A 57,671-nucleotide genomic window follows, 5' to 3' on the forward strand; every position below is an offset into this window, starting at 1 on the left:
TCGTTGCGATCTACGTCCGTACACATTGTTAATTCAGATTCGTCTTTGCGAGAGTTAAGCAGCTTTTGAATTTGAGCGGCATCATCAATAGCATCTTTTCCGCGCTTGATTGTACCACTGATCGGGCAAGTTTCAACACGTCTGCCTTCTACTCTTACAAACATTTCCGGCGATGCACCAATCAAATACTCTCCACCAAGATTGAAAATGAATCCGTAAGGGCTGGGATTAATTTGCTGCAATGTTCGGAATAGCTGGGTGGGAGGCTCTTCGCAAGCTTGAAAGAAGCTTTGGCTGGGTACAACTTCAAATAAATCGCCACGGCGGAAGTAATCAAGGGCTGTTTCTACTTGATTTTCATACTCACCTTTTTCATGGTCAGAAGTTTTATCCGGCGTCAGGCGTTTCCCTCGATAATCAATGACTTCACCTGTACGAGGTAAACCGCGAGTGCTACCATACTGAGTCACAAATTCGTACTGCAAACGGAATGCGCTTTGTAAATAGTGGTCAACAATAACTATTTCATCAGGTAAATACAGTAATAAATCTCGTTGGTCATCAGCACGTTCTATGCGCTTGGGCATTTGTTCAAATTGAAAAACCAAATCATAGCCAAAAGCACCGTAAAGTCCCAAGTGCTCGTCTTCAGGGCTTTGGAATGTATGTAATAATTCTCGCACAATACTGAAGACGGACGGTTGTTTACTTCTTTCTTCCTCTGCAAAAAACTGTTGTGTTGGTCGAACAGAGCCAGTTACATGATTGTGTTCTCTGTGAACTTTTTGCAAGTATGGGTTTTTACCAAGGAGTTCTCCTAGATAAGGCAGCAAAACCATACCCCGCTCGTTATGTGCTGTAATTGTAAAGGAGTTATCCCGAGTCGCCAGTTCTAGCGGTGGATTGACAAAACCAATTTCCCATCTTTTGTAACGTCCGGGATACTCGTAGCTACTCTTTAGCACACCTCCGCGTTGGGAGTCAAGACGTAGTAAAACTTCTTCAATACCAGTTTCAATGGAAGTCTTAGTTACAGAGCGAGACACAAAAATTCCGCCGTTGGTTGTGTAGCAATGAATATCTAGATACACCGATTTTACCTCTTAACGATTTTGGATGCGTGGATTTTGGATTTTGGATTAATGGATTTTGGATTTTGGATTTGGGATTTTGGATTAACGGATTTGGGATTTGGGATTTGGGATTTTAGATGCGTGGATTTTGGATTAACGGATTTGGGATTTGGGATTTTAGATTGGGGATTGGATTGGTGATTAAGGATTTGTCATTTGGATTGATAATTAATCATTAATCTTCAATCCAAAATCCACGCATCTAAAATCCAAAATTAGAAATATGGGGTTGAAAAACTTCTGGAAAGGTTTGCTGGTGTTGCTACTGCAAAAGGTAATCTGTTCCAACGACCATAGAATTGAGCTAGAGGAGTTATCTCTTGCATGAGTTTCTCAAATCCTTCAAATGTTAAAGACTGAGGACCATCTGATAAAGCTTTTGCTGGATTGGGGTGAACTTCTATCATTAAGGAATCTGTTCCAGCCGCGATCGCAGCTTTTGCCATTGAGGGTACAAATTCTGATTTACCTGTAGCATGGCTGGGGTCAATCATGATAGGCAAATGAGTTAATGTACGCAACACGGGAAGTACAGAGAGATCGAGAACGTTGCGAGTATATTTTTGGTCAAAGGTACGAATACCTCGTTCGCACAGAATAACATTTGGGTTACCAGAAGCTAAAATATACTCAGCCGCCATCAGCCATTCTTCAATAGTGGCTGATAATCCTCGCTTTAAGAGAACGGGTTTACCAATAGGTCCCACTTTTCTTAGCAGTGGGAAATTCTGCATATTGCGAGCACCAATTTGGATGACATCTGCCACTTCAGCAACCTTTTCTAGATCGGCGGTATCCATCACTTCTGTGATAATCCCCAGTCCAGTGGCTTCTCTTGCTTTAGCCAACAAACCTAGAGCACTCTCTCCATGTCCTTGGAAAGCATAGGGTGAAGTACGGGGTTTGTACGCTCCTCCACGTAGAAACTGAGCACCTGCTGCTTTGACAACTAACGCTGTGTCTACGATCATTTCTTCATTTTCAACGGAACAAGGTCCAGCTACGATAACAAGAGGATGGTCTTGACCGAATGCCACAGGTCCTCTGGGAGTTGGTACAATAACCTCGCTGGGTTTTCCATGACGGAATTCTAAAGAAGCGCGTTTAAAGGGTTTATTGATCCGTAAGACTTGCTCGATAAAAGGACTGAGTTGTTGGACTTGCTCAACATTTAAGCTAGATGTATCACCGACTAAACCAATAACGACTTTGTTGTTACTCTCGATTGTTTCTGGTTTTATGTTCCACTGGCTGACATCTTGAATGATTTGCTCAATCTCTTGTGTAGCTGTACCTGTTTTCATCACTATAATCATGACTCGCTCTCCTGAAATTTTTAGTTTACTTAGTTAGGTAACTTGTACATCGTGACAAGTTTTAGGCTTTGAACTACGAATTTGCTTTGTTGAACAGTACTACAGTCTTGTTTTCCAGTTTTCCAAATTTCCCCGGAAGAAAATTGTCATAATAAGTCAGCTATTAAAGTCTGAAAAAGTCATAATAAGTCATATATGAAAGTCCGAAAAATTCATTTACATGAACTTTTTCCTTTGTTGGCAATGATTTCGGCGATTCTGGAAATTTTTTAAGTCAATATTTTATAGAGCTAATTTTTTTATTGAAGTCCGGCGATCGCTCTACGTTATCTATCTAGATGACTGCTTTCTATCTTCAAGTGTTTCTATAAATAAGTAGCGAGGTGGAAATAAACCGAACTACATTAAAAAATGTAAATCTACCGAAAATTCTTACCAATGACCGATGACTAATGACCAATGTAAAAAATGTTATGAAACCTTTTGTATAAGCAAACCTTATCTGCGTTCATCCGCGTGCGTCTGCGGTTTATCATTCATTTTGTTGAACTTTAGCAACAAGTAAACATTAAGACACCTACACATGACCTCTGAATATTTTGTAGTCTAAACTACTTTGTTTTAATTAGCAGATAGCTTCATTTGACGGTATACTGTCATCCACTAAGTAGGTTGGCGCAAATACACTTTGCGCGGTCATCAGATGAGTGTTCAAATAAACAACACCCTTTGTAAGAGCGCAAGCAAGATCGCCGCGCCCCTACGCTCAGTTTCAAAAGCGCAATCTATATCAGTGGGAAATCTAATGATTACTATTTTGGAGTTGCCCTTTAGCCCGAAAGTGCAACCAAGAACACAATTAGTGAAATTTTACATTTTGTTATATAGTTATGTTTTTTCTTGCCAACCTACTGACTCCACCCTTTGAATACGAATAAATGTGGGTACAAGTGCTTAAGTTGGGGGGAGACGGGGGGAGCTACAACGTGTAAAATCCTCAAAATACCATTGAAATTGTGTAAGCCCTAATTTATTAAAAATTTTTTCCAAAAAGTTTACTCATCCACATTAATTATTTATAATGAGAGAAAATTTAGTAATTTACCATTAAATGGAGTACATCCGTAGGTGCGCTATCGCTTTGCGCTTCTACAAATCCGTGTGTTTCATCTAAACACGAACTACTAGAGTTCAGCTTTTGAAAACATAAATGAAAAACTTGAATTTTGTATTATTTAAATCAAAGATTTTGGAGAGAACTGTGCTATAAGTGACAGACAAGGATTATTTGATGGTCTTAATCATCTTATGAGTACTTAAGTCACGCATTAGAGATAAGAATTTACACCTGTTTTATAATGCGATCGCTACACACTTCTCATTTACAATTTAGATGCATCATATAAGCTAAAAGTTTTTAACAATCTTTTCTGATAAAATCTCAGAACAATCAATACCTTCGCCATTTTTGAAGGGTAAAGTGGTGGTGCTTTAACCATGAAAGCCCGTTCTTCTGTCCCAAGGCAAAAATCATTAGCCTTTAAAAATAGCCTGAGGTTTTTCCGGAAGGAATTTTGATTCAATAGCCTGCACAGCAAGACATTGAGATTCTGGCATTTGAGGGCAAGAACACACATGGATAAGAAATTTTCGTTGAAATTGGCAAAAGTTTGTGTACTAGGCAAAAATGGCAAAATTTGTCTAGGCTTCTATTTTGGCGAAGGTATTGAACAATGCATCACAATTCCTAATTCCCCCTGCCTTAACCGTTGCCAATTTATTCTCACTAAAGACATCTTGAAATTCAGTAAAGGAGAGCTAAAGATGGTTCTTTCTTTAACCAAGCCAAGTCAGCGTACATTAGCCTTAAAGCTACGAGATATGGTGTTGGCTTTACTGCAAGAAATGGTAGATGACTATGACGAAAAGTGGGGCAGAGGGAAAATTTCTGCTGGTGCTTACGATACTGCTTGGGTAGCTATGGTAAGAGAGCCACATAAGCCCAAACAGCTAGCCTTTCCAAACTTTTTCTACTAGCTTCTTAGGCATCAATTAAGAGATGACAAAACAGGAATAAAAACAGTATCAGTAGATTGTTTGCAGCGCTTTAATCGCAACACTCACTTTGCTTTTTAAAGATAAGCGAGTTGTTTTTAAACAGGTTAAAGCAACAAAAACAGGGAGAGTAGGTAAGAACATGGAAATCAAAAAAGGTTATTTTGAACAACAGCAAGCTTTAAGAAATGCGGATATAGCACGGGAGCATGAAATCAATCAACAATCGCCATTTCATTATTCCCCCACATCAAAAACTTGCCCTGTTATACATGGATATCCTTTCGTTGGTGTCTTACCCCAGTTACTATTTAATCCTTTGCGGTTGTTTCAACGAGCCGTCAAGGAGCACCTAGGCGAGATAGTCGCACTAAAATTAGGTTCCATTCAGGCTCATTTAGTCACTTACCCTGACCATGTTCAGTACATATTAAACGATAATTGGCAGAATTTCGGCAAGGGTGAGGCTATGTGGAAGCCAGTACGGCAAGTGGCAGGTAATAATTTGCTCACGAGTCAGGGCGAAAGCTGGATTCGCAGTCGGCGTTTAATGCAGCCAATGTTTACAGCTAACCAAGCCAATGCTTTGACGGAACTTTTAGTCAAGATCATTGCTTCAGAGCTTGCAAATTTTGAAAAAACAGCAGATGGTGGAGCCATCGACATGGAAAATGAAATGGCGCGGCTCACGCAAAGGGTAATTCTAAGACTCTTATTTAGTTCGAGTATCGACGGCTCTAAAGTTGAAACTTTGGGCGAGGCGCTAAAGGTTATCTTGCGAGAAATCAGCCGTCGTGCGTTCCTTTCTTTCCTCCCCAAGCAGTTTCCCGTACCAGGGGAGAGAACTTTTCGCAACGCTATCCAAACCACCAACGATATAATCTTCACTATCATTCGCGCTAGACGCCAGAGTGATCTTAATCATGGCGACCTGCTTGAGCGGTTGCTGCAAGCCCGTGATGAAGAAAGCAAGATCGGAATGAACGATCAACAATTGCTTAACGAGAGCATCACGCTTTTCATTGCTGGCTACGAAACCACGTCTACTACACTAACATGGATCTGGTATCTGCTTGACAAATACCCGGAAGTGGAGCACAAACTTCGGGCAGAGATTGACGGTGTCATTGGCAAACGCCATCCCGCCTCTGCTGACGTCGCTAAACTACAGTACACTAAAATGGTCATTCAAGAAGCTATGCGGTTTTATCCGCCTGGCTGGTTCTTTTCGCGAGTTGTCCAAACGGATGATATTATCGATGGTTATGCGCTCAAAGCCGGGACTACAGTTGTGCTGTGCCCATATTTAACCCATCATTTGCCTAAGTTCTGGAACCAACCGGAAGTTTTTGACCCAGAACGATTCGCCCCAGAATACTCTGGGCAACGACATTCTTACAGTTACTTCCCATTTGGTGGTGGACCGCGCTATTGTATCGGCAAACACCTCGCTCTTTTAGAAATGCAATTGATTATCGCCATGATGTTACAGAAATACCGACTACGGTGCGTCCCTGGACATCCTGTCGAGTCTTTGGCTAGAATCACTCTCCGCCCGCGCTATGGTTTGCGAATGATTGTAGAACCAATTTGATGTAAGTTGCAAGAAGATGACGATAAAAAAAAGTGATTTTGAACAACAAACTTTAAAAATTGCAGCTGAAGTGAGTGAACTTGCTGGTATTTCAGTAGTAGACCGCGCCCATGTGCTACAAACTGCGCTATCTATTTATCCAGCAGTGGAAAACTGGGCAGCACAGTTTCCAGTGATTTTACCGCAACGGATAGCAGGAATGTGTTTGGCACTAGCTGCAACAGCTCCCTACGCACAACCATCTGTCATTGTTCAAGGGTCTGTCCTACCGTTAATCGTATTTGCTGTCGATGACATGACCGAAGGTGTTTTGAGCATGACACTGACAGTTGAGCAAATTGAAGCAATGTTAACGTTATGTGTGAAGATCGTCCAATCAGGTGGCAACTCAATTTATCGTGATTATCCAGATTTAATTAAGGTATTTCCAATAATCAATGAGTCGCAGCCTTGGGTGCAGTTAGCCAATGCTTTGACAAAATTTTGCCAGGAATTGCAACAATTTCCAAATGCAACAATTTATTACCATATATTTGCGAAACATTTTGAGTTAACTCTAGAAGCTCAACGTACAGAATTACACTGGAGCCAAGCTTTTAAAGAAACGGGAACTTACCCAACTTATGAACAATATCTTTTAAATGGTAGAAAATCCATAGCAGCATCGATTATACTGAGTGCCTTGCTAGCAATGGTGAGTGAACCCGTCGATTCAGAATTTAGTCTAAAGTCTCATGCCAGTCTGGAGACACTCATAGATGAAGTAATGTTAACCTGTAGCAGTAGCATTCGACTAGCTAATGATATAGCTGGTTTCGAGCGCGAGCGCCAAACTCAAAAGCCAAATAGTCTCTTAATCTTAATGTTGACTCAGGGTTTTAACCAGAAGGAGGCTGAAGCCATCGTTATCAAAGAAATAAATACATACCTGCAAAAAATGGAGGAGCCGATTTCTTTGCTGCCGGTGAGTTTGAGTGCTTGGGGAGATTGCGCGAGAAGAGTGTGCTGGTTTTCGTGTGCTTGGTATCAAACGAGAGACTTTCACGATTTAACTAAACAGATGCTGGTGGCTTTGCAATAGCACTCGATGCATGGATGTTTGTTTGTTTTCATTCATACATCCGTGTTCCAAAACCACAATTTCAAGAAATCCCTAGAAAATTAAACAAAGGAAAACGAAGGATGGTCAGTTCATTAATAATTAAGCCAAATCGGCGCACAGCAGCCTTAAAGCCACAAGACATGGCGTTGACTTTGCTCGAAGAGATTGTAAATGACATGGACGACAACTGGGGTAGCGGGTTAATAACTGCTTCTCCTTACGATACTGCTTGGGTTGCAATGGTACGTGACCCACATAATCCGAAACAATTAGCCTTTCCAGACTCTTTCAACTGGCTTCTTAAACACCAAGCACAAGATGGTAGTTGGAGCGGTCCGTTTCCTTTCACGTTGATAGGTACTCTAGCTGCCCTTGTGGCATTACTTAAGTCTCCAGAAACTACTGAACAGTCTTCTTACGCTGCCGTGCGAGCTGAGGCTTACTTGCGGACAGTTTTAAGGCAGTGGTCGGTAAAAAACTACGAAACTGCTTGCTTTGAAGTGCTAGCTCCTTGCCTTTTAGAAGAACTGGAAAAGCTAGGAGTAGTGTTTGAGTTTCCAGACAAAGCCGAACTTTTGAAAGTGTATGCGGAAAAGCTGCGTGTTGACAGTCTAGAACGAATTTATACTGGTCAATCTACCCTGATTCATTGCTTAGAAGCTTTTGGTCCGTCTTTAGATTTCGCTCGCCTGAAGCAGCAACAGACTGCTAACGGCAATTATGGCAATTCACCTGCCGCCACTGCCGCAGTGTTAATTTATAGTCCAGAGTGGAATGATGCTGCTGCTCGGTGGTTAACCCATTTAACCAACCGCACTTTTGAGGGAGAAAGAGGTGCCATGCCTACTTTTTACTCTCTTGAAGGATTTGAGGCTTCTTGGTCTTTATACTATTTTGCCCATGCTGGCTTTAACCTCAAGCGTGATTTCCCTAAGCAACTGATACAAAAATTAGTCAGTTGTTTGCAACAGAACCTGGGTCGAAAAGGTGCTTGCACTATGCACAGTCACACTAGAGGAGCACCTACCGATTCAGACAGTACCGCGATGGCGCTGTTGATTCTCAACAAGGCAGGGGTAAATACTTCGACTGATTGCTTGCGGTGTTTTGAGCGCTCCAACTATTTTGCTTGCTATGAAACAGAGCGGACAACATCGATCAGTGCTAACGCTCATGTACTAGCTGCATTACTGAACCTTCCTAAAGTTGCTCAGAGTCAGTGGACTACCAATATTGCAAAAGTAGTTGATTTCTTATACGACCATAGAGATAGCAATGGTTACTGGGAAGATAAATGGCATATCAGCCCTTACTATGCCACATCCTGCGCTGTTATGGCTTTAGCAGAGCACAAAGAGTCTTCAGTACGAAATAATTTACAACAATCTATTAATTGGGTTTTGCAAACTCAATCCAGCGTAGATGGCGGTTGGGGTTATAGTTATTGTTCAACCTTGGAAGAAACTGCTTATGCTCTCCTGACTTTACAAGCTGTCCCCGATCTAGGACAACAGTTAGACTATCACGCGTACACAAAGGCGATTCATAGAGGTGTAAACTACTTGTGGCAGCATCTCAACGACTATCAACCAAACTATGGTCTTGAAGGACCGAAGTTATGGCGAACTAAAGAGCCATACACAGTATCGCGGGTAGTCTTTTCAGCAGTATTAGCGGTGATATCGCACACCTGTTTGAGCTTTGGAACTTAGAAGGTTGTGACAAAAAAGGAGAATAGATCCTACATTCCGCTTAGAGTTTCACTTGCAGAATGTAGGTTAAATGCACTACGGTGATTCAAGTCTTGACTCTTAACGCATCCGCCGCCCTGTCACAACCATCTTGACTCCATTGGCAGGGACAAGGGTAAGACCTCGAGACCGAGCTTGTTCTGGTTGAGCATCGACTAGTGCCAGTTGATAACGTGACAAGATCGTGGCTAAAACAAGTTTCATTTCCAACCAAGCCAAAGCTTCGCCAATACATCGACGAACACCACCACCAAATGGCAGAAATTCATAAGTAGAGTATTGACGATCCAAAAAGCGCTCTGGTTGAAACCGCTTGGGATTTTCGTATAAATCATCACGGTGATGAGTCAGATAGATACAGGGAGTTACTGTCGTACCAGGCTCTAACTGATGTCCAGCGAGGTTAGCAGGTTCTTTTACCATCCTAGGACCTGCAAATAACGCAGGAGGATAAATCCGCAAAGTTTCTTTACAGACTGCAGTGAGATACGGCAGCTGGGAAATGCTTATCGGTTGGGGATCGTCACCCAAGCTATTGATTTCTTGACACAGTTTTTCACCAACTTCTGGCACACGGTGAGTCCAATACAATCCCCAAGCTATTGCCGTTGCTGTAGTTTCATGTCCGGCAAACAACAGAGTCATTAATTCATCGCGCAACTCAATATCGCTCATAAGTTTGCCTGATTCGTCTTTTGCCTCCATTAATAACGAGAGGACATCCATGCGTTCTGGATTAGGTTGGGCGCGACGTTCAGCGATTTCAGTGTAGATCAATTCATCAACTTGCTTCCTAAGGCGGACAAACCTTCCCCAAGGACTCCACGCTCCTAAATCTTTTTGCAGAAAAGGGATAAACAGAAAGCTAGAATACACTAGTGACCCCAAAGGTTCAAACATCAACACTAGTGCGTGCTTCAATTTTTGGTATCGTTCTTCTCCCTCATACAAACCAAACACTGCCTGTAAGATGACTTGTAGGGTAATATCTTGGGTGATAACACGAGCACGAAAGGGCTGAAGTCGTGGTAACTGAGTGAAGATTTTTTCGGTCAGATTCAAGATCGGTTGAGCGTAAGAGCATATTTTATCTCCATGAAAGGGGGGCATAAGGAGTTGTCGCTGCCGTTTGTGCTGTTCTCCCACGAGCGTAGCGATTGAATATTCCCCTAATACGGGTTCTAGAAATTTGTTCTGTCGAAGGACAAACTTTTTTCTATCGTTGGTGAAAATTTCTTGAATTGCGTGGGGATGCTGTACGTATACAGAGGGATACCCAGTTAAGTGACTAGAGAAAATGTCAGGATATACAAGAGCCACTTTTTCCAGAAATCCTGTAGGCTCATTAAGCCACTGGAACGTTTGGACAAAAGAAGGAGTCTTCAGCAAATTAGGTAGTTGCATTTGATTTTTCTTCTTAAAAAATTTATTTCACCTAACGCTAAGAATACCTTCATCTGTTGGTCATTAGTATAGCGTAAGAAGATACGTGAAACTAATTACGCGAGAGTTCCTAGAAAAGTTGCGCTCGTTAGCCTAGATAACTAGCAATTTGGGTTAGTACCGACTTACTGCCAATTTCCCACCAAAACGTAAGATGCCCAGTAATAGGGATGAGGAGGCAAAGTTTTAATTTCTTCAAATGGTGGCTTTGCCTTCAGCGCCTCTATCAAAGACAATTGAGCCATCCTAAGGGCATCGGATTTTTTCTCTCCTGGTTTTTTTAAGTCTTGATAGAATTTACTCATGACTTCAGCCGTGGAAGCATCTCCCACAGGCCAGAGAGTCGCGATCGTACTGCGTGCGCCAGAACGCACAGCGGTTCCAGCCAAACCTAAGACAGCACGTTCATCACCAGTAGCAGTTTCACAAGCACTCAGCACGAGTAGCTCCAAATTTTCTTCTGCTTCGCTTAATAAAGCACTCAACTCATTAATACTGATACTTTTTCCATCTCCTGTAATAATAAAGTTCTTTTCCGGATTGGAACTGAATAACCCATGAGTTGCTAAGTGGACGACAGGAAAATTCGATTTCAGCTGGTTTTGGATAGTTTTTGCGGTAAACTCTTGATTTAGGAGCTTTAAAGAAGAAGGAAAAGCTTCTTTGATTTCATTTAATTCTTTAGGCACGTTAGTGAGTGCAGGAAAAACCTCTTCTTCTACCTTAATTTGCTCGCTGACTCCAGCTGCTAGAACCTTAAGCTGTTTCTGTTTTAATATTTTAGAATCTATAAGTTGCAAGCTTGGAACCAGCGCAACACTATATTTCTCAATCAGATATTTTTGACCATCATAGAGTGCAGCCATTGGCACTTTCTGCAATCGACCGTTAAGCACAAAGACTAAAGTTTTGATTTTGTCGGCATTTAACTCTGTTTCAAAAGGTTGAATTAACCAGTTATAAAGCTGTTCAAAAATCGGTAAAACCCTCTGAGTATTTTCTTTTAGCTCCTGTGGATCTGGGTTAGAAGTGGACAGGATATTGCGAGCAGAAGTATTCACAGTGACGTTGTCTAAATTATCATAAAGCCGATCTAGGACATCATTCACTTGCTCCTCATTAACGGGAATTGCTACTTTCTGCAAGCGTTTTTCTGGTAAAGATAAGATAACTTCTAAGCGGTTTTTGAAAACAATCGGATAAATCACAGCTGCTTGGGGATCGAGATCGTCAATCTGCACCGCAACATTCGTTTCTTCAGAACAGGGATCTTGAAAAAAGTTATCTAATTCTGCTAATTGTAGAGACTCTATGACCCTTCGGGCAAGCTCTAGGCGATTTTGAGGCTTGTTTGCGTCAACTTTATCTTGTGTCACCTTAGGATTCGACACGACTAAAGTACTTAACTCGCTTGGACTAAGTTCTGACTTCAAAAGCAAATCCGCTAGTTCTAAATAAACAGGTTTGACTTCTTGAAGAAAGTCAAACTGGATATCGCGATTGTTTGCGTTTAAATCGTTGCGGAGAGATTGAAGAGTGTTGAAGGCAGCTGTGTAAGCAGCAATTGCTCCTTTTGTATCTCCCTGTTCTCTCAATAAATTTCCTAATTGCGCTTGCCAAACATAAGTAATTTCTCGTGTATCTCCTGTAATATTTTGTCCGGGCACCAAAATAAGAGCTTGCCGAGTCATTTCAACTGCCCGATTTAATCGTCCCTGTTGCTGGTATAGTTTGCCAAGATAACCCAGAGCATAAGTTTCCGATCGCTTGTCTTGTAAGCTAAGAGCCTTCTGCAACGCCGAGTTCAGAATAGGTTCTGCTTTGTCTATCTGTTTGCTTTGCATTAAACCTTGAGCAAAGTTTATCTGAGCGTAAATTGCTGTACGATTTAGAGGAAGAGTGGCAAGAGTGGATTCAATCTGACTTTGCAAAACTTGTGCATCTTGACTCAACTTTACCTTTAACTGAGATAAAAAATCCTTTGCCCGTTCGACCAACTTAGATTCATCAAACTTAGACCAAGAAGCGATGCGCCGATTCGTTTGCGCCTCCCACCATTTTCCGATTTCCAGTAATAGATTCAAGTGATTGAGTTGTGCTTGAATTTTAGAAATTGGTGATGCTGATGTCACCGTTGCTGCTTGAACATAGTTATTAAAAGCTTGTTGGTAAGGCGCTAAAGCAGATTCTTGAGATTTGCGGTCTATAATTTCACTGACCACTTCATAATCCCAACGATCTCGTATTTGCTTTCCTATAGCGCGTTCGGTATTACCTAAACTTAACAAAACAGCACTAAACTCAGGTGATTCCTTCAGGACGGACAAACTCAACTGCAAAACTTTTTTGGACTGCTTTAACAATCCCTGTCTTCGCAGAACCTCACCAAGGCTACGCAAGCCAACAGCTTGGGTTTGGGAAATAGAATTTTTTTGTTGAGAAAGATTTGTAAGAAAATTCTCTATTTGTTCTTGGTTGCAACTAGGGTTTTTAACGGCAAAAGCTTCGAGTAAAGTCTTGCAAGCTTTGGGATATAACCCTAAATCTTGAAGAGCTTGAGATCGGTTAATTAAGCTCTTACTTATCCCCTCGCGATCGCCCATTTGCTTATAAGCCTTAGCTGCTTCTTCCCACAACTGAGCAGCTTCATCAAATCTTCCGACATTATAACGTTGTTGACCTTCCCGTGCCAGTTGTAGGGCACGATTAGAAGAATTCTCAATTGTGAATTCTGGAATATCACTCTTAGCTTTTGCACGACTGATATTCATCCAAGCGGAAATACTAAAAGTCAGCACCAGTCCAAACAAAACTAAAAGGATGAAAACAACTAGACGACGGTATTTTTTAATAATCATAATTATATGAAATCCAGTTAAACGCTTACTTTAGACAAACCCCACTGTCATCCTCCAATCCCCAATCCCCAATTCCCAATCCAAAATCCACAATCCACAATCCAAAATCAAAACGGTCTGTACTCCAGTCGAAAATACACGCCATTTTCTTGCAAAGTCCTATCTCCTGAATTAACATCTATTAAAGGAATACCCCAATCCAAGCGAGCGGCGAAATTGTCCCCCATCTCCCAGAGTAAGCCAAATCCTACACCCAGAAGGGTATTGGGATCTGGGGTTCCCCCATTTGTGTTCCAGCCAGTGCCAAAATCAATGAATGGCGTAACCTGTAATGTCCCTTCCACCTCCGGTACTCGTAAAATGGGCAATCGTGCCTCCACAGAACCAAAAATACCATTATCAGTTAGCAGAGCATCCTGACGGTAACCTCTCACAGTTGCTTGTCCCCCCAAACTAAATTGCTGTCGGGAAAGTAGAGAATCGCTTGCTAGTTGGACGTTGAAACGGACTAACAAATTAGAACTTACAGCAGGCTGACCGTTTGCCTTTCCTAGACGTCGCAAATACAGCATTTGCCCCCGCCAAAGGAAAAATTGGCTGTCTGGTTCGTTGCTGTTAACAGTAGCATCAAAGGCACCGATACCAACACTAAATTCAGAACGAGCAGCCAAAACATCTTGACGGCTCCGTTGGAGCCATTCTTGAGCAAAGTTCAGCTCTGAAATACGGGTTTTTCCTTTTTCATCTGCTCCTGGGAATAGAGGAATGTCAACTCCTTGAATAGAGGAATTGCTGACTCGCCTAGCTGCTGTAAAACTGAGGGCAAATTCTTGGCTGCGTTGTGGAGTGGCTGTTTGAATAATTGGTTGGCGAAAGGTCAGTTCAAACTCGCGAGAGTCTACCTCAATGTCTGCATCCTCGAAAGGAGGTTCAATGATGTTGTTGTCACTCGTCCGGTAATCAAAACGCAAGGTGCCATTACGGGGATTGATTGGCAGAGTGTAACTACCTTCAAACCTGTTACTGCCATCGGTATTGCTGTAGGCAAAACTTAACCTATCTCCCAACCCCAAGAGATTAGCTTCCGCTATCTCGATACCGCGTTCAAGACTTCCGACAGCAGGGTTGCGGTTATTATCAATCCTGAATTCAGTACTGAAAGTTTTTGCTCCCCTAACCGTCACCTCTAAGGAATTCGTACCAGGTTTAGTGCCAGCAGTCAGTTCGGCATCTAAACTTTCTATTAATGGATTCAGTTGCAGCAATTGCAGTGCTTCTTGCAGGCGGTTAACGTTGAGGGGTTTTGAAGTCGCTATAGCAATCCGACTGCGGACATAGTTTGGGTTTAGCCGCCCTTTAGCGATATTAACTTTAATCTCTTCCAGACTACCTTCAAGTATCTGAATTTTGACGGTACCCGATTGGATTTCCTGACTGGGTATGTAAGCACCAGAAGTGATGTAGCCCTTTTTGATGTAAAGCTCACTGACTTTATTAGCAGCTTGCAAGAGTTGGTCAAAAGTGATGGCTTCCCCAATGAAGTCACCCGTCACCTGGTTTAACTCCTCTTGGTTAAATACAGTACTACCAACAAATTCAAACCTCTCAACAGTAATCATCCTAGGTACATTCTGAATTTCTTCAGGAAATGGAGGCGCGATCGGAGGAAGTTGGAGTGGTTCTTCTTGTGGGGGAAGTAGATTTGGCTCTTGTTGTTCTGGAGGCAGTGGGGTAACGGGATTTATAGGCTGGATTTGTTCTGAGGGAATTGGAAGATTGGGGTTAATAGACTGCGCCCAAGCAGAAGATGTGTTATTGAGTATGAGAACTAGAGGAAGTAGGGGCAGAAAGAGGAGGGCGATATGCACTTTATTGACCATGGCACGACGATGCGATCGCTCCTGCAGTGTAAGGGGTAACTCTGGGGGCATTAGCAGTGAGAACAATAGTACCTTTTGTGTTAACGTACCAGCCTCGGGCTGGAGGCGGTAGCTGTGCTGTATTTGTTTGCTTAATAGCCATCGTTGAAGGAGAGAGATTTTCTGCTTGGGAAGGCTCAAAACTTACCAAAGCTGTACTGCTAAGTAGCTCACTAGGTTGAGGTGGTAATCCTCCTCGCCCGGTAATAGTAAACTCACTCCTATTCTGTTCTTTCTTTGCTGTACACGCCTGCACTACGACTTCTTCAGGTTGAACTATCTCTTGTGGCACATCGATCGCTTCCTGATTTGCTCCAACATCCGGTGTGATAAATTGTACTACGCCATTGATTCCTCGTTGGGAACTGGCAGTAATCTGACATTCTGGGCAAGTAAATAATCCTTGAGTGTTGATTTGAATGTTTCCTCCTCTCCCCTCGAAAGCATTGGCGGTAATTCCACTATTTTCCAGCAATACAACAAAATCAGTGGGGTTAGAGCCAGTAATAGTGATGTTGCCACCGTTACCAGTCCCACCAGCTTCTGCCGATATCTGACTACCGTGGCGCATTTGTAAGGTATCTGTTTTAAGGATGATGTTACCACCTTCGCCGGATTGGGTGGCTGCTGTGATGTTACCTCCGTTGTCTACTAAAATAGAGCGAGCGTTTACACTAGTGTTTCCTGCATTGCCTGACCCCTGATTCCTCACGGTCACTTGACCACCATCCGTAACTCTCAAATTATTTGTATTAATTGTTACGTCTTGCGATGCTCCACTTGGCACTGCTGGCAAGCGAAAAATCTGTTGTAAACTCTGGTCTAATACATTAGCAGAGGAGCCAATCAAACTTGAGTTTACAGATCCTGGCACTGTCCCTTTTACTTCTACGAATTCAGGGGCCTTGATAGTAACACTGCCAGCTGAACCACTTGCAAAAGTAGAAGCATCGACCCTTCCCCCATCCCGAACTGTCAATCTTGGTGTACTGACTGTTAGGTCACCGGCATCTCCGGCATTTATTGTGGTAGCAAACAAACCGCTTGGTATAAACAATGTAGGTTCGACGCCGATAATTTCTATAGAATCAGTAGCATTTACGTTTAAATTTCCGCCTTTACCTGTTCCATAAGTTGTAGATACAATGTTTCCTCCGAATGCTGTAGTCAAACGCCCAGTTGACACTGTATTGTCGCCTGAATCTCCAGAACCATAAGTGGCAGTTATAATAAAACTGGAAACGCTAGGATCGATGGCACTGACTCCATTGACTTCTAAGGACTCAGAGGCATTGACATTGACATTACCTCCTATTCCCGAACTAAAGGTTCTCACAAAGACGGTTGCTCCTCCCTCCACAATTAAGCGCTTTGTTGAAATATCAATGTCTCCTCCTCTACCCGATCCCACTGTTTCATTTGTTAAGCTGCTGCGAATTTTTCCATCTGCATTGGTTCCGCTTAGTTTTACAGACTCTCTGGCGTTGACTTGAATTGCTTTCGCGGGTTGGAGTCCTTGATTTTGAATTAAAACGAGCGAGCCATCACTTACTGAAAAGTTTTGCCCCTGCACCTGAATTGAGCCGCCACTACCGCTAGCATCTGCTAAAGCCAGCGATCGCATCTCAATATCCTTGAAACCAATAGTGCCTTCATAGCCCAAAGTCCATCCACCTGCATTGGGATTGAGACTCACCCGACCTTCTGCCACGCTGCCTAACTCTACTCGTCCTTCCTCTGCTGTCAGAAGACCTCCGTCTATGCTGATATCGCCTCCAACTAAAGCTAAAGTTTGATTGGGCTGTACCCGCAGACCTGTTGAGGTATTTCTCATCACAGGCGAGAAGAGCGGATCGGCAACAGTGAATGTGTGCCCTGTACCTTGTACGCGAATTGTTCCCGGATTCTGCCCAAATTGCAACCCAACTGGAACACTGACAGTCAGCAAAGGGGAAGCTTGAGGATTTGTGGCGCTAAATTGTACACCATCAGCAAACTTAATGCTACTCGCCGTACTACCTAAGAAAGAACCGCCAATATTCAGTTGGGCATTGGGACCAAAAATAATGCCACTTGGATTAATAAAGATGAGATTGGCACCGTAATTTTCTCTGATTAATCCATTAATGTTGGAAATTGAGCCGCCTGTTACCCGAGTAATAATGTTGTCAATATTACTGATATTTGTCGTGTTTTTAAAAAAAGCTTCACTTCCAGTTGGAACAGAAAATTCCTTAAAGCTGTGAAAGAGATTGCTACCTGCTTGTGCTCCTCCGGTAATTTCAAAGACGTTACCGGACTGACCGACATTGGTGGGAACAGTTCCATCTGAAGAGATTTGCGCTTGAGAAGGGCTACTGATCGCTAGACAGTAGAGGAGGTAAACACTGGCGGCGCTTAAAGTTTGAAAAATAAGAATTTTCATTGAAAACAGGGGCTAGGGGTTAGGGATTAGGGGTTAGGGAAGGGTGATTTTCATCCTTGGTCGTAAGTACGCGCTTGGCGAACACTCATGCATGGATCTTTTGAATATGCAGCATTTACAACAAGTGCATTTCAAAATTATCCATTCTGAAAAGATAAATAAAATATCTTTAATGACTCAGTAAGTTTAAATATGCCAGTCAACTATTACGTTGAAAACTGATTTTTGGCAGCACCACTTAGTCCAGGTCAGAACTGGAATAGCTGACATTGAATTATGATAGCTCTTACTCAACCTAATTTTGCTAGCACCCTGTTTGAGTTAAAAGAATGGTAAATTTTGTCACCTAGTTTTGCCTTTAAGCATGGTAAACTTTACTTAAATCTAATTAAGTTCTATTTTTAGATTAAATCTAAGTAAATTCAACACCATCATAGAGTTTACATTCAAGCGTCAATTTAGGTCAAGACAGGAAGTCAATTATGAACAAACGTCAATTTTGGACAACAGCTATGTGGACAGCTCCGATCTTCACGTTGGGTTTTGTCGCATCACTCGCTCAACCCAGTACAGCCACTACTGTAAACGTTGTCTGCAAAACCAGCGCCACTGTACCAACAGTGATTGCTACCTTTGCTGAGCAAGGAGCAGAGAAAGATGTTACAGTCTTAAACTTTCTCCCTGAATATTTCTCACCCAAAGATGCTTTGCTGAATTGCCAGAACGCGGCTAAAACTTTGCAGAATCTTTACAACACAGAGAGTGCGAACTACTTGACAAATGACAAAGTTAATTCAAAGTCTGTCATCTGTGTTGTAGAACGCAGAGGGCTTGGTTGCGATCGCGATGGTGCTCGGGTTTTATTTTCCCTCAATTCAACAGTCAACTCTTCTCAGGCTTTGTACGATATGTTGGGTAGTGATTTTAAACAAGCACAACCCCCTGACGCTAGAACTGTGAGTAAAATTTACTCCGATCTCAAACCCAAATATCGCAATCGTCGCTGGATGTTCTTCTAATGAGGTTATGGACGGCAATTCATTTTTGCTTTCTTAACTACCTCATAATCTGATTTAAGTTTGAGGGCTTCTTCAAAGGCTTGAAGCCCTTTACTGACTTCAGACGAGCGACAGAATGTTAATCCCAAATAATACCAAGTTTCAGCTTTTTGAACTTGTGTCAGCTTAGATGCAGTCAGCATCTGGTTAAATTGAGCAATTGCTTCATCGTATCGTCCCAACCCTTGAAGCACTATACCTCGACCCCGTTGAGCAACAAAATAGTTTGGATTGTATGCTAACGCTTGGTTATAGGCTTTGAGGGCTTCTCCATATTCTTGCTTTTGCGATAACACCTTCCCTTTATGGCTAAAAGCAACCGATAAATCTCTCTGACTGGTGTCTTTTTCTTGAATTTGGTTAAAAAGTTGAATTGCTTCTTCAATGGCTGCTAGTGCTTTATCCGTTTCCCTAAGTGCTAGCAGTGATTCAGTTTTGTTAATCCAGAAAATAGGATCTTTTGAGTCGAGCTCGATGGCTTGATCAAAAGCAGCGATCGCCCGCTCGTGTTGCTTGAGGTTATGTAATGCTTCTCCTTTACAATTCCAACCATACACTGCCTTTGGCTCAATGATAGTTGCGGCAGAGCAGGATTCGAGCATCTTGTTGTATTCCTGTAAGCTACCAAATGCATAGCCTCGGTTAGTCCAAGCTTGGTAGTAATTACTATCAATACTCAAAATATTGTTGTATTTTGCGATCGCCTCTTCAGATTTGCCTTGGTGGTACAATTCATTGGCTTCTTTAAAAAGAATTTCCACCTCTGGTTTTTTCAAGAAATTAAAGTAAATGATATTAACGCCAAAGACGAGCAAGCCGACGATTCCCAATAAAATCCAAATCCCTTTGGAAGTTTTATTTTCAGGATTGGAAGTCGTTTTTTTTCCTTCAATGAGAGCACTTTCTGGAACTGCTTTGCTCTGAGTACTTTTGGTTGTTTCTAAAGGTGAGGGAGGGAGGCTTGTCTCTAATTGTTGAGTCACCCAATTCAAATCAAAAACAGATTGGTAAATACGATTAGCGGCTTTTAACTTATCTTCCTGTTGCACGGCTAATCCCAAATTGACTAGCTCTGCTTGTACGGGATTGTCATCAACCGGAACTTCTCCCAAATACAAGATTTGTTGGTAAAGCCGCAGCAGGGATAAGGAATCGCACCGCTTATTGTTGACAAGCCCTTCCTGAATTGACTTCAAATGCTCGGATGCTGCTTGAGTTTCCCAATGATGAATTAAGCAACTTTGCACTAGCTCCCGTACTCTTGCTGCTTCATCACCTGTAGGAATCACAGTTTCAAACTCTGCTAACAGTTGACAAAGCTTTTGGGTGAGAAACGGTTGAACACCTGTCCATGACAGAATCTCTTCTAGCACAATTTCTGGGCGACTAGCCTTTTTATCTAATTTGAATAATTTAATTGTGTTGTGACTAAAAGGACGTAAACGTGCTAGCTCTCTATCGATCCAACTCTGATTAAAAACAGATTGATAAATACGATTAGAAACTTTTAACTTATCTTCCTGTTGCACAACTAATCCCAAATTTAGCAGTTCTGCTTGTGCGGGACTACCATCAATTAGAACTTCTGTTTGATGCAAAACTTTTTGGTAAAGCCGCAGCAGCAATAACGGATCGCACTGCTTATTTCTAACAAGCCCTTCTTCTACCGCCTTCAAATGCGTAGACGCTGCTTGAGTTTCCCAATGATTAATTAAGCAACTTTGCACCAGTTGCTGGACTCTTGCTGCTTCCTCGCCTCTAGGAATTAAAGTTTCTAACTCACTTAGCAATTGACAAAGCTTTTGGGTGAGAAACGGCTGAGCACCTGTCCATGATAGAACCTCTTCTAACAAAATGTCTGGGCGATCGGTTGTTTCTCCTAATTTAAATAAAGGCTGTAAACATGCTAACTCTTTATCAATCCAACTCTGATTAAAAACAAATTGGTAAATACGATTGGAAACTGTTAGCTTATCCTCCTGTTGTACGACTAATCCCAAATTTAGCAGTTCTGCTTGTACGGAACTGCCATCCATTAGAACTTCTCCCTGAAGCAAAATTTTCTGGTAAAGCCGCAGTAGCAATAAGGGATCGCACTGCTTATTTCTCATAAGCTCTTCCTGAATTGCCTTGAAGTGCTCGGATGCTGCTTGAGTTTCCCAATGATTAATTATCCGATTTTGTACTAACTGTTGTACCCTTGCTGCTTCCTCACCTGCAGGAATCAAAGCTTCAGACTCTGCTAGCAATTGACAAAGCTTTTGAGTGAGAAACGGCTGAGCACCTGTCCATGACAAAATCTCTTTTAGTAAAATGTCAGGGCGACTGGCTTTTTCTCCTAATTTAAATAATTTAATTGTGCTACGTTTAAAAGGTCTTAAGTTTGTTGATTCTGGAGTCACTCCATTTTGATTGGAAGCTGATTGATAAAAGTGATTAGAGGTTTCTGGCTTATCTTCTTGTTGCACGGCCAATTCCAAATTCAGCAGTTTTGTTTATCTTGGATTATGAAGGTGTTTAATCTTTAGTCGCAGGATTTGCGACTTGATAGCAGAATATGACCCTGTATTATTCCTATGTAATAAACTATCCTTATATAAGGATCGCTAAGGCTGATAATGGAGTTAGAATCTCACACTTTATACCTAAAGGGCATCAGTGTGTAAAACTGGTATGTGTAGTTTATTACTTGTATATTGACATACTACCACAGGTTATGTTTGGTAAAGTGTATTTCTCGTCCCCAGGCGGAGCCTGGGAACGAGGTAAGGGGTGGGAACGAGGTAAGGGGGTGGGAATGAGGTAAGGGGGTGGGAACGAGGTAAGGGGGTGAGGTTCCGCATGAGTTGTTGGGGATCTTGCAACTGAACGCAGATATTAATGTTTCTAGAGAATATTTGATAATGAGAATAAAATAACGAAGATGGTGAAACGAGTGTTTCTGGTTTCACCATCTTCGATTGTAGGGCATAGTTTGCAGAGTGACACGGGAGGCGGAGCCTCTCTTCAGGCATTCCCAGGCGGAGCCTGGGAACGATTGTGGCTATGGGGTGTAGTTTCCTTGTTGCTGCAGCCAAACCTGAAAAAAGGGTTCTATAACTTGCTCTTTGACTGATTCATTCAGTTGCACGGGAAACCATTTTTCAACTCGAACAATATGATAGCCAAGCTTTGTTTGAATGGGGCCAACCACTTCGCCTTCCTTGGCGTTGGCGATCGCATCTGCAAGCTCTTTCATCAGTTCTGCTACAAACTGAATACCAACATAACCCCCATTTTCTTGGGACTTTTTACCCTTGGAGTGTGCTACTGCTAAAGCACAGAAGGATGCATTTTCCTCTCGGAGTGCTTTGGCTATTTTTGTAGCCTCTATCTCATCTAGTACTATAATCTGAGAAAGTGCAACTCGTTTAAACTGCTCGCGGTTAGTAACATACTGACCATCAACTGCTGCACCAAACAGAGACTCTTTTAACTTTTTCGTGAGCAGTGCGACTCGAATCCCTTGAGACCAATCCTCTACTGTAATTTGCTGTGCTTCAAGCCAAGCGAGGGTTTCAGACGCGCCTAACAACTTGTGCTCCAATCGAAAGCCATTTCCAGCTTCTTGCAACTCTTCATCAGAAACAGTAATATTGAATTGCTCGCAAGTGCGTAAAATCAGTGCATCTCGTTCAACTAAAGCGGTAATTTCAGCAATTTTACAAGAACGCTTCAGGTAAGCAATGATATCAGCATGGGTTGCTGAAGATGTTTCTTGCGGTGTCACTTTTTCCAATGTTTCTTTCATTACTTATATATAGATGATGAATTTTATGACGCAGGAATTGCTATTTCAGGATGATACAACAAGCGTTCACGCGGAACATTCTGGATGCTCAACCGATTGCGATGTAAGTCCCCATACAGATTAAGGTAGTCTATTTCTTCAGGAGTCAGCTTACCCTTACGAATACCGTCGATCGCAAGGTCAACCTCCTGACGGTTTCGCCAACCTGCCAAAGCAATATCTACACAGTTCTGTGATAGAGAGTAGCGATAGAGATCCGGAACAGTAGGCTGCCAGCAATTTGCTGGTAAATTTTTAGGAGGAATCCAAAGAGGACCTTGCATACCAGCAGACTTAAATGTGACAATCCCCGGTCGCTGCGAGTTGTTAGGATCTAAATTGGCAAAGACTTTTTGCTGGGCAGTCCGGTGAGCTATATTGTGCCTGACCATAACCACGTCTAAAAGAGGGCTATCGAGCCACTGTGCAGCTATATCGAGATCGTGGAACGAAGCCCCCACGTAACGTACAATTCCCATTTTTTTAAGGCGCTCTGAAGTACCAAACATACGTTCTACAGCTCGCTGATAAACCGTATTCGGACCTCGGAGATCGTCAGAGACGCTCAAACAATCCTGAATTGTGGTGGCATCTTTACTACCAACCCAACCCCAAAAAAAGATGTCAACATAGTCTATCCTTAAGTCAGCCAGTTGATCGACGAGTGCTGACATGATAGATTCTGGACTCTTGAGAACATAACTCACTGTTGCCAGAACCACCTTCTCCCGCACTGAAGAACCACGTCCACATAACTTGCGAAGCGCATCACTCATTGAACTGTAGAGATAGTGGTGCAAATCGCTGGAGTAGAAGAAGTAATTAATTCCTCGCTCAAAAGCGTAGAGGGTGTCTTCACTAGAGATATGCCCTCCGCCTCCTAATCCCAGACAACTAACTGTTAAGTCAGTCCGCCCGAGTTTGCGGTAAAACGGTAGATCGGATTCTGGGAAATTAGGGTTAGCAAGACTGAGGTGGGGGGACGGAGCTGTGGGCTGTTGTAAAGGTTCAGGGGTAAGGTCAGTGATTTTCATAGGTCTAAGGGAGTGTAAATGTCCTCTGACTGGGCGTTGAGGTAAGAACGTTGCACGTCAATTCCCAGCAAACAAAAGTGGTTGAGGATACGATTCATTCGTCCCTCAGTTGAATCGTCTTCTTGCTGCCAAGCTTCTAACAAAGCATTGGCTATAATCAGACAGCGGTTCATTCCAAAACTTTCTTGCTCGGCAAATTTTTGGTCTGGTTCTTCAGCTAGTGCCAGTCCTGGTGCCAACGATTTAGTAAACAAAGGAACTTGCAGTTGAAACTCTGATAGCTGTTCTGCGTAAACCGCTTCAAGGATTGGTCGAACAACTTCGTAGTTGTTCTTTTCAAAATAGAGCACGGCTGAATCATAACGCTTGTAGGTTGAAGGGTTATACAACGCCTTAAAAGTAAAGGGAAGAGCGATGTCATTGAGCCGCCGTGTCAAGCCACTCATAACGGCAACCGCACCTTCAGGGCTTAAGTTGAAGTAAATACGCACTATCCCTACAGACCGATCTTGATTGCTGCGATCTGAATTACTGAATTTGTTTGGACCCGCATTGCTAACTGCCATGTAGAATCCACTCTGCACTCGATTCCGAGGTAATTTGATGGCAACTAAGTCACCTACAGTGGCAGATTGTGCTTCTGGTTCTAGATGGCGATCGCTCTCAATGTGCAGAGTTAAACCGCCTTTATTTACAACTAGATTACCATTATTCTCTTGCTTAAGCACAGTCCAGCCTGGATCGAAATATCCTTTCCCGGTATTGCTTTCATGCAAGCGATCGTAGAATGCTATGTCTACTCCCAAGTAAGTATTGTTCTCTAAATTTTGGTGCAGTGCTGAATCGTCTGAATCTGCTTCCTCTGCCAGAGACTTTTTTAAGGAACCATTGTAGTACGTACTGTAGAGAAATCTCTGGATTTGCAAGCTCCGATATTTAGTTTGAAGCTCTAAAGGCAATTTCTGAAAGCGCTCTACTGCCTCAGCAGGAAGTTCTGCTAGTTTATATTCTGGATGATAAATGCAGAAGTTGGGCATAATTTGAATCTTGCTAGCAATATCTTCAAGCACGGCTAGCAGTGGCTTGGGGGCAGTCTCTGGCGGTTGACTTGGCAAAGAATTCAGCAATTGCATAATTGTTTTTTATAGCTATAACTGTTAACGTGAGACAACAGAGTAATGGGAGATGAGTTCCGATGCTGGTATGCCAAACACCGTCTGGGTGGATTGTTCTGGATGACATAACAACGATTTGGCAACCTGAAGCATACAAATCCCCGTGTTATTGAAAACTTTTTGATGCTGAATTGTTGCCTGAATAGCTTGAATTAAAGCCAGACCAGAAAATTGCACAACTTGCTTCAAAAAATTGGGACGACGATCTAAAATTTCTGGAAAATTCTTGAAATAAGCGCTAGCTAGGGCAGCAATAGAAGGTTGAAGCATATCGAGGGGAAGCGTGGCTAAGCGTAAAGATTCTTCGAGAGCGATCGCCTTACTAGTCACCAAACTGCTTAACCACATCTGTAGGTAACTGCCAATGATGGTGCCTAAATCGAAGGCAGGATCTCCCCAAGCCGATCGCTCCCAATCAATCAATCGAACAATGCTTTCACCGGATTGCTCTGCCTCAAAGACAGCTTGTTCCCAATCAACAGGTAATAAAATATTATTTAATTTTAGGTCATTGTGTGTTAAGCAACAGCTCTCGGAAGCTTGATGAAGCTCTGCGATCGCTTTTCCAAGACTGTCGTAGCGCTGATAGAGTACCAAGAACTTGAGTCCATCATGAGGAACCTGACCAAAGATTTCAGGAGTAATGCGTTCTAAGCCACGAGTAAATTTCGCTACTAAGTCAGGAATTGCTCCATTATTATACGGCTGAATGAAAAAGTCTCGATATTCCTGACAATCTAGCGTTGCGCGGTGAATGGTGGCTAGAACAGTGCCGATAGATGTTGCGATCGCAGTTGAAAATATTTTCTCCTTCGCGTAGAAAGCTGCTAGATCGCGATAGTCATTGAGATAGTTGAAAACAATAATTGAATGCTCTGCATCAAAATGGAGTATCTCTGGAAGATAGGGGCGAAGGTAACTTAGCTCTGGGAAGTGCTGCACAAATTCATGAATTCGCCATTCGCGCAAAAACTCTCCAGCTGTTTTCCCATCTCTGTTATAACGCTCTTGTTTAATCAAGAGTTGACGATCGTCAGGCAAGCTCAGCAATAAGTTAAAGTTTTTAGCAACCTTTGGTTCAATATGACTCTGTGCCTGCTCTTGCTGAGTACACAAACCCTTTGTAACCAAGTACTCAACTGCATTCTGAGAACTTAACAAAAATTTCATAGTTTAGCTTTTAAACTTATTCATTAAATAAATGTGATATAAGACACCCTGACATGGGTGTCTGACAGTGAGCACACTGACATATGTATATGTTTGTTGGATTAGTGTGCCAGTTATTACCTTGATCGAGTTAAGAAATGACCCTTCAATTATCTACCGCAGACGAATTTCACCTGACAGCGCCGTTAAGTTCCTTTGGAACCACCACCTAAAAGACCAGCAAGAAAATCTAAGCCAGTCACGTTTTGAACACTATCGGGACCTGTTACATTGAGGCTGCCGTATCCTAATAAGCCTTCTGCTGGTATTAGGCCTGCTAACGTCCCACCTAATGCTCCCAGTATACCACCTTCGAGACCCAACATCTCGCGATCGCTCAGTTCATTGAGATAGCTTTCCGAATCGTTGAACAGATTGGAACCTACAGGATGCAAATTGCTGATTTCAATGGATGCCATTTTTCTCCTCTTTTCTTACTTTCACATCAGGCAGTCAGTAAGTGACTGCACTGCCAAGTAGTCGTTACGATAGTTTTACAGTGTGTTTCATGGGTTTTGTGGCCAACCTAAAGTAAACTCACTTATCCCACATAGCAATTCAGGGCTGAAAGTATCTAATCAACAGACTGCCCTGAGAGATGTACATTTTGTCATGGCTTTGGGGATAAAGCAGCAATTGCATAAAGCGCAAGACTCCAACAATGCTCTTCTCTCCCCAGAGTCTTCAGTATGGTGCTGCTAAATAGGTATTACACAGCACCTGTTAAGGACAGTCCTCCTACAGTACCCGAAGTGACCCCCGAACTAACTTCACTTAAGGTGCCGGCAGTCGCGCTGGATAAAGGATCGCTAATGGTAGCAGGGAATGTGATAACTAACGTATCTAAAGTTAGACCGCCTTGAACGCTCCACATTTCGCGATCGCTCATCTCGTTAAGAAAGCTCTCGGGATCTTGGAAAAGTTGAGAGCCAGCAGGCTGTATATTTTCGATCTTGATGTTTGACATTTGCAATTCTCCGTCAATTCAGATTACTTTGAGTGGTTTAAATTCTTTGAATAAATAGCTAATAACTCTTGGTTCCTTAGCTTTTTGTACGTTATCAGTTCAAGATTTGATAGTTCAAGGACTTACATTCTATTTTTCAGACTTAATTTTAGAAGTTTTTTCTCTAACTTTAATTTTACTTTGACTGATAATATTCACATTGAAAATCTTACTACAATAATTGCTGTTTTTTAAACCTATTTGGAGATCTATCAAAGCTTTTTTAGAAAAAAGTACCTGAGTTATTTCTCGATCGATGCCAAGATTTGATGAGAAAGTTGTCATTCTCCTACAAATCTTACAAATCCTACTTGATAAAACGTCTGGTAATTTCTTCACAAAGGCAGAGGACAAGAGGCGGAAACGAATCCTGCGTTTTACCCCATGATTCTCTTTTTCGATCTAAGTCAGTAACTTATTTCTTCACTTGAAGCATCTAGTACTGTGGTAGCTGCTACTTCTCAAAACGATTAAATAGTTCTAAAAGCATAGCTTTGAAATAAGTGCCTGATTTATTTCTCATTCGTACAAGACACAATGAAATGAAATTTCACTTCCTACCAATCTTACAAATTCTACAAATTCTACAAATCCTACTTAAATAAATAAAGCAAGTTTCTATTTTTTTAGAGAAAAGTAACTTGTATTAAAAAAAGAGTCTTTCTAAAAGAAAGAATGGAAAATATTTCTTTGAATAGAGATTATTTACAATGGTTGATGTGAGTGCATTTGTGTCCAATGGCTTTACAAAACAATGGCCGATTTGTATGTCTATATGCCAAGCAAGAACAATGTAAAACTTCAAAATTTCTTTACACAACTTTTTCAAAAAAATATTAATTGAAGCAATAATCCGTTTGGAATAAAAAGTAAGATTGGCTATTATTAAACATGAGAATTTTCTCATCAAAAATTCCTAAATTTTAGGAAATATCTACTATACTTAATGAAAGAATTGTCTTGTTGATATAAGTGCTTGAATCGTGAAATCGCAAGCGATTGCGTTCCGTCAACATAGTAAGCTTCACGGAATTCTGGCACAGAGTAAACGCATTGGGAAATTGCTATGGAAAATCAGAGCCAGCTTTTAACGCCTTTTCAACGCAAGCTTCTAATGAAAAAGTTGGAAGCAGATTTACGACCTGAGTACCGCCGTCGCATTCAAATTATGCTTATGGCTGATACGGGTCAAACTCAAACACACATATGTGCGGAACTCGGATGCTCTCAGGAGACGGCTCGGTACTGGATTGAGATGGCGCGAGCTGGTAAGGCACATCTTTGGGAGGATCGTCCAATGGGGCGACCAAAGACAGTGAACGCCCAATATCTCAATCGGTTGAAAGAACTAGTGAGCCACAGTCCCCGTGAGTATGGCTATCCATTTCAGCGCTGGACTGCAAGATGGTTGGGGAAGCATCTGGCAAAAGAACTGGGAATTGAGATGAGCGATCGCTACATTAGTATGCTGCTGAAGAAGATGGGGCTTTCTACGCGTTCGCAAAGTGAAATAAACACAACCGATACCAGTGAAATCAATGATTCTATTATTGCGATTCGCGATCTCCCATCATCAGTTGAAGCATCATCGGCTGAATATTTTGCTTACCGCCCAATATTATCAAAACAAGACAGTCATACCACCTTAAATATATTGGAAATCCATGGTTAAACAGCCATCAGAATTTTCAAGCCAGAATATTCTCCAACACATTACTCAAATCCTAGGTCAAGTACTTTCAGAATCCGAACTCCCAGAATGTTTAGGACAGATTCACTTTTTGGAGCCAGAGCCAGGAAAACAATTTTGGCAAGCAGCAAATGCGACAGCAGGGATATACATCATCCTTGCAGGTAAAGTCAGATTGTTTGATAGGAACAACAACTTGATTGCTTCCCAAGAGGCAGGGAAATCATTTGGTGAATTAACGCTATTTTCAGAGGAGTCCTTTCAGCCTTATGCAGCTAGAGCGGCTTTCAAGCTAAAGCTTTGTTATCTTCCGGACAAATGCTTGCAAACTCTAATCCGCAAGTATCCTAATATTCGAGAACATCTTTATCACCAGGCAGCAGTTTGGGATTTGCTACTGTTATGCAAACAGATAGCTCCTTTGTGCGATGCATCTCCAGAGGAGTTGAGACAAGTATTATTACTCTTAGAAGTACACCGTCTTAAACCAGGGAAACTCCCAGTATCCATATTGAATAATCAGAAGTTGTGGTTGATCCGTCGGGGAGAACTCCTGCATCCTTCAGGTCAAAGACTTACGGCTGGAAGCTTTTATACTCCGCAGTCTCCTGAGGAACGTGCTTGGCAGGTAACGGAACCCACTGAACTTTATAGTCTCAGCTACTCTAATTGGAAAACAGCGCTGCATTACTTGCCACAGCTGAGCGAATTACAACTAGGCAAACAGAATTTATCAGATACTCTACCATTAAAAGCAAATAACAGGGAGCAATTGGTGGGAGTGCAGCAGAAAATTCTCTCCTCCCCTCCCTCTACTGGGACAAAAACTCGGAAAAAGATCGACAAAGCTTACTTTCCCAGCCCGAATGTAAAAGCTGGACAATGGTGGCAGCGATTGACTTTGCGCTACCCAGTTTTTCTCCAGCAAAGTACTTCTGACTGTGGTGCTGCTTGCTTGGTCATGATTGGACGGTATTGGGGTAAGCGCTTTAGCGTTAACCGCGTGCGAGAGATTGCCAATGTTGATCGTAATGGGGCATCACTTCGAGGGTTAGCGGCAGCAGCAGAAAGTATTGGATTTTCTACTCGTCCCGTCAAAGCAACCCTCGACAGGCTAGCACAACAAGATTTGCCTGCGATCGCGCATTGGCAGGGCAAACACTACATTGTTGTTTATCGGGTAACTCGCAATCGGGCGATCGTTGTCGATCCTGCCATTGGGTTACGCAAACTCAGCCATGCCGAATTTAAAGAGCACTGGACGGGCTATGCACTGTTATTGCAGCCAACAAATGTGCTGAAACAGGAGAATGAGTTTAGGGAACCCTTCTGGCGTTTCTTTGAGTTAGCGAAACCCCACTGGGTGGTGCTCATAGAAGTGTTAGTTGCATCCATCTTAATCCAACTGTTTGGACTGGTGGTGCCACTGTTTACTCAGTTGCTGTTAGACAGGGTAGTGGTGCAGCGCAGTGCTCTGACCTTAAATGCTATAGGGTTAGGATTGCTGATCTTTAACCTCTTTCGAGTTGCAATGACTGGATTGCGACAATACTTACTCGATCATACAGCTAACCGAATCGATCTAGCACTGATTGTTGGTTTTGTTACTCATACCTTCCGGCTGCCGCTCAGGTTCTTTGAGTTTCGCTACGTTGGAGATATTATTTCCCGCCTACAGGAAAATCGTAAGATTCAGAGCTTTCTTACAGGTGAAGCACTGTCAATTGTTCTCGATTTACTGACAGTGTTTGTCTATGTAGGATTAATGCTCTGGTATAGTTGGCAACTAGCCCTGCTTGTGTTAGTCGCCGTGCCTCCATTTGTGTTGATGGCGTTGATTGCTACGCCCTTACTCCAACGTGTTTCACGCCAGATCTTTTCTGCATTTGCTGCTGAAAGCAGTTACTTAATAGAAGCGCTTACAGGAGTTCGCACAGTCAAGTCGATGGCGATCGAACGGTCTGTACGTTGGCATTGGGAACATTTACATGACAAATCCATTAAAACCCTGTTTTCGGGACGGGTCATTAATAATGTCCTGTCAACGTTCAGTTCTACCATCGAAGCTGTGGCAACAACAGCGTTGCTGTGGTACGGAGCTTGGCTGGTGATTCAAAATCAACTGACCATCGGTCAATTAGTCGCGTTTAATATGTTGCTCGGTAACGTCATTCGTCCATTCCAACGACTGATTGTTTTGTGGAATCAGTTGCAAGAAACCCTTGTTGCTGTCGAGCGCATTGAAGATGTTATTGAAGCTGAACCTGAGGAAGATCTGGAACACCAGCCCCGTCAATCGTTACCCCCAATTCGCGGTCACATCTGCTTTGAGCAAGTGACGTTTCGCTATCACCCAGAGAGTGAAGTCAATACGCTGGAGAACATTAGCTTTGAAGTACTGCCGGGACAAACTGTAGCTTTAGTGGGTCGCAGTGGATCTGGAAAAACAACTATTTCTAAGTTGGTGTTGGGTCTTTATCCCCCTACAGAAGGAAAAATTCTCATTGATGGCTATGATATTGCTAGCATTGCCCTATCATCACTCCGGCAACAGATCGGCGTAGTCGATCAAGACACATTTTTGTTTGGTGGTACGATTCGTGAAAACATCAGTATCGGTCATCCAGAAGCCACGCTGGAAGATTTGATTGTAGCCGCTCAACTCGCGGGAGCACATCAGTTTATTAAAGAATTACCTTTAGGTTACGAAACACAAATTGGTGAGGGTGGGGGAATGTTGTCTGGAGGACAACGACAGCGTCTGGCGATCGCGAGAGCTCTGTTAGGTAATACGCCAGTGCTGATTCTTGATGAAGCAACAAGTAGCCTTGATGCAGAGTCTGAGCGAATTATTCAAACCAATCTTAGCACCATTGCCCGTGGTCGCACCATCCTAGTGATTGCCCATCGACTCTCCACAGTCCGCAATGCGGATCTGATTTTGGTGCTCGATCGCGGCGTATTGATTGAGCAGGGTACTCATGAAGAACTCATGGCAAAGCGGGGGCATTACTTTTATCTCAACCAGCAGCAGTTTGCTATAGCTAACTGAGTTGCTGGGAAAGAGCTTATAAAATTCTCTTAACATTCAAGCGGTTTAACAAAACAGCGCAAAGTAACCTTATGCCAAACTTACCCCAAATACCCGATAGGCTTGAGGCAAATGGACACTATCGTCACGGTTCTCACCTACGCCAAGATGTGTTGGACTCAAGCAAAGTCGATGGGCTTCAACCTTCGCCTCAATCAACCTCATTCTCTGACGGAAATGAGTGGTCTTCAGTAACTAAGGATACGATTGATACTGTACCAAGGGTTTGGACACGGGGGTTCCTATACTTTTTAGCTGTATTTACCGCGATCGCCTTACCTTGGGCAATGCTGTCTGAAGTAGATGAAGTCGGTTCTGCCAGGGGACGTTTGGAACCCAAAGGCAATACGTTCAAGATAGATGCACCTGTAGAAGGACAAGTTGCTGAGATTAAAGTCAAAGAAGGTCAAACCCTAAAAGCTGGGCAGGTTCTACTAGAACTGGGAGCGGAGTTAATGCTAGCTGAGTTGCGTCAAGCTCAGGCTGAGCTTGAGGGGCATTTGGAGCGCCTTTCTCGGTTGGAGATGATGAAAAATCAACTGCTTGAGGTAACGGTTCGGACTCAGCAACAGCAGGGTAGAGCGGAAGCCGCAGTCCAGTTAGCGGGAATTAATGAAGTTCAACAACGGCTTGAACATAGCCGAGTTGCACGTGGACTTGCGAGCGATCGTCTTGCTAGAGACTTAAAGGAAGTGAAACGTTATGAAGCTTTAGTGAAACAGGGAGTGATTGCAGAAGTTCAGCTTGTGCAAGCGCAACGTGCTGTGGATGAGGAGAAATGGAAATTCAACCAAGCGAATTTAGAAATGCGACAAGCTGAATACCAACTTAAAGCTCAACAAAATCAATATCAAAGTACTCTTCAGGCAACAAAGTTGACACTTCTGGAAACTGAAAGACGAACAAAAGAACTTGAAACGCAAATAGCCAGTGTAAAAACGGAAATAGTTCGCAGCCGAAAACAGGTTGAAAAACTGAAATTTCAATTGCATCGGCGCGAAATTCGGACTCCAATTAGTGGAGTGTTGTTTCAGCTACCCATTCAGAGACCTGGAGCCGTTGTTCACCCCGGTCAAATGATTGCTCGGGTTGCACCTAAAGGAGTGCCTTTGGTACTTAAGGCAAATATGAACAGCAGCGAGAGCGGGTTTATAAAAGTAGGTATGCCAGTCAAGATTAAGTTCGATGCCTATCCTTTTCAAGACTATGGCATTGTTGAAGGTCGTGTCAGCTGGATTTCACCTGATTCTAAAATGACTGAAACTTCTCAAGGTTCTGTAGAAATCTTTGAATTGGAAGTTAGTTTGGCTCAACCTTACATTCAAACAGCAAGCCAACACATTGTTCTAACTCCCGGTCAAGCTGCGACAGCAGAAGTTATTGTCCGACAGCGCCGCATTATTGACTTTCTTCTCGATCCATTCAAGAAATTGCAAGAAGGGGGGCTAGAGCTTTGATGGTTGGAGTTTTGCACAATGGCTTTCTTCGATGTCATGCGATCGGTTCAATAAATTACTTTTAAACCGCAGAGGCACAGAGTACGCAGAGGTAAGAGGTGAGACAATACTCGGTTAAGCTCAAACAATGAAATTACGTAGGTTGGGTTGAGGAACGAAACCCAACATTTACTATCGTTCAAGCCTATTACAAAAATTCGAGATCCCTTGCAGTATTGAGAGGTGAGAGAGTTATTGATAAAAAAAGTGTAACTAATTTACGGCAGATATAAGTAACTAAATATTAGGAGATTTTTGATGTCAGGTATTATCACAGTTTCCTTTGAAGAAATCATTCACCAAATCAAACTTGATTGTCAAATACCCTCTAAAATTGAGGATGTTGTTTATCGCCAAATTATCATATCTAAAGCTGAGGAGATAGGCATTCAGGTAGAGCCTAAAGATCTGCAGCAAGCTGCAGATAATTTCCGGCAAATAAATCAGCTTTGGAATGCCAGTGATACTTGGTTGTGGTTACAAAAACATGGCTTATCTCTAGATGAATTTGAAGAATTAGTTCGCATTCGTCTCCTCTTCTCCAAGTTAGCTCAACATCTATTTGCAAATAAGGTCGAGTCTTTCTTTATTGAAAATCAGCTTAATTATGCTCAGATTGTGATGTACGAAGTCGTATTAGATGATGAAGACTTGGCAACAGAACTTTTTTATGCCATTCAAGAAGGAGACATGAATTTTCACGAAGTTGCCCATCAATATATTCAAGATCCAGAACTTCGTCGATGTGGCGGTTACCTAGGACGATTGTCCCGCAAAGATTTGAAACCAGAAATTTCTTCTGCCGTGTTTGCAGCTACTCCGCCACAACTCCTACAGCCTATAGTAACCTCTAAAGGAATACACCTGATTTTGGTTGAAGAACTTATTCAACCAGAGTTAACAGAATCGCTGCGTCAAAATATTCTTTCAAATTTGTTTTTAGAATGGCTGAAGAAAGAAGCAAAGCAAGCCAATGTCGTGACACAATTACATCCGCAAGTCTCAGGACTGGCAGTTTAAGCGAAAACACGTAGGTTGGGTTGAGGAACGAAACCCAACATTTACAGACATTTGTTGGCTTTACCCTTGTGGAAAGCCCAACCTACAAAAATTCTTATCCCTTGCAGTATTGCACCAGTTCTTATTAGAGAGACGGTGTCGCCGCCCTTTCCACAAAATAAATAATTATTTTTTGGAAGTTTTTAAGCAGCCCGCTCATAAAACGGATAATCCGTATAACCTATTTCAGGTTGATGGCTACCTTGACCGTAAAACGTTTTAGAATTGGGCGAGTTCAATGGAGCATCCAACTCAAACCGTTTGGGCAAGTCTGGATTTGCTAGGAAGGATTTGCCAAAAGAGACCAGATCTGCATTACCTTCTGCTAAAATTGCATTTCCCGATTCTTTAGTAAAACCACCATTAGCAATCAATGTCCCTTGATAGATTGGGCGAAAAAGTGGAGCAACAGGATGTAAGACATCACGGGTTGCCAAATCTTTTGCTTCAGGCTCCATGAGATGAATGTATGCCAAACCAAATCGATTCAGTGCATCAATGGTGTAACTAAATGTGGCTTTAGGGTCGGAGTCAACCATGCTGTAGTAAGTGTTGCTAGGTGAGAGCTTAATTCCGACTCGATTTCCTCCCCAGATACTAGCAACAGCCTCAACAACTTCTAAAAGAAATTTGGCACGATTCTCAATTGAGCCACCATACTCATCAGTGCGATGATTGCTACCATCTTGGAGAAACTGGTCAATGAGATAGCCAAAAGCACCATGTAACTCCACACCATCAAACCCAGCAGCAAGAGCATTTTCTGCTGCTTTGCGGAAATCTTGAATAACTTCTTGGATTTCTCTAATTTCTAAAGCACGGGGTGTAACTATTGGTTGTTTGCCATTTGGAGTATGCAGTTGGGCTTCAGCTGGAATTGCACTTGGAGCAACAGGTAATTCTCCATTAGCTTGCAGTAAGGGATGAGAAACACGCCCGCAGTGCCAAAGTTGTAAGAATATTCTCCCTCCCTGTTGGTGTACGGCATTGGTTACCAATCGCCATCCTTCTACCTGTTGTGGGGAATAAATTCCCGGACAGTTCATATACCCTTGGCTCTGGGGCGAAATCATCGTACATTCGGTGATAATTAATCCCGCAGATGCTCTTTGGCTGTAGTAAGTGGCGTTTGCTGGAATTGGTACTCCCCTATCTCCAGCACGCAAGCGAGTCATGGGTGCCATGACAATTCGATTGGGCAGTTTTAAGGGTCCTAATTGAACGGGTGAAAAGAGATTGGTATCAGAACTCATAAAGAAAATCTCCTGTTACGGCAATGTTGCTGGGAATGCTTGGTTGCATTCACATAATGGATGAATATTTATGTATTAAAAAATACATTTAATATTTTAAACTAGTTCCTTGCGTGAATCTTTCCTGTTTTTGCGATAAATAGCCTAATTTTGCAACTTTTCTGGAAAAACTGTTAGCGATCGCCTTTGGAAGTAAAGTTAACAAACAAACAGTTGAAAAACTACCTGGTTCTCTAATAGTCGTAGAGTACGCTCCTCAACTGGAAGTCATTGCCAAAGCCAGTTTGACGATTACTCACGGGGGTCTTAACACTGTTCTTGATTCCCTCACTCATGGAGTCCCTTTGGTAGCTATTCCAATAACTTACGAACAACCAGGAAACGCCGCTCGAATTAGATGGACAGGTACTGGAGAAGTCGTTCCCTTACCCCGCTTGAGTCGTCTAAGACTGCAAGAAGCAATTCAACGGGCTTTAACAGAAAGTTTTTATATTGACAATGCATTGAAGCTCAAGCGATCGATCCTTGAAGCAGGGGGTGTGAAACGAGCTGCTGATATTGTTGAGCAAGCAATAGGACTGCCAAGTACAGAAATGCCCCTAGTTCTACAAACAGTTCGTTGATGATTTTTCTGATTGTGTCTGAGACAACATACATATTTAACATTTGCTTCCTTCTTAGGATAGAAGTGCGTCTTAAACGAAAGCGGTTAGATGTTGAAGGGTGTTAAGCTGGTCTCAGAGGATTCTCCCACATTTTTTACTACAGCCCCCAATGCCTTTATGAGGGAATCCTCTAGGGATTTTTTTGTTACAACATTGCACTATTCTCTTTAACTTCTCTCTTTAATTTCGCGCTCTTCGTGTCTTCGCGGTTCCCCTACCTCATTCAGAGGCTCCGCCTGGGGATGCAGTCTGCTAAGCTCTACAGAGCGTGGCAAATTTAGTACAGGAGGCGGAGCCTCCTAAAAAGGCATTCCCAGCTAGAAGCTGGGAACGAGAGACAAGGGAATGGGCAATACCAACGGAAGAAAATTCAAAATTTTCAGCTTTCGCTAACCAGTAATGCGACAGGGAAATGTTTTAGCGTTTCGCCAACAAGTATTGTGTCACTGGCTTGAACTGTTTGACCTGTAATTGCATCTTTCCATGCTGATGGCGTTCCTGAAGGTAATTTTAGAGAAGTATCTTGCCAAACTTGTTGTCCAAGGGGGTACTCTCCTGGTTGAATTAAGCGAGTGAAGAAGCGGGGAGCAATGGTGATAATTGTTTTGTGACGATGACTTCTTGCAAAAGCAACTATGTGCTCTTGGAACTGACCACTCACTTCTAAAGGTAAGTAATTCCCTGCATTGAAAACGTCTATATTCTCTGTTCTTGCTTTTAAAGCTTGAACAATTAAGAACAGCTTGATTCTAGCATCTTCTTTTGTTGATAGTAATTGTTCTATCAATTTCAGAATATCTGTCTTGGTTTGTTCCTGAATGGTTTTGAGATAAGATTGTCGAGTTTCAAAGTCCACTGGACGGCGGTTGTCAGGATCGACAAGACTAAAATCCCATAATTCAGTTCCTTGATAGAAGTCTGGGATTCCAGGGGAGGTGATTTTTAACAAGACTTGAGAGAGTGAGTTGAAAATGCCATAGAAAGCAACTTGCTGTTGAAAAGGAATAAATTCTTTTAAGAAAGGATTGTTTTTGGATAGCTCTAAAACAGATTTGACGAAATCAACGAACGCATCTTCATAAGTGCTATTTTGCCGCAACCATGCCGTGTAAACTTTTGCTTCTCTAATGGCTTTCAGTACATAATCTTTGACACGCTCAACACAGTCTGCGTATTCGTGTTCAAAAAATGGAAAAGCTCCTATAAGTGTTTGGTAGAAAAGGTATTCATCGTTCTTATCTGGCATAGCAAAACGCTTGTCAGTTTTTTTGTGTGAACGATTGATTTCACTCCAAGTACGGACTTGTTTTTGCCATTCCTCTGGAATTTCTGAAAGGATATTGAGTCTGGCTCTAACATCTTCACCCCTCTTGGTATCATGGGTTGAGGTAGTACTCATTGCAAGGGGCCAACGAGCTTGTCGTTTTTGATTAAATTCATTAAATTCAGAAAGACTGATGCCAAATTTGCCCGGTTCACCACCAACTTCATTGAGGGATAGGAAGCGATTATAGACGTATAAAGCGGTGTCCTCAACACCTTTTGCCATTAATGGTCCTGTATACTGTTGCACTCTCATCACAAAGTAGAGCCACTGGTCTTTTTCTACTTGGGTGAGAAAATCATCGTATTCCAGTAACAGTAATTTCTCGATAAAGTTTAATTCATTGTGCAAGAATGGTATATGTGGTTTGGCTACTGCAATGACTTCTTGAATATAAGAGCGATCGATGTTAGAAATCCCTTCCCGATCGACATAAGTCCGATAAACGGGAAAGCGCGATAAAACTTCTGCAAGTGCTCGTTTTAAACCGTTGATTGTAAAGTCACTGCCATAGCGATAGTTGCCTGCGATCGTTTTTAAGAGAAAAGCTAAGTTATCAATATCACCTGCTAAATTTCTATCTATAATTAGATGCTTTTTCTCTGGGATAAGTTGCTCGTAGTCTTTTTTAAATCCTGTAAATTCAGAGTAAATTTGAGTAAATTTCTCTTCGTTTTCAGTTTGGCAGAAAATTCCATTAAGATAATTTAAGTAATCATAGCCAGAAGTACCTTGTACTGGCCAGTTACTCGGTAAATCTTCTCCTTGTTGTAAAATTTTTTCAACGGTAATATATGTATCACCTGTTTTTTCTCTCAACCGATCTAAATATTGCTTTGGATCGTACAACCCATCAATATGGTCTATTCGCAAACCGGTAAACTTACCTTCATGAACTAGCTTGCAAATTAAATCATGGGTGTTTTTAAATACCTTGAAATCTTCCACCCTTATGGATATTAGTTCATTGACTGTAAAAAATCTTCTGTAATTCATTTCTTCAGCCCCTACTTTCCAATAAGAAAGGCGGAAGAACTGCTCGGAAAGTAAACTTTCTAAAAGATTAAAACTTTCTGGCTTTCCTGGTTCGCCGTTAAAAAGTTGTAGATTTTCATCAATGAATGTTCTCACTTCTTCATTATCCGAGTAAAGTTCCCACAGAAGTCCTTTAACAAAAGCTGCCTGATCTCGTCTTTGCTGTGCTGTTACCTCTGAAGGAATATTTTTCACCATATAGAGGATGCCCAATAACCTCACAAAGATGGGATGGTTTCTTCCTAAACTTTTTGTTAATTTTCCTAAATTTTGAGTCAAAAATTTGGCATATGATTCAAGTTTGAGAGGGAGTTTTAAGCTATAGTAGTTAACATTTAAACCGCTTTCTTCATATTTCAATTGAATTTCGCCATTTTCTAAACTAGTTGCAAAAAAGTTACCCAGCAATGGAGCTAAGATAGGTTCATTACTACTTGCAAAAGGAGAATTCCAGGCAAGATCAAAGTAGTCAACATAGGTTGAATCAGGACCGTTTTCCAGGACATTCATCAAATACGAATTTTGGCTGTCATAAGCCATGTGATTGGGGACAATATCCTGTAGCCAACCTATATTCTGTTGTTGTAATTCTTTGACTAAAGCTTCAAAAGCTTCCTCTGTTCCTAATTCTGGGTTTAGTAGAGTGGGATCGACGACGTCGTATCCGTGGCTGCTTCCCAGTCTTGCTTTGAAAATGGGAGACGCATAAAGATCGGAGATTCCCAAGTCTGCTATGTAGTTGGTAATTGCCTTTGCTGAATCAAAACCAAAGGCAGAATTAAATTGGATTCGATAAGTTACTGTTGGAATTCTCATATTAGGGGTTAGTGGTTAGTCGTTAGTAGTTGGTGGTTGGTAGGGACGCAATGCCTTGCGCCCCTACATTTTTTCTCGTTTTCTCGTTCCCAGGCAGAGCCTGGGAAATGCCTAGAATGAGGCTCTGCCTCATGTTTATTCTATTAACTCTGAAAAGAGAGGCAGAGCCTCTTCTAATGTGTTCCCAGGCGGAGCCTGGGAACAAGAGGAAATGAAAAAGTTAAGAAAGTTGATAGACTGCAAAACTTTGAGGAGGCAGAATCAATTGTTTTCCATTACTCAGTTCTTCCGGTAGTTGGGAGCCAAAGCCTTGCCATTTTTCCTCGGCAGAATCTAAGATTTTTCTCCAACCATCTCCTAACATGGCAGAACCAAGATTGACATCATTTTGATTAAAATTCATCAAGCAAAGTATTTGATTGTTTTCATTCCATCTCCGCCACCAAATCACTTTTTTATCTTCTAGAAAGTCAACTTCCATATTTTGACGTTCTCGCTCTACTAAAGCGGGAATTGTATTTCGCAATTGAATGAGGTGTTGGTATAACGACCACAGCGCTTGATGTTTTCCCTCTTTGCGTTTTTCCCAATTGAGTTTGCACTTAAGAAATGTTTCAGAGGATTCTGGATCGGGTGGTTCTCCTTGAGCGTGAAACGCGGCAAACTCTTGTTTCCGCCCTTGTCGGACTGCTCTAATTAAATCTGGATCGGAGTGGCTGACAAAGTAGAGAAAAGGCGCTTCTTCTCCATACTCTTCACCCATAAATAAAAGGGGAATGTTTGGCGAGAGTAAAAGAGCACCAGCCGCTAATTTTAAAGCTTCAAATGATACAAGATGGGAAAGTCGCTCGCCTAGCATTCTATTTCCGACTTGATCGTGATTTTGAATGCAAACAACAAATTGATTGGGAGAGCGATCGCGTACAGAATTCCCATGAAAGCGCTTTCGATGGGGGGAGTACTTCCAGTCATACACAAAGGTATCTCGGTAAGCTTTTGCTAAGTGTTCGCACTTGCCAAAGTCTTCGTAATATCCAGTTTGTTCTCCTGTAAGTAAGGCGTGTAAGGCATGGTGGAAGTCATCGCTCCATTGGGCGTCCAGTCCATATCCGCCGTTTTCTACGGGACGAACAACTCGCGGATCGTTTAAATCGCTTTCTGCAATCAGATAAAGTTTTCGTGCCTGTTGTTTTGAAAGAGTAGCAACGTTTTCTGCCAGTTCTTCTAAGAAGTGTTTGGCTCCTAAATCATAAATTGCATGAATGGCATCTAAACGCAATATATCAATGTGATAGTCCCGCAGCCAGTACAGAGCATTTTGAATAAAGTAGTTACGCACGTGATGGCTGTAACCATCATCAAAATTCATGGCATCGCCCCAAGGAGTGCGGTAGGCGTGTGTAAAGTAAGAACCGAAGTGGCTCATGTAATTGCCTTCTGGTCCAAAGTGATTGTAAACCACATCAAGTACTACTGCCACTCCTTGTTGATGGCAAGCGTCCACCAATCGCTTCAATGCTTCCGGACTCCCATAAGAATTTTGCACTGCAAATGGATAAACGCCATCATAGCCCCAGTTTCGATAAGCACAACCATCATCTGTAGGTGTGTCACCAGGAAATTGTGCAATGGGCATGATTTCAATTGCGTTCACCCCTAGTTCTTTTAAATCCTTGAGTCGGGGAATAATTGCCTCAAAAGTTCCCTCTTGGGTGAAAGTCCCAACGTGCAACTCATAAATAATCAAATTTTCTAAAGGAATACCAGACCAATTGCTATCATTCCAAGTAAAGTTGTGGTCAATAACTTGTGAAGCTGCGTGTACACCCAAAGGTTGGTAATTGGATGCCGGATCGGGTCTGCTTTCACCGTTATTTAATTGATAAAAGTATTGCGTGCCCGGTTCAACATCTGTAGCCATCAACTGCCAGTAGCCTCCTTCCTTTTGCTCCATAGGAAGTATGCGTTCTTGCGGTGAGACTATTTTTACCGCCGCAGTTTCTGCATTCGGTGCCCAAACCCTAAATTCACAACGACCATCACCCAAGTACTGAGTGCCAATTTTCATAACCCCTAGCCCCTAACCTAAACGACGTAGTACAACCATTGACCTCGCTACAACAGGAACAGCTTGGTTCCCCGTGTAACTCCTTTCCTCTTGAACAAAACGAGGTTCTTTTGTATCAATCACAATTAACCATTCCCTGTGCTGCATTGCATTTGGTAGGGAGAATTCAAGGGTTTCATAGTGAGCGTTAAAGAATAGGAGAAAACTATCATCGCTGATGCGTTCACCTTTAGGACCTACACTGGGCAATTGGTTTCCATCTAAGTAAACTCCAATTGACTTAGCGTAACCAATATCCCACTGTTCTTGAGTCATCTCACTGCCGTCAGGGTTGAACCACTCGATATCACTGATACCCTTTCCGTAAATTGGTCTGCCTTGAAACCATTTCCGCCGACGAAAAACAGGATGTTGTTTGCGGAAGTAAACGAGTTCGCGAGCAAAATTGACTAAGTCTTCATTTCCTTGAGGTAAGTCCCAGTCGAACCAAGAAATTTCATTGTCTTGGCAATAAGCATTGTTATTGCCTTTTTGAGTTCGTCCCATTTCATCTCCCCCTAGCAACATTGGGATACCTTGGGACAGCATTAGTGTTGCTAAGAAGTTTCGCCTCAGACGTTCTCGCAGTTGCAATACTTCTATTTCGTCTGTTTCACCCTCACAGCCACAGTTCCAAGAACGGTTGTGGCTTTCCCCATCACGGTTGTCTTCTCCGTTAGCCTCATTGTGTTTGTCGTTGTAGCTTACCAGGTCATTTAAGGTAAAGCCATCGTGTGCCGTGATAAAGTTAACGCTTGCATTGGGTCGCCGTCCATTTAGCGCATACAGGTCAGGACTACCCGTGAAACAGTAAGCAAATTGCCCTAAACTTTCATCAATTCCGCGCCAAAAGTCTCGTACTGTGTCGCGATATCTGCCATTCCACTCAGACCAAAGAACTGGGAATTGACCCACTTGATAACCACCAGTTCCCAAATCCCAAGGTTCAGCTATCAGCTTCACACCAGCTAGTACGGGGTCTTGATGAATGATGTCAAAGAAAGCTGCCAGACTGTTGACTTCATACAACTCTCGTGCTAAGGCTGAAGCCAAGTCAAAGCGAAAGCCATCTACGTGCATTTCCAAAACCCAATACCGCAAGCTATCCATAATGAGTTTTAGGACTTGCGGTTGCCGCACGTATAAAGAATTCCCGCAACCCGTGTAATCCATGTAATAGCGCGGGTCGTTCTCTACCAGTCGATAATAAATGGCATTGTCAATACCTCGTAGCGTTAGTGTGGGACCTAAGTGATTTCCTTCTCCTGTATGGTTGTATACAACATCTAATATTACCTCTATTCCAGCACGATGCAGTGCTTTAACCATCTCCTTGAACTCAGTGACTTGTTCTCCCAAAGTTCCGCTAGAACTGTAACCAGCATAAGGAGCAAAATAGTTAACGGAGTCGTAACCCCAGTAATTTTTTAGCTCTTTACCCACCAAATGTCCGGGATGTGAGAGAAAGTGATGCACGGGCATGAGTTCAACTGCTGTAATCCCAAGTCGGAGGAGATGTTCGATCGCAGCTGGATGACCTAAACCAGCATAGGTACCGCGCATTTCTTCGGGAATATCTGGATGGCGCTTAGTAAAACCCTTGACATGGGTTTCATAAATTACAGTTTCATGCCAAGGAGTTCGCAAGAGTTGGTCGCCTTCCCAGTCAAAGGTCTGATCTATCACAACAGACTTTGGCATCAAAGGGGCGCTATCCAAATCTGAAAACGAAAGGTCTGCTTCTGGAGAGTCCCAAGAGTAACCAAATAATTCTGCACCATTGCCAACATCACTATCTAAAGCCTTTGCATAGGGATCGATCAGCAATTTGTTGGGATTAAAGCGATGCCCCTCCTGCGGTGCGTAGGGACCATGTACTCTATACCCATATCTTTGTCCGGGTCCTACTCCTGGCACGTAACCGTGCCAAACAAAGTTACTAACTTCTGTCAAAGTTAAACGCGTTTCTCTGTCGTCTCTATCAAACAGGGAAAGCTCAACACCTGTTGCGTTTTCTGAAAATAAGGCGAAATTTGTGCCTTTCCCATCCCAGGTTGCCCCTAAGGGATAAACATTTCCGGGCCAAAGTGCTACGTACATAAGAGGAACCGCAGATATAAATTTATGTAAAATGACTTCGGATCTCAACTTTTGTTAATTATTTGCTACGAATGGTTTTTTTCGAGCCTATCTATAGGAGGATGTTTGTGTGAATAAAGATGGAAACCACACAATCTCAAGATTCAATACGTCATTTGAGATAGTTATTCTCGCTATAACTTTCGTTACTTGTGACTAAAATATTTCTTCAGGTGAGTAACTGGTTATATTGGCTTGTGCGATAAGCGAAGCTTAAGGGAGTACAGCCGGATCGCGACTTTAGCTACATTTTCAAGGATGGAAGTAGAATGCTGTTCCCAACACGGCATAGGCTATGAGCAGCAGAACTCCCTCTAACCAGTTGGTACGCCCATCATTGCTAATGGAATTGGTAATAACTACAGCCATAGCCACTGCCACCAGTTCAAAAGGATTGAAGCTTAAATTCATGGGTTGACCGAGTACCCAACCAGCTAAAACTAACACGGGAGCTACAAACAGTGCTATCTGTAAACTCGATCCTATGGCTACAGCAACAGCTAACTCCATTTTGTTCTTAACGGCAAAAGAGATACAAGTAATATATTCTACAAAACCCCCAAATAAGGGAATAAGAATGACACCTGTAAACAGGCTGGTCAACCCTAGAGTCGAAATAGCTTTTTCGAGACTTTCAACCAGAATATCAGAAACAAAAACAAGAACTACGGTACAAGTTAAAAGTATAATGACTTGTAATCCTATATTTACTTTGTGTTCGCTAGATTCTAAAGGTTCATCATTAGACCCCTCCACAAGATATAAATATTTATGAGTTTTCATTGAGAACAAGAGCATCAAACAGTAAAACGTCAATAGCAATATGGAAGCTGCATAGGAAAAATTATTGAGTGTTGAGGGTTGCAAACCGTCTGATGTAAATTGAATTGCAGCAGGTGTAAGCACAACAATGACTGCTAGTGTTAAAGAAGACGAGTTAATGCGAGCAACAGCAGGTTGAAATGTTTGTTCGTTATAACGCAACCCGCCAAAAAGAATCGCTAGCCCCAGTGCGAGGAGCAAATTCGCAACTATTGCCCCAGTTAAGCTAGCTTTGACTACATCAACTAAACCAGCCCGGAGAGCGACTATTGAGATAATCATCTCGGTTGCATTGCCAAAGGTAGCATTAAGTAGACCCCCTAAAGCAGAGCCAATGACTGTTGCGATCGCTTCCGTAGAGTTTGCGATTAATGCTGCTAAAGGAATAATTGCTAGACCAGAAGTCGCAAAAATAATTAATGGATTTAAATGTAGCTCCTGTGCGGCGATTGAGATTGGCACAAAAACCAGCATCGATAACAGAATGATATTTTTATTTTTCATAACCAGTGCTGGGCTGAGAGTTGGTAATGATAAAATTTTACTGCTTATCGATTGGATAAAAAAGCTTGCAGTTGTGCAAAGCTTCCTTTTATCTATAAAATCGTTAATACGAACTTGCAGCTGCACGATTAAGTTGTTGAACAATCCAATTCCGCACTACGAGATATACTTCATCAGCGACTTCATTAAGATCGTGCCCCGCATCCGGGTAGACAATCAGACGTTTTGGTTCGCTTGCAAGTTGATAGACGTATTGGGAACATGAAACTGGCAGTACTGGATCGGATATGCCGTGCAACAGCAGAAGAGAACATCTCGTTGCTAGTGTACTAGCTGGGTCTGTACCATAAGATTGGGTAGCGATCGTGACAACAGTGCGGACATCTGGGGATTGAGCAGCGGCTTGGATAACCACTGCACCTCCGAAAGAGTGACCAATCAAAGCAAATTCTTCAACACCTTTGTCTTGTAAATAGGTAAGACCCGCTAAAACATCTAAAGTAGATTCTACTAAATCTGTTGGATTGCGGTATTGTATTCGTAGGGAAGCTATTCCGTCTTTCTGCAGAACTTCCCCTAATAGCGGATACAGAGCCCGAGCAGGTGAATCCCAATCACCACCCACACCTCCAACCAAAATCACTGCTTTTTTAGCACTCTCAACTAAATAGTAGCGACAATGAATTGAACCCCTGCTTGTTATGAGTTTTACAGGATGGTATTCTTTCTCTTGGGGTTTTTCTTCCGCATTTTCAACAATCATCTCAAATGATTCATCGTAAATAGGTGGCATAAAATTCTCCCAATTTCTATAGTTAGTGATAAAAGTTAATAAATAGTTCAGTAACGAAAGCAGTAAACAACGCTGCTAGTTAGTACTTAAGACAAGCTTGTGGATGTAAGTTGTAAGTTTTTACGTCCAAAAGCTTGTATCCAGTTTCTATCCAGTACTGGGAAGTAGCCTCTATCTACGGGTCAATAGCGATAGACAAGAAGAATTTGAATGAAGAATCACCTATTTGTCCCGATATCCTGCCGAACTGCGATCGATAGCGAGCTTTGACCCAAATGCGATTAATTAATTTTTTCTCTACATACTGCTGATAGTGCAGCTATACTTGATTGGTGCTATAGGCAAAACACCAAGCACGCCGAACCAAGACATATATATAGATAAGTTTGAAAGCCGAAAAATTGTCAATGCTTTGAAACTGTTACTCGATAAGGGTTTGAGCTATTTCTCCAAAAACTTCCAAAAAAATCAGCAGAACCCCTTGACAAAGGCAAAACGGGTTGTTATCTTGGATAAAGTGTGAAGCGAGAGAGAAAAGCGCCCACACAACCGAACCAAGATAAAGCAATAGTTTGAAAGCCAAGCAATTTAAAACCTCGTCAAGAAATTAAGTTGCGGGTAGAAACCCAAAACAAAAAAACAATAAGTAGCCAAGATGTTGTAGAGACGCAGTATGGTGTGTCTACAGCAGAAACACTTCAAAACGGAGAGTTTGATCCTGGCTCAGGATGAACGCTGGCGGTATGCTTAACACATGCAAGTCGAACGGTCTCTTCGGAGATAGTGGCGGACGGGTGAGTAACGCGTGAGAATCTGGCTTCAGGTCTGGGACAACAGTTGGAAACGACTGCTAATACCGGATGTGCCTTAGGGTGAAAGGCTTGCTGCCTGAAGATGAGCTCGCGTCCGATTAGTTAGTTGGTGTGGTAAGAGCGCACCAAGACGGCGATCGGTAGCTGGTCTGAGAGGACGATCAGCCACACTGGAACTGAGAAACGGTCCAGACTCCTACGGGAGGCAGCAGTGGGGAATTTTCCGCAATGGGCGAAAGCCTGACGGAGCAATACCGCGTGAGGGAGGAAGGCTCTTGGGTTGTAAACCTCTTTTCTCAAGGAATAAAAAAATGAAGGTACTTGAGGAATCAGCATCGGCTAACTCCGTGCCAGCAGCCGCGGTAATACGGAGGATGCAAGCGTTATCCGGAATGATTGGGCGTAAAGGGTCCGCAGGTGGTCACTCAAGTCGGCTGTCAAAGAGTCTGGCTCAACTAGATAAGGGCAGTGGAAACTGAGAGACTGGAGTCTGGTAGGGGTAGAGGGAATTCCCGGTGTAGCGGTGAAATGCGTAGAGATCGGGAAGAACACCGGTGGCGAAAGCGCTCTGCTGGACCAGAACTGACACTGAGGGACGAAAGCTAGGGGAGCGAATGGGATTAGATACCCCAGTAGTCCTAGCCGTAAACGATGGATACTAGGCGTTACGCGTATCGACCCGCGTAGTGCCGGAGCCAACGCGTTAAGTATCCCGCCTGGGGAGTACGCACGCAAGTGTGAAACTCAAAGGAATTGACGGGGGCCCGCACAAGCGGTGGAGTATGTGGTTTAATTCGATGCAACGCGAAGAACCTTACCAGGGCTTGACATGTCGCGAATCTCTCTGAAAGGAGAGAGTGCCTTCGGGAGCGCGAACACAGGTGGTGCATGGCTGTCGTCAGCTCGTGTCGTGAGATGTTGGGTTAAGTCCCGCAACGAGCGCAACCCTCGTACTTAGTTGCCATCATTAAGTTGGGAACTCTAAGAAGACTGCCGGTGACAAACCGGAGGAAGGTGGGGATGACGTCAAGTCAGCATGCCCCTTACGTCCTGGGCTACACACGTACTACAATGCTGTGGACAGAGGGCAGCAAGCTAGTGATAGCAAGCAAATCTCATAAACCATGGCTCAGTTCAGATCGAAGCTTGCAACTCAGCTTCGTGAAGGTGGAATCGCTAGTAATTGCAGGTCAGCATACTGCAGTGAATTCGTTCCCGGGCCTTGTACACACCGCCCGTCACACCATGGGAGCTGGTAGTGCCCGAAGTCGTTACTCTAACCATTCGTGGAAGAGGATGCCGAAGGCAGGACTGGTGACTGGGGTGAAGTCGTAACAAGGTAGCCGTACCGGAAGGTGTGGCTGGATCACCTCCTTTTAGGGAGACCAACTGAATTATGAATGAGAAATGGTGAATGATGAAATTTACAATTCACAATTCATAATTTTCAGACATCCCAGGTCGTGCGAGGAAAGAAAATTGGCTTTCAAACTATGATTGGTTCGTCATCATTGTAAGGCAGTCAAGCCAAAAGAATCATCTGAGGAAGAAATTCAGCAACTTGTCAGAGAATTGGGACAAGACTGCTGGGTAGAAATCCAGCCAGAACCTTGAAAACTGCATAGAAACGCGATAAGAGCTAAGAGCTAATGGCTAATGGCTAATTGTTTTTTACGATTAGCAATTAGCAATGAGCAATTAGCAATGAGCAAAAATAGTGGTCAAGTGAATTAGGGCTCATGGTGGATACCTAGGCACACAGAGGCGAAGAAGGACGTGGTTACCAACGAAAAGCTCCGGGGAGCAGGAAGCATGCTTTGAGCCGGAGATGTCCGAATGGGGCAACCCAAAAACGAAAGAGCGAACCCAGTGAATTGAAACATCTTAGTAGCTGGAGGAAAAGAAATCAACAGAGATTCCCTAAGTAGTGGTGAGCGAAAGGGGAAGAGCCTAAACCAACAGGTTAACTTGTTGGGGTAGTGGGAAAGCAACATCGAATCTAGCGGTGAGACGAAGCAGCGAAATACTGCACCAGAGAAGGTGAAAGTCCTGTAGTCAAAAACTCAAGGATAGAAGCTTCATCCCGAGTAGCATGGGGCACGAGGAATCCCATGTGAATCAGCGAGGACCATCTCGTAAGGCTAAATACTACTGTGTGACCGATAGCGAACAAGTACCGCGAGGGAAAGGTGAAAAGAACCCCGTTGAGGGGAGTGAAATAGAACATGAAACCGTGAGCTGACAAGCAGTGGGAGTCCGATTCAACGGATGACCGCGTGCCTGTTGAAGAATGAGCCGGCGAGTTATAGGTACTGGTAGGTTAAGTCAAAGATGAAGCCAAAGCGAAAGCGAGTCCGAAGAGGGCGAGATATCAGTATTTATAGACCCGAACCCGGGTGATCTAACCATGTCCAGGATGAAGCTTGGGTAACACCAAGTGGAGGTCCGAACCGACCGATGTTGAAAAATCGGCGGATGAGGTGTGGTTAGGGGTGAAATGCCAATCGAACTCGGAGCTAGCTGGTTCTCCCCGAAATGTGTTGAGGCGCAGCGGTAACAGAAAAACTGAGGGGTAAAGCACTATTTCGGTGCGGGCTGGGAGACCGGTACCAAATCGAGATAAACTCAGAATACTCAGTGGAGAGTTACCAGTGAGACGGTGGGGGATAAGCTTCATCGTCAAGAGGGAAACAGCCCAGACCACCAGCTAAGGTCCCAAAATCATCGCTCAGTGGTAAAGGAGGTGGGAGTGCATAGACAACCAGGAGGTTTGCCTAGAAGCAGCCATCCTTGAAAGAGTGCGTAATAGCTCACTGGTCAAGCGCTCCTGCGCCGAAAATGAATGGGACTAAGCGATGTACCGAAGCTGTGGAATAGAAAAGATGAATTATGAATTATGAATTATGAATGGCGAAAAAACAATTCATAATTTATTATTCATAATTCATCATTGTCTGTTGGTAGGGGAGCGTTCCGTGATAGGTAGAAGCAGTAGCGGCAAGCAGCTGTGGACGAGACGGAAGTGAGAATGTCGGCTTGAGTAGCGCAAACTAGGGTAAGAATCCCTAGCCCCGAAACCCCAAGGGTTCCAGAGGCAGGTTCGTCCACTCTGGGTTAGTCGGGACCTAAGGCGAGGCTGAAAAGCGTAGTCGATGGACATCGGGTGAACAATCCCGAACTTTGATGTGGGAGCAGAGATAAATCGCATGAAAAATAGCAACGCCCTGAATGGATTGGGAGGTGTCTAAGGATGCCGAGTTGTGAAAGATAGTGCCAAGAAAAGTTATGGCTGTGATGAAAACATCAAACCCGTACTCGAAACCGACACAGGTGGGGAAGTTGAGAAAACTCAGGGGCGCGAGATAACTCTCTCTAAGGAACTCGGCAAAATGGCCCCGTAACTTCGGAAGAAGGGGTGCCCACGAAAGTGGGTCGCAGTGAAGAGATCCAGGCGACTGTTTACCAAAAACACAGGTCTCCGCAAACAAGCAATTGGAAGTATGGGGGCTGACGCCTGCCCAGTGCCGGAAGGTTAAGGAAGTTGGTCAGGGGGTTTCCCTAAAGCTGACGACTGAAGCCCCGGTGAACGGCGGCCGTAACTATAACGGTCCTAAGGTAGCGAAATTCCTTGTCGGGTAAGTTCCGACCCGCACGAAAGGCGTAACGATCTGGATGGTGTCTCAGAGAGAGACTCGGCGAAATAGGAATGTCTGTGAAGATACGGACTACCTGCACCAGGACAGAAAGACCCTATGAAGCTTTACTGTAGTCTGGAATTGGGTCCGGGCTTGGCTTGCGCAGGATAGGTGGGAGGCGTGGAGATACCCCTTGTGGGGGGTATGGAGCCAACGGTGAGATACCACCCCCGCGAAGCTAGGATTCTAACCCACGATTGTGAATCCAATCGGGAGACAGTTTCAGATGGGCAGTTTGACTGGGGCGGTCGCCTCCTAAAAGGTAACGGAGGCGCACAAAGGTTCCCTCAGCACGCTTGGAAACCGTGCGTTGAGTGCAAAGGCAATAAGGGAGCTTGACTGTTAGACCAACAAGTCTCACAGGGTGGAAACACGGTCTTAGTGATCCGACGGCACAGAATGGAATGGCCGTCGCTCAACGGATAAAAGTTACTCTAGGGATAACAGGCTGATCTCCCCCAAGAGTCCACATCGACGGGGAGGTTTGGCACCTCGATGTCGGCTCATCGCAACCTGGGGCGGAAGTACGTCCCAAGGGTTGGGCTGTTCGCCCATTAAAGCGGTACGTGAGCTGGGTTCAGAACGTCGTGAGACAGTTCGGTCCATATCCGGTGCAGGCGCAAGAGCATTGAGAGGAGTCCTCCTTAGTACGAGAGGACCGGGAGGAACGCACCGCTGGTGTACCAGTTATCACGCCCGTGGTAGACGCTGGGTAGCCAAGTGTGGAGCGGATAACCGCTGAAAGCATCTAAGTGGGAAGCCCACCTCAAGATGAGTGCTCTGACTAGTTTAACTAGGTAAGGTCACAGGTAGAACACCTGTTCATAGGCAGTCGGTGTACGTGCAGTAATGTACTTAGCCTAGCTGTCCTAACAGACCGAGGACTTGACCTCTTTTTTTGAAAAAGCTCTGGGCAGGGCGTAGGGAGCAGGGAGAACAAATCCCTGATTTCTTCACCCTTGTTCCTTGCCCATGAGTGAATCGCGTTTCTGTGCAGTCTTCAGGGTTTTGTGAAGCTAAAGTCCGAGTCTTGGGCAAGATGCGAAGGCAAGATGAGGGAACAAGAACAAGAAATTTCCCCCCGCACCCAGCGCCCTGCCCCCTGCTTCAAACCTGGTGTCTATGGCTCGGTGGTCCCACTCTGATTCCATCCCGAACTCAGCTGTGAAACATTGATGCGGCGACGATAGTTGGCGGGTAGCTGCCCGCGAAAATAGCTCGATGCCAGGTTTATAAATAGAACAAAGCCCTCTCCTAAAGAAACATTCGGGAGAGGGCTTTGTTTTGATCGTCTAACCCCCGTCCATTTTGAAACCTAGAGTTTTTCCGAAGGCATATAATCCAGATGTAGCTTCAATATTGCTCGGATAAGAATATTAGTAAGTTGGGTTGAGGAACGAAACCCAACAAACTGGGTAAAATGTTGGGTTTCGTTCCTCAACCCAACCTACCATTTTTATTTTTGTAAGTTTAACCGAACAGTATTGGATGAGGGATTCTAAGATCTATACAGGAGCACTAGCAGTTACAGTCAATATGGCGAATAATTCCGGTATGGTTTCTAAACCCGTTACGCCCGCAGTTTCCAATATGTAGGGTGTTTCTAAACCTGTTACGGTCTTAGCAAGTGTTAACCCTCCTTGTACATTGTTGAATTCCCGATCTGTAAGTTGATCGAGGAACGTTTCAGAGTCTTGGAAAAGCTCAGCACCAGTCTGAGTTAGATCGGAGATATTAATATTAGCTATGTTTCCTCTTTATCCTTTTGCTAATAAAAAGAATGTATGTCTGAGTATTCATTTAGATTTTCAACCAAAAGGCTGATTAATAGACAATTCAAAAGATTTTAATCTGCCGTTAGTGTAACTATTTTGTCTATTGGTGAGTCAGTATAAATAGTATTGAAACCATAGCCTTGAAAAATTATAGCTTTGGGTAAAGAAAGCGTTGTCTTGTTTGCTTTCCAAACATTTTCTTGCTAAAACTTTAAATTCCTCTCCCTTGCAAATAACTTATAAGTATCGCATTCCTGGAGAAACAGCATTCGACTCTAAGACAAAATAGTTACACTAACGTCGAATTAAAATCCCTTAAGTTGTCTGTTAATAACTCTTTTGGCGAAATAATCTAAGTAGCTATGAAATGATTTCTGAAAAGTTTTAAGTACTGTAGGGTGGGCAATGGTTACTGAGTGTCTTATCTAGTGGGATTTTGCCTTACCTACGTATATTTCAAAAATCCGATAGGAACCCAATACTGCAAGGGATCTCGAGTTTTTGTAGTAGGGGTAAACCCGTGTGTGAAACCCAACAAATGCTTGTAAATGTTGGGTTTCGTTCCTCAACCCAACCTACGTAATTTCATTGTTTAAGCTTAACCGACAAGTATTGGATAGGAACCTATCCCTCGCCTCAATGAAGAAACCGAGTTTTTTTACCTTTATGTTAGTACTTGAACTGTTTTAAACTGCATAATTGCACTATAAAAGGCGGTAAAATAAGCAGCATGAAAAAACTATATCCACCTATAGAACCTTACAAAGAAAGCAGTCTAAAGGTTTCTGACTTACATACAATTCATTTTGAGGAGTCAGGAAACCCGCAAGGTAAGCCTATTGTTTTGCTCCATGGAGGACCGGGTGGTGGATGTCCACCCTTCTATCGACAATATTTTAATCCAGAAAAATGGCGGCTTGTTATGTTTGACCAACGGGGTTGCGGTCAAAGCACTCCTCATGCAGAACTACGGGAAAACACGACATGGGATTTGGTCAGTGATATTGAAAAACTACGATCGCATTTAAATATAGAAAAGTGGGTTGTCTTTGGTGGTAGCTGGGGGAGTGCTTTAGCATTAGCCTACAGTCAAACCCATCCTTCTCAGTGTGCGGGGTTGATTCTGCGTGGGATATTCATGCTACGGCAAAAAGAATTGCAATGGTTTTATCAAGAGGGAGCTAGTTATATTTTTCCTGATGCTTGGGAAGAATATTTAAAACCAATTCCACCAGATGAACGTGATGATTTACTCACAGCTTACTACGAACGCTTGACCAGTCCAGATTCTAACACTCGATTGCAAGCGGCACGTGCTTGGTCAATTTGGGAAGCTAGTACAAGCAGATTGTTTCCAGACACAGAACTGATGGCAAAGTTTGGCGAGAATGTTTTCGCAGAGGCGTTTGCGAGAATTGAGTGTCATTACTTTATTAATAAAGGATTTTTTGAAACAGACGATCGCTTGCTTGCAAATGTCCATCACATACGTCATATTCCTACAGTCATCGTTCAGGGTCGATATGATGTTGTGTGTCCAATGATATCAGCTTGGGAATTACATCGTGCGTGGCCAGAAGCAGAATTTATTGTTGTTCCTGATGCTGGACATTCCATGACCGAGCCAGGAATTCTGAGTGCTTTGATCGAAGCAACAGATAATTTTGTAGATTTATAGGGCATGGGGCATAGGGCATAGGGAATGGGGCATGGTAAAAAATCATTTCCTTCCATTGCCCATTGCCCAATTGTGGAACAAATTTGCTACACTTTTTGTCATAACAGTCTAGGGATGCATTGTACTTATTGAAACAATGTGTTCTATTAGTACCGGGTGCCCTATGTAAATGTTACAATCCTATGTTAGGAAGTTGGGATACCTCGATGCGAGTTGCAACTAACTCAATCAAGTTTGGGACAGATGGCTGGCGTGGCGTCATTGCAGATGAGTTCACCTTTGAACGCGTAGCTCTAGTTGCGCCGATAGCTGCAAAAGTATTATTTGATACATATGGGGAAAAAGTAGGTAGCCGTAAAATCGTTGTGGGACATGACCGACGGTTCATGGCAGAAGACTTTGCGCGTAAAGTTGCTGAGGTTGTATCAGCATCTGGATTTGATGTGCTACTGACAGACACTTATGCCCCAACTCCCGCTTTTAGTTGGGCGGCAAAGCAACAAAATGCTTTGGGGGCATTGGTAATTACTGCAAGTCACAATCCTGGAAAATATTTGGGCTTAAAAGTCAAAAGCGCCTTCGGTGGTTCTGTACCTCCTGAAGTGACAAAACAAATAGAAGCACTGTTAACTCAAGAAATACCACCAGCATCAACCCCAGGCAAGATAGAACAGTTTAATCCTTGGCAAAGTTACTGTAAAGCATTAGAAGGCAAAGTTAATATTACTAAAATTCGTGATGCTATCTCTTCAGGTAAACTCACAGTATTTGGTGACGTTATGCACGGTGCCGCCGCAGGTGGGTTGGCAATGTTACTTGGCAATGAAGTAAAAGAGATGAACAGCAATCGCGATCCTCTCTTTGGTGGAGGTGCGCCAGAACCCCTGCCTAAATACCTTTCAAAGTTGTTTGAAGTGATGGGCCATCATCGAGAAACCACTCCCTCTAGCTTAACAGTAGGTTTGGTATTTGATGGAGACAGCGATCGCATTGCGGCAGTAGATGGATTCGGAAATTTCCTCAGTTCGCAAGTATTAGTCCCCATACTTATTGACCATTTAACTTTAAGACGCAGCTTTAAAGGTGAAATCGTCAAAACCGTAAGTGGATCGGATTTGATTCCTCGCTTAGCCGCACTACACAATTTGTCAGTATTTGAAACACCAGTAGGTTATAAATATATTGCTGATAGAATGCTAGAAGCAGAGGTGCTGTTGGGTGGAGAAGAGTCGGGAGGAATTGGTTACGGCAGTCACATTCCCGAACGAGATGCACTGCTTTCAGCATTGTATGTACTAGAAGCCATTGTTGAATCCGGGCTAGATTTGGGTGACTATTACCGTCACCTACAGGAACAAACTCGTTTTACTTCCGCATACGATCGCATCGATTTACCATTGTCCAGTATGGAGGTGCGATCGCGTCTTCTAGAACAACTACAAACCCAACCTCTGACAGAAATCGCCGGAAAATCAGTTATTGATTGCCAAACCATCGATGGTTACAAATTCCGCTTAGCCGATAACAGTTGGTTAATGATTCGTTTTAGCGGAACCGAACCAGTTTTGCGCCTGTATTGCGAAGCCCCAACCCTAGAACAAGTGCATCAAACTCTTGCTTGGGCAAAAGATTGGGCAGAATAAATGATGAATGATGAATGATGAATGATGAATTGTGCTAGTTTTTAATTCATAATTCATAATTTATAATTCATCATTCATGAAATTACTTGTTGTAGCGACAGGAAACCCAGGAAAATTGCGCGAAATGCAAGCTTACCTGGCTCAAGAGTATTGGGAATTAACCCTTAAACCTAAAGAATTAGAAGTAGAAGAAACGGGAGAAACATTTGCAGCCAATGCCTGTTTAAAAGCATCCCAAGTTGCAAAAGCCACAGGAAACTGGGCAATTGCGGATGATTCTGGCTTGCAAGTGGATGCTCTAAACGGTGCGCCTGGAGTATATTCTGCTCGTTATGGTACAACCGATAGCGATCGCATTGCCAGATTATTGAGAGAATTGGGTGATACACCAAATCGGCAAGCCCAATTTGTTTGTGCTGTTGCGATCGCCCGTCCAGATGGTAGTATTGCTTTACAAACAGAAGGCATATGTCACGGCGAAATTCTTTATGAACCTCGTGGAACTGGTGGCTTCGGCTACGATCCAGTTTTTTATGTCCAAGAAGTGCAATTGACCTATGCAGAGATGACGCCAGAGATGAAGCGTTCAATTAGTCATCGAGGTAAAGCCTTTGATACTTTGCTTCAAAAGTTGGGGACAATTGCTATTGGTTAGTTGTTAGTTGTTAGTTGTTAGTTGAATTTCTGACTCGCCACTAACTACTAACCACTAACCCTTAACTAACTAAACTGCCTCTGTATTTTTTTCGCCAGTACGAATTCGCACCACTTGTTCGACTGGTGAGATAAATATTTTACCATCACCAATTTCGCCAGTACGAGCAGCAGCAATAATTTTATCGACAACCATGTCAACCTGGTTATCTTCAACAACAATTTCTACTTTCAGTTTTTGCAAAAACTCTACAGTGTACTCAGAACCGCGATAGCGTTCAGTTTGACCCTTCTGGCGTCCAAAACCTCGTACTTCAGAAACTGTCATGCCAACTATACCAGCATTGACCAAAGCAATTTTCACCTCATCAAGCTTAAAGGGACGAATAATCGCTTCAACTTTCTTCATTTTTCTCTCCTAACTTGTACGTATTCTATCTAAGCAGATTCTCTGACTTTGACGCTCAATTTTTATTTCTTTGTAGCTTATACCATTTTGGATTTTAGATTTTAGATTTTGGATTGAGAAAGCCTTATCTGGATTAATCTCACCCTACTATCTATTACATTCTGGGGTTAAATTGGTATGATTTAACACAACATAGACCTTAATTAGCGTTATGAAAGCATTCTTAACGAGTATGTTGTCCGAGTAAGGGGCGTACAATTAAATAACCAGCGCCAAAACCCATAACAATAATGAACAAGATAGCTACTATAAACCACCAGCTATTCAGTTGCGAAGGTTCTGGTTCATCCTGAAGATAATAACTTGCTTCCTGCTCTTCTACATAAACGGATTGTGGAGTAGGAATATCAATTTCCACTTCATTTGTGACGACAACAGGACGCGGGCGGAAACCTTGCTTCTTGGAAGAAGGTTGCGTCATCTGTCTTTTTGCTTGAGGTGTTGAATCATGAGATGATGGAGGAGGTGCTTGATAATAACTAACTTTGGGCTGAGAATCAACCAGTTTTTGCAAATGCAAGATAGACTCAACAGCTTTAGAAATTTCCTGTCGAAGTAACTCATTCTCTTGCACAAGTTTTTGATTCTGGGCAGAAAGAGAATTCAAATTTGCCCGAACAGAGTGCAGCTCAGTTGCCAAATCCCGGTAAACCGAAAGGGGTACAGAGGGGGAGTAGCTTGGAGTGGTTGCACTTGATGTAGTGTTGTTGACCGAACCTGTGGTTGCACGCATTAGAGGATTCTAATCACAATTTAATGTAATTGAACAATAAGAGACTGCGATCGAAGATACTCAGCCTCAGAAACTAAGCTTTAAGATAATGGAAAAATGCCCTTAAGGAAGAATCTTAATGTACAATTTCGTGACTAAATACACAAGGAGATTGGGGACTGGGATTGGGGACTGGGGACTGGGACTGGGACAAGGAGGACAAGGTAGACAAGGGGGAGTTTCTTGTCTACCTTGTCTACCCCTTCTCCTTGTCCCCAATCCCCAATCCCCTACTTAATTAATAATGGGAAAAAGTGTCCCACAGGACCTTGACCTTTGCCAATAGCTAGAGAGTATGACAGTGCAGTGGTAACATACTCCTTTGCTTGCTTGGTTGCGGTTATCAAGTCCGATCCTCGAGCTAAATTAGCAGCGATCGCAGCTGAAAGGGTACAACCAGTACCGTGAGTATTTTGTGTATCAATGTGTTTAGTCGTCAAAGTTTCCATATGATGCCCATCGAACCAAACAT

The 57,671-nt window shown here is 42.9% G+C and carries 36 protein-coding genes and 3 rRNA genes (1 of these 39 running past the window's edge); 17 read left to right on the plus strand and 22 right to left on the minus strand.

Annotated elements, in window-relative coordinates:
• A partial coding sequence (locus F7734_RS18670) for a chorismate-binding protein (protein WP_347566228.1) occupies positions 1 to 1,091 on the minus strand: 1,091 nt, incomplete at its 3' end.
• 21 nt (positions 1,092 to 1,112) lie between these two features.
• On the opposite strand from F7734_RS18670, the gene F7734_RS18675 reads away from it, so the two are divergent.
• Positions 1,113 to 1,274 carry a hypothetical protein gene (locus F7734_RS18675; protein ID WP_155746087.1) on the plus strand — a complete coding sequence of 54 codons (162 nt, stop codon included), beginning with the start codon at positions 1,113 to 1,115 and terminating at the stop codon, positions 1,272 to 1,274.
• Between the two features lie 74 nt (positions 1,275 to 1,348).
• Here F7734_RS18675 and aroF read toward each other — a convergent pair whose 3' ends face one another.
• Positions 1,349 to 2,449, minus strand: coding sequence for a 3-deoxy-7-phosphoheptulonate synthase (gene aroF / locus F7734_RS18680; RefSeq protein ID WP_155746088.1), 1,101 nt, complete (start codon positions 2,447 to 2,449; stop codon positions 1,349 to 1,351).
• A gap of 1,824 nt (positions 2,450 to 4,273) precedes the next feature.
• Between aroF and F7734_RS18685 the strand changes: the two genes are divergently transcribed.
• The 4 genes from F7734_RS18685 to F7734_RS18700 all read left to right on the plus strand — a co-directional run bounded on the left by F7734_RS18685 (position 4,274) and on the right by F7734_RS18700 (position 8,912).
• Positions 4,274 to 4,486 carry a hypothetical protein gene (locus tag F7734_RS18685; protein WP_207714138.1) on the plus strand — a complete coding sequence of 71 codons (213 nt, stop codon included), beginning with the start codon at positions 4,274 to 4,276 and terminating at the stop codon, positions 4,484 to 4,486.
• Between the two features lie 88 nt (positions 4,487 to 4,574).
• Positions 4,575 to 6,098 (plus strand): cytochrome P450, encoded by a 1,524-nt coding sequence (locus tag F7734_RS18690; protein ID WP_155746089.1) that lies wholly within the window; start codon positions 4,575 to 4,577, stop codon positions 6,096 to 6,098.
• Between the two features lie 16 nt (positions 6,099 to 6,114).
• Positions 6,115 to 7,179 (plus strand): terpene synthase family protein, encoded by a 1,065-nt coding sequence (locus F7734_RS18695; RefSeq protein ID WP_155746090.1) that lies wholly within the window; start codon positions 6,115 to 6,117, stop codon positions 7,177 to 7,179.
• A gap of 101 nt (positions 7,180 to 7,280) precedes the next feature.
• Positions 7,281 to 8,912: a hypothetical protein gene (locus tag F7734_RS18700; protein WP_155746091.1), complete on the plus strand. Its 1,632-nt coding sequence runs from the start codon at positions 7,281 to 7,283 to the stop codon at positions 8,910 to 8,912.
• A 99-nt stretch (positions 8,913 to 9,011) separates the two neighbouring features.
• On the opposite strand, the gene F7734_RS18705 is transcribed toward F7734_RS18700, so the two are convergent.
• The 4 genes from F7734_RS18705 to F7734_RS18720 form a co-directional block, all read right to left on the minus strand.
• A complete protein-coding gene (locus tag F7734_RS18705; protein ID WP_155746092.1) occupies positions 9,012 to 10,355 on the minus strand; it encodes a cytochrome P450 in 1,344 nt (447 codons plus the stop codon).
• A 164-nt stretch (positions 10,356 to 10,519) separates the two neighbouring features.
• Positions 10,520 to 13,252, minus strand: coding sequence for a CHAT domain-containing protein (locus tag F7734_RS18710; protein WP_155746093.1), 2,733 nt, complete (start codon positions 13,250 to 13,252; stop codon positions 10,520 to 10,522).
• A gap of 107 nt (positions 13,253 to 13,359) precedes the next feature.
• Positions 13,360 to 15,132: a ShlB/FhaC/HecB family hemolysin secretion/activation protein gene (locus F7734_RS18715; protein ID WP_155746131.1), complete on the minus strand. Its 1,773-nt coding sequence runs from the start codon at positions 15,130 to 15,132 to the stop codon at positions 13,360 to 13,362.
• The gene (locus F7734_RS18720; protein ID WP_155746094.1) at positions 15,122 to 17,596 is read right to left on the minus strand and encodes an S-layer family protein; all 2,475 of its coding nucleotides are present in this window, start codon (positions 17,594 to 17,596) and stop codon (positions 15,122 to 15,124) included. Before F7734_RS18720 ends, F7734_RS18715 begins: the two co-directional genes overlap by 11 nt.
• A gap of 482 nt (positions 17,597 to 18,078) precedes the next feature.
• Between F7734_RS18720 and F7734_RS18725 the strand changes: the two genes are divergently transcribed.
• On the plus strand, positions 18,079 to 18,615 hold the full coding sequence (locus F7734_RS18725) for a COP23 domain-containing protein (protein WP_243146960.1): 537 nt from the start codon (positions 18,079 to 18,081) through the stop codon (positions 18,613 to 18,615).
• A 5-nt stretch (positions 18,616 to 18,620) separates the two neighbouring features.
• Here F7734_RS18725 and F7734_RS66140 read toward each other — a convergent pair whose 3' ends face one another.
• From F7734_RS66140 to F7734_RS18760, 7 genes are all read right to left on the minus strand, one after another.
• On the minus strand, positions 18,621 to 21,122 hold the full coding sequence (locus F7734_RS66140; protein ID WP_166481989.1) for a tetratricopeptide repeat protein: 2,502 nt from the start codon (positions 21,120 to 21,122) through the stop codon (positions 18,621 to 18,623).
• A gap of 575 nt (positions 21,123 to 21,697) precedes the next feature.
• Positions 21,698 to 22,444: a peptidylprolyl isomerase gene (locus tag F7734_RS18735; RefSeq protein WP_155746095.1), complete on the minus strand. Its 747-nt coding sequence runs from the start codon at positions 22,442 to 22,444 to the stop codon at positions 21,698 to 21,700.
• 23 nt (positions 22,445 to 22,467) lie between these two features.
• Complete coding sequence (locus F7734_RS18740) at positions 22,468 to 23,517, minus strand: aldo/keto reductase (protein ID WP_155746096.1); 1,050 nt, start codon at positions 23,515 to 23,517, stop codon at positions 22,468 to 22,470.
• Complete coding sequence (locus F7734_RS18745) at positions 23,514 to 24,650, minus strand: T3SS effector HopA1 family protein (protein ID WP_155746097.1); 1,137 nt, start codon at positions 24,648 to 24,650, stop codon at positions 23,514 to 23,516. Before F7734_RS18745 ends, F7734_RS18740 begins: the two co-directional genes overlap by 4 nt.
• 24 nt (positions 24,651 to 24,674) lie before the next feature.
• Positions 24,675 to 25,862, minus strand: a complete 1,188-nt coding sequence (locus tag F7734_RS18750; RefSeq protein ID WP_155746098.1) for an aminoglycoside phosphotransferase family protein — start codon at positions 25,860 to 25,862, stop codon at positions 24,675 to 24,677.
• Between the two features lie 185 nt (positions 25,863 to 26,047).
• Positions 26,048 to 26,320: a hypothetical protein gene (locus tag F7734_RS18755; protein ID WP_155746099.1), complete on the minus strand. Its 273-nt coding sequence runs from the start codon at positions 26,318 to 26,320 to the stop codon at positions 26,048 to 26,050.
• Between the two features lie 290 nt (positions 26,321 to 26,610).
• Complete coding sequence (locus tag F7734_RS18760) at positions 26,611 to 26,868, minus strand: hypothetical protein (protein WP_155746100.1); 258 nt, start codon at positions 26,866 to 26,868, stop codon at positions 26,611 to 26,613.
• 1,105 nt (positions 26,869 to 27,973) lie between these two features.
• Between F7734_RS18760 and F7734_RS18765 the strand changes: the two genes are divergently transcribed.
• The 4 genes from F7734_RS18765 (at position 27,974) to F7734_RS18780 (ending at position 34,204) form a co-directional block, all read left to right on the plus strand.
• Positions 27,974 to 28,579, plus strand: a complete 606-nt coding sequence (locus F7734_RS18765; protein WP_155746101.1) for a helix-turn-helix domain-containing protein — start codon at positions 27,974 to 27,976, stop codon at positions 28,577 to 28,579.
• Positions 28,572 to 31,649, plus strand: a complete 3,078-nt coding sequence (locus tag F7734_RS18770) for a peptidase domain-containing ABC transporter (RefSeq protein WP_155746102.1) — start codon at positions 28,572 to 28,574, stop codon at positions 31,647 to 31,649. Before F7734_RS18765 ends, F7734_RS18770 begins: the two co-directional genes overlap by 8 nt.
• Positions 31,650 to 31,720: 71 nt before the next feature.
• Positions 31,721 to 33,145: an HlyD family efflux transporter periplasmic adaptor subunit gene (locus F7734_RS18775; protein ID WP_155746103.1), complete on the plus strand. Its 1,425-nt coding sequence runs from the start codon at positions 31,721 to 31,723 to the stop codon at positions 33,143 to 33,145.
• A 297-nt stretch (positions 33,146 to 33,442) separates the two neighbouring features.
• Complete coding sequence (locus tag F7734_RS18780) at positions 33,443 to 34,204, plus strand: peptidylprolyl isomerase (protein WP_155746104.1); 762 nt, start codon at positions 33,443 to 33,445, stop codon at positions 34,202 to 34,204.
• 182 nt (positions 34,205 to 34,386) lie between these two features.
• Here the strand turns inward: F7734_RS18780 and F7734_RS18785 are convergent, their stop codons facing one another.
• Positions 34,387 to 35,496 carry an alkene reductase gene (locus F7734_RS18785; protein WP_155746105.1) on the minus strand — a complete coding sequence of 370 codons (1,110 nt, stop codon included), beginning with the start codon at positions 35,494 to 35,496 and terminating at the stop codon, positions 34,387 to 34,389.
• Between the two features lie 179 nt (positions 35,497 to 35,675).
• On the opposite strand from F7734_RS18785, the gene F7734_RS18790 reads away from it, so the two are divergent.
• The gene (locus F7734_RS18790; protein ID WP_347566229.1) at positions 35,676 to 36,119 is read left to right on the plus strand and encodes a glycosyltransferase; all 444 of its coding nucleotides are present in this window, start codon (positions 35,676 to 35,678) and stop codon (positions 36,117 to 36,119) included.
• A 421-nt stretch (positions 36,120 to 36,540) separates the two neighbouring features.
• On the opposite strand, the gene treY is transcribed toward F7734_RS18790, so the two are convergent.
• The 5 genes from treY to F7734_RS18815 all read right to left on the minus strand — a co-directional run bounded on the left by treY (position 36,541) and on the right by F7734_RS18815 (position 45,701).
• Positions 36,541 to 39,336 (minus strand): malto-oligosyltrehalose synthase, encoded by a 2,796-nt coding sequence (treY, locus tag F7734_RS18795; RefSeq protein WP_155746107.1) that lies wholly within the window; start codon positions 39,334 to 39,336, stop codon positions 36,541 to 36,543.
• Positions 39,337 to 39,556: 220 nt separating this feature from the next.
• Positions 39,557 to 41,404 (minus strand): malto-oligosyltrehalose trehalohydrolase, encoded by a 1,848-nt coding sequence (gene treZ / locus F7734_RS18800; RefSeq protein WP_155746108.1) that lies wholly within the window; start codon positions 41,402 to 41,404, stop codon positions 39,557 to 39,559.
• Between the two features lie 12 nt (positions 41,405 to 41,416).
• On the minus strand, positions 41,417 to 43,543 hold the full coding sequence (gene glgX, locus F7734_RS18805; protein ID WP_155746109.1) for a glycogen debranching protein GlgX: 2,127 nt from the start codon (positions 43,541 to 43,543) through the stop codon (positions 41,417 to 41,419).
• A 291-nt stretch (positions 43,544 to 43,834) separates the two neighbouring features.
• On the minus strand, positions 43,835 to 44,908 hold the full coding sequence (gene cax, locus F7734_RS18810) for a calcium/proton exchanger (protein WP_155746110.1): 1,074 nt from the start codon (positions 44,906 to 44,908) through the stop codon (positions 43,835 to 43,837).
• A 103-nt stretch (positions 44,909 to 45,011) separates the two neighbouring features.
• The gene (locus tag F7734_RS18815) at positions 45,012 to 45,701 is read right to left on the minus strand and encodes an alpha/beta fold hydrolase (RefSeq protein ID WP_155746111.1); all 690 of its coding nucleotides are present in this window, start codon (positions 45,699 to 45,701) and stop codon (positions 45,012 to 45,014) included.
• A 700-nt stretch (positions 45,702 to 46,401) separates the two neighbouring features.
• Here F7734_RS18815 and F7734_RS18820 point away from each other — a divergent pair.
• The 6 genes from F7734_RS18820 to rdgB all read left to right on the plus strand — a co-directional run bounded on the left by F7734_RS18820 (position 46,402) and on the right by rdgB (position 55,959).
• Positions 46,402 to 47,890, plus strand: a 16S ribosomal RNA gene (locus tag F7734_RS18820).
• Positions 47,891 to 48,232: 342 nt separating this feature from the next.
• Positions 48,233 to 51,101, plus strand: a 23S ribosomal RNA gene (locus tag F7734_RS18825).
• A gap of 219 nt (positions 51,102 to 51,320) precedes the next feature.
• Positions 51,321 to 51,438: ribosomal RNA gene (rrf, locus tag F7734_RS18830) — 5S ribosomal RNA — on the plus strand.
• The 16S, 23S and 5S rRNA genes sit together here, the layout of an rRNA operon.
• Before the next feature lie 1,275 nt (positions 51,439 to 52,713).
• Entirely contained in the window at positions 52,714 to 53,661 is a 948-nt protein-coding gene (pip, locus tag F7734_RS18835) for a prolyl aminopeptidase (RefSeq protein WP_155746112.1), read from the plus strand.
• Positions 53,662 to 53,867: 206 nt separating this feature from the next.
• Positions 53,868 to 55,304: a phosphoglucomutase/phosphomannomutase family protein gene (locus F7734_RS18840; RefSeq protein WP_155746113.1), complete on the plus strand. Its 1,437-nt coding sequence runs from the start codon at positions 53,868 to 53,870 to the stop codon at positions 55,302 to 55,304.
• A 76-nt stretch (positions 55,305 to 55,380) separates the two neighbouring features.
• The gene (gene rdgB, locus F7734_RS18845; protein ID WP_155746114.1) at positions 55,381 to 55,959 is read left to right on the plus strand and encodes an RdgB/HAM1 family non-canonical purine NTP pyrophosphatase; all 579 of its coding nucleotides are present in this window, start codon (positions 55,381 to 55,383) and stop codon (positions 55,957 to 55,959) included.
• Between the two features lie 69 nt (positions 55,960 to 56,028).
• Here the strand turns inward: rdgB and F7734_RS18850 are convergent, their stop codons facing one another.
• The 3 genes from F7734_RS18850 to thiD all read right to left on the minus strand — a co-directional run.
• Positions 56,029 to 56,367, minus strand: a complete 339-nt coding sequence (locus F7734_RS18850; RefSeq protein ID WP_017749852.1) for a P-II family nitrogen regulator — start codon at positions 56,365 to 56,367, stop codon at positions 56,029 to 56,031.
• Between the two features lie 223 nt (positions 56,368 to 56,590).
• Positions 56,591 to 57,160, minus strand: a complete 570-nt coding sequence (locus F7734_RS18855; RefSeq protein ID WP_155746115.1) for a hypothetical protein — start codon at positions 57,158 to 57,160, stop codon at positions 56,591 to 56,593.
• 269 nt (positions 57,161 to 57,429) lie between these two features.
• Positions 57,430 to 57,671, minus strand: partial view of a bifunctional hydroxymethylpyrimidine kinase/phosphomethylpyrimidine kinase gene (thiD, locus tag F7734_RS18860; protein ID WP_155746116.1) — the 3' portion only. The gene runs 580 nt beyond the window's last position; only the last 242 of its 822 coding nucleotides appear in the window; the start codon falls outside the window, past its right edge — the gene reads right to left on this strand; the stop codon is at positions 57,430 to 57,432.

The organism is Scytonema sp. UIC 10036 (genome assembly GCF_009725235.1).

Bases quoted from the DNA above. Each gene is read 5' to 3' on its own strand.
- F7734_RS18770 (WP_155746102.1), top strand. From the start codon at position 28,572: ATGGTTAAACAGCCATCAGAATTTTCAAGCCAGAATATTCTCCAACAC.
- F7734_RS18685 (WP_207714138.1), top strand. From the start codon at position 4,274: ATGGTTCTTTCTTTAACCAAGCCAAGTCAGCGTACATTAGCCTTAAAG.
- F7734_RS18710 (WP_155746093.1), bottom strand. From the start codon at position 13,252: ATGATTATTAAAAAATACCGTCGTCTAGTTGTTTTCATCCTTTTAGTT.
- F7734_RS18785 (WP_155746105.1), bottom strand. From the start codon at position 35,496: ATGAGTTCTGATACCAATCTCTTTTCACCCGTTCAATTAGGACCCTTA.
- F7734_RS18720 (WP_155746094.1), bottom strand. From the start codon at position 17,596: ATGAAAATTCTTATTTTTCAAACTTTAAGCGCCGCCAGTGTTTACCTC.
- F7734_RS18750 (WP_155746098.1), bottom strand. From the start codon at position 25,862: ATGAAATTTTTGTTAAGTTCTCAGAATGCAGTTGAGTACTTGGTTACA.
- treY (WP_155746107.1), bottom strand. From the start codon at position 39,336: ATGAGAATTCCAACAGTAACTTATCGAATCCAATTTAATTCTGCCTTT.
- F7734_RS18735 (WP_155746095.1), bottom strand. From the start codon at position 22,444: ATGAAAGAAACATTGGAAAAAGTGACACCGCAAGAAACATCTTCAGCA.
- F7734_RS18765 (WP_155746101.1), top strand. From the start codon at position 27,974: ATGGAAAATCAGAGCCAGCTTTTAACGCCTTTTCAACGCAAGCTTCTA.
- F7734_RS18850 (WP_017749852.1), bottom strand. From the start codon at position 56,367: ATGAAGAAAGTTGAAGCGATTATTCGTCCCTTTAAGCTTGATGAGGTG.
- F7734_RS18705 (WP_155746092.1), bottom strand. From the start codon at position 10,355: ATGCAACTACCTAATTTGCTGAAGACTCCTTCTTTTGTCCAAACGTTC.
- pip (WP_155746112.1), top strand. From the start codon at position 52,714: ATGAAAAAACTATATCCACCTATAGAACCTTACAAAGAAAGCAGTCTA.
- cax (WP_155746110.1), bottom strand. From the start codon at position 44,908: ATGAAAAATAAAAATATCATTCTGTTATCGATGCTGGTTTTTGTGCCA.
- F7734_RS18715 (WP_155746131.1), bottom strand. From the start codon at position 15,132: ATGGTCAATAAAGTGCATATCGCCCTCCTCTTTCTGCCCCTACTTCCT.
- treZ (WP_155746108.1), bottom strand. From the start codon at position 41,404: ATGAAAATTGGCACTCAGTACTTGGGTGATGGTCGTTGTGAATTTAGG.
- F7734_RS18755 (WP_155746099.1), bottom strand. From the start codon at position 26,320: ATGGCATCCATTGAAATCAGCAATTTGCATCCTGTAGGTTCCAATCTG.
- F7734_RS18840 (WP_155746113.1), top strand. From the start codon at position 53,868: ATGCGAGTTGCAACTAACTCAATCAAGTTTGGGACAGATGGCTGGCGT.
- F7734_RS18700 (WP_155746091.1), top strand. From the start codon at position 7,281: ATGGTCAGTTCATTAATAATTAAGCCAAATCGGCGCACAGCAGCCTTA.
- F7734_RS18760 (WP_155746100.1), bottom strand. From the start codon at position 26,868: ATGTCAAACATCAAGATCGAAAATATACAGCCTGCTGGCTCTCAACTT.
- F7734_RS18780 (WP_155746104.1), top strand. From the start codon at position 33,443: ATGTCAGGTATTATCACAGTTTCCTTTGAAGAAATCATTCACCAAATC.
- rdgB (WP_155746114.1), top strand. From the start codon at position 55,381: ATGAAATTACTTGTTGTAGCGACAGGAAACCCAGGAAAATTGCGCGAA.
- aroF (WP_155746088.1), bottom strand. From the start codon at position 2,449: ATGATTATAGTGATGAAAACAGGTACAGCTACACAAGAGATTGAGCAA.
- F7734_RS18855 (WP_155746115.1), bottom strand. From the start codon at position 57,160: ATGCGTGCAACCACAGGTTCGGTCAACAACACTACATCAAGTGCAACC.
- F7734_RS18815 (WP_155746111.1), bottom strand. From the start codon at position 45,701: ATGCCACCTATTTACGATGAATCATTTGAGATGATTGTTGAAAATGCG.
- F7734_RS18775 (WP_155746103.1), top strand. From the start codon at position 31,721: ATGCCAAACTTACCCCAAATACCCGATAGGCTTGAGGCAAATGGACAC.
- glgX (WP_155746109.1), bottom strand. From the start codon at position 43,543: ATGTACGTAGCACTTTGGCCCGGAAATGTTTATCCCTTAGGGGCAACC.
- F7734_RS18695 (WP_155746090.1), top strand. From the start codon at position 6,115: ATGACGATAAAAAAAAGTGATTTTGAACAACAAACTTTAAAAATTGCA.
- F7734_RS18740 (WP_155746096.1), bottom strand. From the start codon at position 23,517: ATGAAAATCACTGACCTTACCCCTGAACCTTTACAACAGCCCACAGCT.
- F7734_RS18725 (WP_243146960.1), top strand. From the start codon at position 18,079: ATGAACAAACGTCAATTTTGGACAACAGCTATGTGGACAGCTCCGATC.
- F7734_RS18745 (WP_155746097.1), bottom strand. From the start codon at position 24,650: ATGCAATTGCTGAATTCTTTGCCAAGTCAACCGCCAGAGACTGCCCCC.